Origin of the sequence: Pseudomonas sp. SBT1-2, assembly GCF_028640875.1 — a bacterium.
GTDB classification, from domain to species: Bacteria; Pseudomonadota; Gammaproteobacteria; order Pseudomonadales; family Pseudomonadaceae; genus Aquipseudomonas; species Aquipseudomonas chlororaphis_I.
Genome location: NZ_JAQZAA010000113.1, coordinates 1 through 52,954 on the forward strand (window position 1 = coordinate 1; position 52,954 = coordinate 52,954).

Annotated in this window: 66 protein-coding genes (1 of these 66 cut by a window edge); 50 read left to right on the top strand and 16 right to left on the bottom strand. The window is 61.8% G+C overall.

Going from position 1 to position 52,954, the window contains the following annotated elements:
* The 31 genes from tuf to bfr form a co-directional block, all read left to right on the top strand.
* The coding region (gene tuf, locus PVZ78_RS27290) for an elongation factor Tu (RefSeq protein WP_273828732.1) at positions 1-945 on the top strand (945 nt) is incomplete at its 5' end.
* A gap of 140 nt (positions 946-1,085) precedes the next feature.
* Positions 1,086-1,397, top strand: coding sequence for a 30S ribosomal protein S10 (gene rpsJ / locus PVZ78_RS27295; RefSeq protein WP_003186070.1), 312 nt, complete (start codon positions 1,086-1,088; stop codon positions 1,395-1,397).
* An 80-nt stretch (positions 1,398-1,477) separates the two neighbouring features.
* Positions 1,478-2,113, top strand: a complete 636-nt coding sequence (gene rplC / locus PVZ78_RS27300; RefSeq protein WP_007924205.1) for a 50S ribosomal protein L3 — start codon at positions 1,478-1,480, stop codon at positions 2,111-2,113.
* A 12-nt stretch (positions 2,114-2,125) separates the two neighbouring features.
* A complete protein-coding gene (rplD, locus tag PVZ78_RS27305) occupies positions 2,126-2,728 on the top strand; it encodes a 50S ribosomal protein L4 (RefSeq protein ID WP_007924200.1) in 603 nt (200 codons plus the stop codon).
* Complete coding sequence (gene rplW / locus PVZ78_RS27310; protein ID WP_002555488.1) at positions 2,725-3,024, top strand: 50S ribosomal protein L23; 300 nt, start codon at positions 2,725-2,727, stop codon at positions 3,022-3,024. The genes rplD and rplW overlap by 4 nt, the downstream gene beginning before the upstream one ends.
* Positions 3,025-3,038: 14 nt before the next feature.
* Positions 3,039-3,863, top strand: coding sequence for a 50S ribosomal protein L2 (rplB, locus tag PVZ78_RS27315; RefSeq protein ID WP_007924198.1), 825 nt, complete (start codon positions 3,039-3,041; stop codon positions 3,861-3,863).
* Between the two features lie 16 nt (positions 3,864-3,879).
* Positions 3,880-4,155: a 30S ribosomal protein S19 gene (rpsS, locus tag PVZ78_RS27320; protein ID WP_002555486.1), complete on the top strand. Its 276-nt coding sequence runs from the start codon at positions 3,880-3,882 to the stop codon at positions 4,153-4,155.
* 13 nt (positions 4,156-4,168) lie between these two features.
* Positions 4,169-4,501 carry a 50S ribosomal protein L22 gene (rplV, locus tag PVZ78_RS27325; protein ID WP_003103908.1) on the top strand — a complete coding sequence of 111 codons (333 nt, stop codon included), beginning with the start codon at positions 4,169-4,171 and terminating at the stop codon, positions 4,499-4,501.
* 13 nt (positions 4,502-4,514) lie between these two features.
* Positions 4,515-5,201 (top strand): 30S ribosomal protein S3, encoded by a 687-nt coding sequence (gene rpsC, locus PVZ78_RS27330; RefSeq protein WP_007924192.1) that lies wholly within the window; start codon positions 4,515-4,517, stop codon positions 5,199-5,201.
* A gap of 12 nt (positions 5,202-5,213) precedes the next feature.
* Complete coding sequence (rplP, locus tag PVZ78_RS27335; protein ID WP_003228729.1) at positions 5,214-5,627, top strand: 50S ribosomal protein L16; 414 nt, start codon at positions 5,214-5,216, stop codon at positions 5,625-5,627.
* Entirely contained in the window at positions 5,627-5,818 is a 192-nt protein-coding gene (rpmC, locus tag PVZ78_RS27340; protein ID WP_002555481.1) for a 50S ribosomal protein L29, read from the top strand. The genes rplP and rpmC overlap by 1 nt, the downstream gene beginning before the upstream one ends.
* A gap of 2 nt (positions 5,819-5,820) precedes the next feature.
* The gene (gene rpsQ, locus PVZ78_RS27345; RefSeq protein WP_003194644.1) at positions 5,821-6,087 is read left to right on the top strand and encodes a 30S ribosomal protein S17; all 267 of its coding nucleotides are present in this window, start codon (positions 5,821-5,823) and stop codon (positions 6,085-6,087) included.
* Positions 6,088-6,110: 23 nt separating this feature from the next.
* Positions 6,111-6,479 carry a 50S ribosomal protein L14 gene (gene rplN / locus PVZ78_RS27350; RefSeq protein WP_002555479.1) on the top strand — a complete coding sequence of 123 codons (369 nt, stop codon included), beginning with the start codon at positions 6,111-6,113 and terminating at the stop codon, positions 6,477-6,479.
* An 11-nt stretch (positions 6,480-6,490) separates the two neighbouring features.
* Positions 6,491-6,805: a 50S ribosomal protein L24 gene (rplX, locus tag PVZ78_RS27355; protein WP_003186046.1), complete on the top strand. Its 315-nt coding sequence runs from the start codon at positions 6,491-6,493 to the stop codon at positions 6,803-6,805.
* 20 nt (positions 6,806-6,825) lie between these two features.
* Positions 6,826-7,365, top strand: a complete 540-nt coding sequence (gene rplE / locus PVZ78_RS27360) for a 50S ribosomal protein L5 (RefSeq protein WP_007924186.1) — start codon at positions 6,826-6,828, stop codon at positions 7,363-7,365.
* A 13-nt stretch (positions 7,366-7,378) separates the two neighbouring features.
* On the top strand, positions 7,379-7,684 hold the full coding sequence (gene rpsN, locus PVZ78_RS27365; RefSeq protein ID WP_003228726.1) for a 30S ribosomal protein S14: 306 nt from the start codon (positions 7,379-7,381) through the stop codon (positions 7,682-7,684).
* Positions 7,685-7,892: 208 nt separating this feature from the next.
* Complete coding sequence (rpsH, locus tag PVZ78_RS27370) at positions 7,893-8,285, top strand: 30S ribosomal protein S8 (RefSeq protein ID WP_003228724.1); 393 nt, start codon at positions 7,893-7,895, stop codon at positions 8,283-8,285.
* Between the two features lie 12 nt (positions 8,286-8,297).
* Positions 8,298-8,831 carry a 50S ribosomal protein L6 gene (gene rplF / locus PVZ78_RS27375; RefSeq protein WP_007924185.1) on the top strand — a complete coding sequence of 178 codons (534 nt, stop codon included), beginning with the start codon at positions 8,298-8,300 and terminating at the stop codon, positions 8,829-8,831.
* A 10-nt stretch (positions 8,832-8,841) separates the two neighbouring features.
* A complete protein-coding gene (gene rplR, locus PVZ78_RS27380) occupies positions 8,842-9,192 on the top strand; it encodes a 50S ribosomal protein L18 (RefSeq protein WP_003186037.1) in 351 nt (116 codons plus the stop codon).
* Between the two features lie 3 nt (positions 9,193-9,195).
* Positions 9,196-9,696: a 30S ribosomal protein S5 gene (gene rpsE, locus PVZ78_RS27385; protein ID WP_007924184.1), complete on the top strand. Its 501-nt coding sequence runs from the start codon at positions 9,196-9,198 to the stop codon at positions 9,694-9,696.
* 2 nt (positions 9,697-9,698) lie between these two features.
* Positions 9,699-9,875, top strand: coding sequence for a 50S ribosomal protein L30 (gene rpmD, locus PVZ78_RS27390; protein ID WP_003176408.1), 177 nt, complete (start codon positions 9,699-9,701; stop codon positions 9,873-9,875).
* A 3-nt stretch (positions 9,876-9,878) separates the two neighbouring features.
* Positions 9,879-10,313, top strand: a complete 435-nt coding sequence (gene rplO, locus PVZ78_RS27395) for a 50S ribosomal protein L15 (protein ID WP_007924183.1) — start codon at positions 9,879-9,881, stop codon at positions 10,311-10,313.
* Positions 10,314-11,642 (top strand): preprotein translocase subunit SecY, encoded by a 1,329-nt coding sequence (secY, locus tag PVZ78_RS27400; protein ID WP_007924182.1) that lies wholly within the window; start codon positions 10,314-10,316, stop codon positions 11,640-11,642.
* A gap of 24 nt (positions 11,643-11,666) precedes the next feature.
* The gene (gene rpmJ, locus PVZ78_RS27405; RefSeq protein ID WP_002555468.1) at positions 11,667-11,783 is read left to right on the top strand and encodes a 50S ribosomal protein L36; all 117 of its coding nucleotides are present in this window, start codon (positions 11,667-11,669) and stop codon (positions 11,781-11,783) included.
* 130 nt (positions 11,784-11,913) lie between these two features.
* A complete protein-coding gene (gene rpsM / locus PVZ78_RS27410; protein ID WP_009045849.1) occupies positions 11,914-12,270 on the top strand; it encodes a 30S ribosomal protein S13 in 357 nt (118 codons plus the stop codon).
* Between the two features lie 30 nt (positions 12,271-12,300).
* Positions 12,301-12,690, top strand: coding sequence for a 30S ribosomal protein S11 (rpsK, locus tag PVZ78_RS27415; protein WP_007924177.1), 390 nt, complete (start codon positions 12,301-12,303; stop codon positions 12,688-12,690).
* 18 nt (positions 12,691-12,708) lie between these two features.
* Positions 12,709-13,329, top strand: coding sequence for a 30S ribosomal protein S4 (gene rpsD, locus PVZ78_RS27420; protein ID WP_003176404.1), 621 nt, complete (start codon positions 12,709-12,711; stop codon positions 13,327-13,329).
* A 22-nt stretch (positions 13,330-13,351) separates the two neighbouring features.
* Positions 13,352-14,353: a DNA-directed RNA polymerase subunit alpha gene (locus PVZ78_RS27425; protein WP_007924176.1), complete on the top strand. Its 1,002-nt coding sequence runs from the start codon at positions 13,352-13,354 to the stop codon at positions 14,351-14,353.
* Between the two features lie 42 nt (positions 14,354-14,395).
* On the top strand, positions 14,396-14,782 hold the full coding sequence (gene rplQ / locus PVZ78_RS27430; RefSeq protein WP_007924175.1) for a 50S ribosomal protein L17: 387 nt from the start codon (positions 14,396-14,398) through the stop codon (positions 14,780-14,782).
* Positions 14,783-14,953: 171 nt separating this feature from the next.
* Positions 14,954-16,402, top strand: a complete 1,449-nt coding sequence (locus tag PVZ78_RS27435; protein ID WP_016702645.1) for a catalase — start codon at positions 14,954-14,956, stop codon at positions 16,400-16,402.
* 155 nt (positions 16,403-16,557) lie between these two features.
* A complete protein-coding gene (gene bfr / locus PVZ78_RS27440; RefSeq protein WP_007924173.1) occupies positions 16,558-17,022 on the top strand; it encodes a bacterioferritin in 465 nt (154 codons plus the stop codon).
* A 93-nt stretch (positions 17,023-17,115) separates the two neighbouring features.
* Here the strand turns inward: bfr and uvrA are convergent, their stop codons facing one another.
* On the bottom strand, positions 17,116-19,950 hold the full coding sequence (gene uvrA / locus PVZ78_RS27445; RefSeq protein ID WP_016702646.1) for an excinuclease ABC subunit UvrA: 2,835 nt from the start codon (positions 19,948-19,950) through the stop codon (positions 17,116-17,118).
* A gap of 180 nt (positions 19,951-20,130) precedes the next feature.
* On the opposite strand from uvrA, the gene PVZ78_RS27450 reads away from it, so the two are divergent.
* Positions 20,131-21,525, top strand: a complete 1,395-nt coding sequence (locus PVZ78_RS27450) for an MFS transporter (protein ID WP_009051114.1) — start codon at positions 20,131-20,133, stop codon at positions 21,523-21,525.
* A 9-nt stretch (positions 21,526-21,534) separates the two neighbouring features.
* A complete protein-coding gene (locus tag PVZ78_RS27455; RefSeq protein ID WP_009045846.1) occupies positions 21,535-22,047 on the top strand; it encodes a single-stranded DNA-binding protein in 513 nt (170 codons plus the stop codon).
* Positions 22,048-22,184: 137 nt separating this feature from the next.
* On the opposite strand, the gene PVZ78_RS27460 is transcribed toward PVZ78_RS27455, so the two are convergent.
* Entirely contained in the window at positions 22,185-22,739 is a 555-nt protein-coding gene (locus tag PVZ78_RS27460) for a cysteine hydrolase family protein (RefSeq protein WP_257372199.1), read from the bottom strand.
* Between the two features lie 103 nt (positions 22,740-22,842).
* On the opposite strand from PVZ78_RS27460, the gene PVZ78_RS27465 reads away from it, so the two are divergent.
* From PVZ78_RS27465 to PVZ78_RS27475, 3 genes are all read left to right on the top strand, one after another.
* Positions 22,843-23,850 carry a GlxA family transcriptional regulator gene (locus tag PVZ78_RS27465; RefSeq protein ID WP_273829580.1) on the top strand — a complete coding sequence of 336 codons (1,008 nt, stop codon included), beginning with the start codon at positions 22,843-22,845 and terminating at the stop codon, positions 23,848-23,850.
* Positions 23,851-24,031: 181 nt separating this feature from the next.
* Positions 24,032-25,141 (top strand): DUF3182 family protein, encoded by a 1,110-nt coding sequence (locus tag PVZ78_RS27470; RefSeq protein WP_273829581.1) that lies wholly within the window; start codon positions 24,032-24,034, stop codon positions 25,139-25,141.
* Positions 25,131-25,886, top strand: coding sequence for an alpha/beta hydrolase family protein (locus PVZ78_RS27475; RefSeq protein WP_096375571.1), 756 nt, complete (start codon positions 25,131-25,133; stop codon positions 25,884-25,886). Before PVZ78_RS27470 ends, PVZ78_RS27475 begins: the two co-directional genes overlap by 11 nt.
* Positions 25,887-25,958: 72 nt before the next feature.
* Here the strand turns inward: PVZ78_RS27475 and PVZ78_RS27480 are convergent, their stop codons facing one another.
* The 6 genes from PVZ78_RS27480 to PVZ78_RS27505 all read right to left on the bottom strand — a co-directional run bounded on the left by PVZ78_RS27480 (position 25,959) and on the right by PVZ78_RS27505 (position 35,952).
* Entirely contained in the window at positions 25,959-26,954 is a 996-nt protein-coding gene (locus PVZ78_RS27480; RefSeq protein WP_273829582.1) for a lysylphosphatidylglycerol synthase domain-containing protein, read from the bottom strand.
* Positions 26,941-28,242, bottom strand: a complete 1,302-nt coding sequence (clsB, locus tag PVZ78_RS27485) for a cardiolipin synthase ClsB (RefSeq protein WP_016702651.1) — start codon at positions 28,240-28,242, stop codon at positions 26,941-26,943. Before clsB ends, PVZ78_RS27480 begins: the two co-directional genes overlap by 14 nt.
* A complete protein-coding gene (locus tag PVZ78_RS27490; RefSeq protein WP_016702652.1) occupies positions 28,239-29,036 on the bottom strand; it encodes an endonuclease/exonuclease/phosphatase family protein in 798 nt (265 codons plus the stop codon). The genes clsB and PVZ78_RS27490 overlap by 4 nt, the downstream gene beginning before the upstream one ends.
* A complete protein-coding gene (locus PVZ78_RS27495) occupies positions 29,033-29,959 on the bottom strand; it encodes a DUF72 domain-containing protein (protein WP_273829583.1) in 927 nt (308 codons plus the stop codon). The genes PVZ78_RS27490 and PVZ78_RS27495 overlap by 4 nt, the downstream gene beginning before the upstream one ends.
* A 280-nt stretch (positions 29,960-30,239) precedes the next feature.
* Positions 30,240-31,451 (bottom strand): MFS transporter, encoded by a 1,212-nt coding sequence (locus PVZ78_RS27500; protein WP_101283705.1) that lies wholly within the window; start codon positions 31,449-31,451, stop codon positions 30,240-30,242.
* Between the two features lie 184 nt (positions 31,452-31,635).
* Positions 31,636-35,952: a DEAD/DEAH box helicase gene (locus tag PVZ78_RS27505; RefSeq protein ID WP_273829584.1), complete on the bottom strand. Its 4,317-nt coding sequence runs from the start codon at positions 35,950-35,952 to the stop codon at positions 31,636-31,638.
* Between the two features lie 382 nt (positions 35,953-36,334).
* Between PVZ78_RS27505 and PVZ78_RS27510 the strand changes: the two genes are divergently transcribed.
* Together PVZ78_RS27510 and PVZ78_RS27515 are read left to right on the top strand one after the other, a co-directional pair.
* Positions 36,335-37,219, top strand: coding sequence for a sugar nucleotide-binding protein (locus PVZ78_RS27510; RefSeq protein WP_023969342.1), 885 nt, complete (start codon positions 36,335-36,337; stop codon positions 37,217-37,219).
* Positions 37,212-38,141, top strand: coding sequence for an NAD-dependent epimerase/dehydratase family protein (locus tag PVZ78_RS27515; RefSeq protein WP_103330769.1), 930 nt, complete (start codon positions 37,212-37,214; stop codon positions 38,139-38,141). The genes PVZ78_RS27510 and PVZ78_RS27515 overlap by 8 nt, the downstream gene beginning before the upstream one ends.
* A gap of 59 nt (positions 38,142-38,200) precedes the next feature.
* On the opposite strand, the gene PVZ78_RS27520 is transcribed toward PVZ78_RS27515, so the two are convergent.
* From PVZ78_RS27520 to PVZ78_RS27540, 5 genes are all read right to left on the bottom strand, one after another.
* Entirely contained in the window at positions 38,201-38,899 is a 699-nt protein-coding gene (locus PVZ78_RS27520) for an OmpW/AlkL family protein (protein ID WP_009051101.1), read from the bottom strand.
* A 237-nt stretch (positions 38,900-39,136) separates the two neighbouring features.
* Positions 39,137-39,655 carry a DUF3299 domain-containing protein gene (locus tag PVZ78_RS27525; protein ID WP_041987488.1) on the bottom strand — a complete coding sequence of 173 codons (519 nt, stop codon included), beginning with the start codon at positions 39,653-39,655 and terminating at the stop codon, positions 39,137-39,139.
* A gap of 41 nt (positions 39,656-39,696) precedes the next feature.
* Positions 39,697-40,962, bottom strand: a complete 1,266-nt coding sequence (locus PVZ78_RS27530) for an ABC transporter permease (RefSeq protein ID WP_124309668.1) — start codon at positions 40,960-40,962, stop codon at positions 39,697-39,699.
* 1 nt (position 40,963) lies between these two features.
* The gene (locus tag PVZ78_RS27535) at positions 40,964-41,674 is read right to left on the bottom strand and encodes an ABC transporter ATP-binding protein (protein ID WP_273829585.1); all 711 of its coding nucleotides are present in this window, start codon (positions 41,672-41,674) and stop codon (positions 40,964-40,966) included.
* Positions 41,675-41,812: 138 nt separating this feature from the next.
* The gene (locus PVZ78_RS27540; protein WP_025807805.1) at positions 41,813-42,409 is read right to left on the bottom strand and encodes a DUF2796 domain-containing protein; all 597 of its coding nucleotides are present in this window, start codon (positions 42,407-42,409) and stop codon (positions 41,813-41,815) included.
* A gap of 134 nt (positions 42,410-42,543) precedes the next feature.
* Between PVZ78_RS27540 and PVZ78_RS27545 the strand changes: the two genes are divergently transcribed.
* Positions 42,544-42,897 (top strand): hypothetical protein, encoded by a 354-nt coding sequence (locus tag PVZ78_RS27545; protein ID WP_273829586.1) that lies wholly within the window; start codon positions 42,544-42,546, stop codon positions 42,895-42,897.
* 50 nt (positions 42,898-42,947) lie between these two features.
* Here PVZ78_RS27545 and trxA read toward each other — a convergent pair whose 3' ends face one another.
* The 3 genes from trxA to PVZ78_RS27560 all read right to left on the bottom strand — a co-directional run bounded on the left by trxA (position 42,948) and on the right by PVZ78_RS27560 (position 45,109).
* A complete protein-coding gene (trxA, locus tag PVZ78_RS27550; protein ID WP_009051095.1) occupies positions 42,948-43,820 on the bottom strand; it encodes a thioredoxin in 873 nt (290 codons plus the stop codon).
* A gap of 177 nt (positions 43,821-43,997) precedes the next feature.
* On the bottom strand, positions 43,998-44,654 hold the full coding sequence (locus PVZ78_RS27555; protein WP_038635559.1) for a class I SAM-dependent methyltransferase: 657 nt from the start codon (positions 44,652-44,654) through the stop codon (positions 43,998-44,000).
* Positions 44,651-45,109: a lipoprotein gene (locus PVZ78_RS27560; protein WP_038635556.1), complete on the bottom strand. Its 459-nt coding sequence runs from the start codon at positions 45,107-45,109 to the stop codon at positions 44,651-44,653. Before PVZ78_RS27560 ends, PVZ78_RS27555 begins: the two co-directional genes overlap by 4 nt.
* 129 nt (positions 45,110-45,238) lie before the next feature.
* Between PVZ78_RS27560 and nrdR the strand changes: the two genes are divergently transcribed.
* From nrdR to PVZ78_RS27615, 11 genes are all read left to right on the top strand, one after another.
* A complete protein-coding gene (gene nrdR, locus PVZ78_RS27565; RefSeq protein ID WP_007924133.1) occupies positions 45,239-45,703 on the top strand; it encodes a transcriptional regulator NrdR in 465 nt (154 codons plus the stop codon).
* A complete protein-coding gene (gene ribD, locus PVZ78_RS27570; protein ID WP_038635553.1) occupies positions 45,700-46,833 on the top strand; it encodes a bifunctional diaminohydroxyphosphoribosylaminopyrimidine deaminase/5-amino-6-(5-phosphoribosylamino)uracil reductase RibD in 1,134 nt (377 codons plus the stop codon). The genes nrdR and ribD overlap by 4 nt, the downstream gene beginning before the upstream one ends.
* A gap of 46 nt (positions 46,834-46,879) precedes the next feature.
* Positions 46,880-47,542 (top strand): riboflavin synthase, encoded by a 663-nt coding sequence (locus PVZ78_RS27575; protein WP_009051091.1) that lies wholly within the window; start codon positions 46,880-46,882, stop codon positions 47,540-47,542.
* Positions 47,543-47,573: 31 nt separating this feature from the next.
* Entirely contained in the window at positions 47,574-48,665 is a 1,092-nt protein-coding gene (ribBA, locus tag PVZ78_RS27580) for a bifunctional 3,4-dihydroxy-2-butanone-4-phosphate synthase/GTP cyclohydrolase II (RefSeq protein WP_016702666.1), read from the top strand.
* Between the two features lie 91 nt (positions 48,666-48,756).
* Entirely contained in the window at positions 48,757-49,233 is a 477-nt protein-coding gene (ribH, locus tag PVZ78_RS27585) for a 6,7-dimethyl-8-ribityllumazine synthase (protein WP_007924117.1), read from the top strand.
* On the top strand, positions 49,230-49,730 hold the full coding sequence (gene nusB, locus PVZ78_RS27590) for a transcription antitermination factor NusB (protein ID WP_009051090.1): 501 nt from the start codon (positions 49,230-49,232) through the stop codon (positions 49,728-49,730). The genes ribH and nusB overlap by 4 nt, the downstream gene beginning before the upstream one ends.
* 18 nt (positions 49,731-49,748) lie before the next feature.
* Positions 49,749-50,714: a thiamine-phosphate kinase gene (gene thiL / locus PVZ78_RS27595; RefSeq protein WP_273829587.1), complete on the top strand. Its 966-nt coding sequence runs from the start codon at positions 49,749-49,751 to the stop codon at positions 50,712-50,714.
* Positions 50,711-51,214 carry a phosphatidylglycerophosphatase A family protein gene (locus PVZ78_RS27600; protein ID WP_009045821.1) on the top strand — a complete coding sequence of 168 codons (504 nt, stop codon included), beginning with the start codon at positions 50,711-50,713 and terminating at the stop codon, positions 51,212-51,214. Before thiL ends, PVZ78_RS27600 begins: the two co-directional genes overlap by 4 nt.
* A 10-nt stretch (positions 51,215-51,224) precedes the next feature.
* On the top strand, positions 51,225-51,983 hold the full coding sequence (locus PVZ78_RS27605) for a substrate-binding periplasmic protein (RefSeq protein WP_273829588.1): 759 nt from the start codon (positions 51,225-51,227) through the stop codon (positions 51,981-51,983).
* A gap of 112 nt (positions 51,984-52,095) precedes the next feature.
* A complete protein-coding gene (ribA, locus tag PVZ78_RS27610; RefSeq protein ID WP_007924108.1) occupies positions 52,096-52,713 on the top strand; it encodes a GTP cyclohydrolase II in 618 nt (205 codons plus the stop codon).
* Positions 52,710-52,954, top strand: the 5' portion of a protein-coding gene (locus PVZ78_RS27615) for a hypothetical protein (protein ID WP_016702669.1). 175 nt of this gene lie beyond the right edge of the window; only the first 245 of its 420 coding nucleotides appear in the window; its start codon is at positions 52,710-52,712; the stop codon falls past the right edge of the window. The genes ribA and PVZ78_RS27615 overlap by 4 nt, the downstream gene beginning before the upstream one ends.

A 52,954-nucleotide genomic window follows, 5' to 3' on the forward strand; every position in this document is an offset into this window, starting at 1 on the left:
GGTCACGCCGACTACGTCAAAAACATGATCACTGGTGCTGCCCAGATGGACGGCGCGATCCTGGTTTGCTCGGCTGCCGATGGTCCGATGCCGCAAACTCGTGAGCACATCCTGCTGTCCCGTCAGGTAGGCGTTCCGTACATCGTTGTCTTCCTGAACAAGGCTGACATGGTTGACGACGCTGAGCTGCTGGAACTGGTTGAGATGGAAGTGCGCGATCTGCTGAGCACTTACGACTTCCCAGGTGATGACACTCCAATCATCATCGGTTCGGCTCTGATGGCTCTGAACGGCCAAGACGACAACGAAATGGGCACTACCGCTGTTAAGAAGCTGGTAGAAACTCTGGATACCTACATCCCAGAGCCAGAGCGTGCTATCGACAAGCCGTTCCTGATGCCTATCGAAGACGTGTTCTCGATCTCCGGTCGTGGCACCGTGGTAACTGGCCGTGTTGAGCGTGGTATCGTTCGCATCCAGGAAGAAGTTGAGATCGTTGGTCTGCGCGAAACTCAGAAAACCACCTGCACCGGCGTTGAAATGTTCCGCAAGCTGCTCGACGAAGGTCGTGCTGGCGAGAACTGCGGCGTTCTGCTGCGTGGCACCAAGCGTGACGACGTTGAGCGTGGCCAGGTTCTGGTTAAGCCAGGTACCGTTAAGCCGCACACCAAGTTCACTGCTGAAGTGTACGTTCTGAGCAAAGAAGAAGGCGGCCGTCATACTCCGTTCTTCAAAGGCTACCGTCCACAGTTCTACTTCCGTACTACTGACGTGACTGGTAACTGCGAGCTGCCAGAAGGCGTTGAAATGGTAATGCCAGGTGACAACATCCAGATGACTGTCACTCTGATCAAAACCATCGCGATGGAAGATGGTCTGCGTTTCGCTATCCGTGAAGGCGGTCGTACCGTCGGCGCTGGCGTCGTAGCCAAAGTCATCGAGTAATCGACGGCTCATGAAAAAGCCCCCGCTTGCGGGGGCTTTTTTATTGGGTTGACACTCTGTGGGACCGTCTATAGAATTGCGCCTCCTTTTAACGGGCGTATTGCGCCCGGTGGGAATAGCAGCCTGGAGTCTGAAATCCAATGCAAAATCAGCAAATCCGTATCAGGTTGAAGGCTTTCGACCATCGCCTGATCGACCAATCCACCCAGGAAATCGTGGAAACCGCGAAACGTACTGGTGCTCAAGTGCGTGGTCCTATTCCACTGCCTACCCGTAAAGAGCGGTTCACCGTTCTGGTCTCCCCGCACGTCAACAAAGACGCGCGTGACCAGTACGAGATCCGTACTCATAAGCGCGTACTGGACATCGTCCAGCCAACGGATAAAACCGTTGATGCACTTATGAAGCTTGATCTTGCGGCAGGTGTGGAAGTGCAGATCAGCCTCGGCTAAGACTCGGTCTTAGTCGTGTAACGCTCTGAAATGGGCGGCCATAGCGGGTGAAAGCCCCGTACACTCATGAGGTTTACAACATGACTATTGGTGTAGTCGGTCGTAAATGCGGTATGACCCGTATTTTCACCGAAGAAGGTGTCTCCATTCCGGTCACGGTCATTGAGATCGAGCCGAATCGCGTCACCCAGTTCAAAACTGAAGAAACCGATGGCTATCGTGCAGTGCAAGTCACTGTAGGTGAGCGTCGTGCTTCGCGCGTGACTGCTGCTCAAGCAGGTCACTTCGCTAAAGCGAACGTTGCTGCCGGTCGTGGCGTTTGGGAGTTCCGTCTTGAAGAAGGCGAGTACCAAGCTGGCGATCTGATCAATGCAGAAATCTTCGCAGCTGGCCAACTGGTAGATGTTACCGGTCAGTCGAAAGGTAAAGGCTTCGCCGGTACCATCAAGCGTTGGAATTTCCGCGGTCAAGATAACACCCACGGTAACTCCGTTTCCCACCGCGTCCCGGGCTCTATTGGCCAGTGCCAGACTCCTGGTCGTGTATTCAAGGGCAAAAAAATGTCCGGTCATATGGGCGCTGAGCGCGTGACCGTGCAGTCCCTGGAAGTAGTGCGCGTCGACGCTGAACGCAATCTGTTGTTGGTCAAGGGTGCTGTTCCTGGCGCTACTGGCGGCAACCTGGTTGTACGTCCGGCGGCCAAGGCTCGCGGTTAAGGGGAAGCTGACATGCAATTAAATGTAAATGACGCTCAAGCGATCGAAGTTTCCGAACTGACATTTGGCGGCGAATTCAACGAGACGCTGGTTCACCAAGCAGTCGTGGCCTACATGGCCGGCGGCCGTCAAGGTAGCAAGCAGCAAAAGACCCGTTCCGACGTTTCCGGTGGCGGCAAGCGCCCATGGCGTCAGAAAGGTACTGGCCGCGCTCGTGCCGGTACTATCCGTAGCCCAATCTGGCGTGGCGGCGGTACCACTTTCGCGGCTCGTCCACAGGATCATTCCCAGAAGCTGAACAAGAAGATGTATCGCGCAGCAATGCGTTCCATCCTTGCTGAGCTGGTGCGTACTGATCGTCTGGTCGTGGTTCAGGATTTCGCTGTTGAAACTCCGAAAACCAAAGATCTGCTGGGCAAGCTGAACAACATGAGTCTGACCGACGTTCTGATCGTGTCTGACGCTGTTGATCAGAACCTGTACCTGGCTGCTCGTAACCTGCCACACGTTGATGTACGTGACGTACAAGGTTCCGATCCAGTTAGTCTGATCGCATACGACAAAGTGTTGATCACTGTGTCGGCCGTGAAGAAATTCGAGGAGCTGCTGGGATGAACCAGGAACGCGTATTTAAAGTTCTGCTTGGCCCGCACGTTTCCGAGAAGGCTACGGTTCTGGCAGACAAGAAAGGCCAGTTCGTTTTCAAGGTTGCTACTGACGCAACCAAGCTGGAAATCAAGAAGGCCGTCGAAAGCCTGTTCAGCGTGAAAGTGGAGCGCGTTACTACCCTGAACGTTCTGGGTAAGAGCAAGCGTACCGCTCGCGGTCTGGGCAAGCGTAATGACTGGAAGAAGGCAGTTATCTCCCTTCAGCCAGGCCAAGATCTCGATTTCAGCAGCAGTGCTGAGTAAGGAAGGGGTGCATCATGGCAATCGTTAAATGCAAACCGACTTCCCCTGGCCGCCGTTTTGTGGTCAAGGTGGTCAACCAGGAGCTGCATAAAGGCGCTCCTCACGCACCGCTGCTCGAGAAGAAATCGAAGTCTGGTGGTCGTAACAACAATGGCCGTATTACCACTCGTCACGTTGGTGGTGGTCATAAGCAGCACTACCGTCTGGTCGACTTCCGTCGCAACGACAAAGATGGCATCGCTGCCACTGTCGAGCGTATCGAATACGATCCAAACCGTACTGCTCACATCGCTTTGCTGCTGTACGCAGACGGCGAGCGTCGCTACATCATCGCCCCTAAAGGCGTGAGCGCTGGCGACCAGCTGATCGCAGGTGCTCTGGCACCGATCAAGCCGGGCAACGCTCTGCAACTGCGTAACATTCCAGTTGGTAGCACCGTACACGGCATCGAACTGAAGCCAGGTAAAGGCGCGCAAATCGCTCGTTCCGCTGGTGCTTCGGCTCAGCTGATCGCTCGTGAAGGTGTCTATGTGACCCTGCGTCTGCGTTCTGGTGAGATGCGTAAAGTCCTGGCTGAATGCCGTGCGACCCTGGGCGAAGTCTCGAACTCCGAGCACAGCCTGCGTTCGCTGGGTAAAGCTGGTGCCAAACGCTGGCGTGGCGTTCGCCCAACCGTTCGTGGTGTTGCCATGAACCCGGTTGACCACCCACATGGTGGTGGTGAAGGTCGTACCTCTGGTGGTCGTCATCCGGTATCGCCATGGGGCTTCCCGACTAAGGGCGCGAAGACTCGTGGTAATAAGCGTACCGACAAAATGATCGTCCGTCGTCGCAAGTAAATAGAGGGATACGACAGTGCCACGTTCTCTGAAAAAAGGTCCTTTTATTGATCTTCACCTACTGAAGAAGATCGAAGTGGCGGCGGAAAAGAACGATCGCAAACCAGTTAAGACCTGGTCGCGCCGTTCCATGATCCTGCCACAAATGGTCGGTCTGACCATTGCTGTGCATAACGGTCGTCAACATGTTCCAGTTCTCGTGAACGAAGACATGGTCGGCCACAAACTGGGCGAGTTCGCCGGTACCCGTACATATCGCGGGCACGTGGCTGACAAGAAAGCCAAGCGTTAAGGGGTAAGGAACGATGGAAGTAGCCGCTAAGTTGTCGGGCGCTCGAATCTCCGCCCAGAAAGCCCGCTTGGTCGCCGACCAGATCCGCGGGAAGAAGGTGGGCGAAGCGCTCAACCTGTTGGCTTTCAGCAGTAAGAAAGCCGCCGAGATCATGAAGAAAGTGCTGGAGTCGGCCGTAGCCAACGCCGAGCATAACGAAGGCGCAGACGTTGATGACCTGAAGGTCTCCACCGTTTTCGTCAACGAAGGGCGTTCGCTGAAGCGCATCATGCCACGTGCCAAAGGCCGTGCTGATCGCATCGTCAAGCGGTCTTGCCATATCACTGTCAAGGTTGCTGACAAGTAACGGAGTCGAAGAGATGGGTCAGAAAGTACATCCCATTGGCATTCGCCTGGGAATCGTCAAGGAGCACACCTCCGTCTGGTACGCAGACGGTCGGACTTATGCGGACTATTTGCTCGCAGATCTGAATGTGCGTGAGTACCTCCAAGACAAACTAAAAAGCGCGTCCGTAAGCCGTATCGATATCCATCGTCCGGCTCAAACTGCACGCATCACCATCCACACCGCTCGTCCCGGCATCGTGATCGGCAAGAAAGGTGAAGATGTTGAGAAACTGCGTCAGGACCTGACCAAGCAAATGGGTGTGCCTGTGCACATCAATATCGAAGAGATCCGCAAGCCGGAGCTCGACGGTATGCTGGTTGCCCAGAGCGTAGCTCAGCAGCTGGAGCGTCGTGTAATGTTCCGTCGCGCTATGAAGCGCGCAGTACAGAACGCCATGCGCATTGGTGCCAAAGGCATCAAAATCCAAGTGAGCGGTCGTCTCGGCGGTGCTGAAATCGCACGTACTGAATGGTATCGCGAAGGTCGTGTGCCACTGCACACCCTGCGTGCCGATATCGACTATGCCACCTACGAAGCTCACACCACTTACGGTGTGATCGGTGTGAAGGTTTGGATCTTCAAAGGCGAAGTAATTGGTGGTCGCCAAGAAGAGCTGAAGCCACAAGCACCAGCGCCTCGTAAAAAAGCTGCTAAGTAAGGGGTACGCCAAATGTTGCAACCAAAGCGTACGAAGTTCCGCAAGCAAATGACCGGCCACAACCGTGGTCTGGCATTGCGCGGTAGCAAAGTCAGCTTCGGCGAGTTCGCGCTGAAGTCTGTTGCTCGTGGTCGTCTCACCGCTCGTCAGATCGAGTCAGCGCGTCGCGCTCTGACCCGTCACGTAAAACGTGGCGGCAAGATCTGGATCCGTGTATTCCCGGACAAGCCTATTTCCAAGAAGCCACTCGAAGTTCGGATGGGTAAAGGTAAGGGTAACGTCGAATACTGGGTTGCCCAGATTCAGCCAGGCAAAGTCCTGTATGAAATCGAGGGTGTTTCTGAAGAGCTGGCGCGTGAGGCTTTCGCCCTGGCTGCTGCAAAGCTGCCGCTCGCCACCTCCTTTGTTAAACGGACGGTGATGTGATGAAAGCGAATGAACTTCGTGAAAAATCCGCACAGCAGCTGAACGAGCAACTGCTCGGCCTGCTGCGCGACCAGTTCAATCTGCGTATGCAGAAGGCAACTGGCCAGTTGGGGCAGTCTCATCTGCTCTCGCAAGTTAAACGTGACATCGCTCGCGTGAAGACTGTGCTCAACCAGCAGGCAGGTAAGTAATCATGGCTGAAGCCGAAAAAACTGTCCGTACGCTGACTGGCCGTGTTGTCAGCGACAAGATGGACAAGACCATCACCGTTCTGATCGAGCGTCGCGTTAAGCACCCTATCTACGGTAAATACGTTAAGCGTTCGACTAAGCTGCACGCGCACGACGAAACCAACCAGTGCCACATCGGCGACAAAGTCACTATTCGTGAAACTCGTCCGATGGCCAAGACCAAGTCTTGGGCTCTGGTTGATGTTCTCGAACGCGCTGTGGAAGTCTAAGGGCTAAGGGTCGGAGAAATTATATGATTCAGACTCAATCCATGCTCGATGTGGCCGATAACAGCGGCGCTCGCCGCGTTATGTGCATCAAGGTGCTGGGTGGCTCCCATCGTCGTTACGCTGGTATCGGTGACATCATCAAAGTTACCGTCAAGGAAGCAATTCCTCGCGGTAAGGTGAAGAAAGGTCAAGTGATGACTGCTGTTGTAGTCCGCACTCGCCATGGTGTCCGTCGTGCTGACGGCTCCATCATCCGCTTTGATGGCAACGCTGCTGTTCTGTTGAACAACAAGCAAGAGCCGATCGGCACCCGTATCTTTGGGCCAGTGACCCGTGAACTTCGTACTGAGAAGTTCATGAAGATCGTCTCGCTCGCCCCAGAAGTGCTGTAAGGAGATCCGACATGCAAAAGATTCGTCGTGACGACGAGATCATCGTGATCGCCGGCAAAGACAAGGGTAAGCGCGGTAAGGTGCTTAAGGTTCTCGCTGACAACCGTCTGGTTGTTGGTGGTCTGAACCTGGTCAAGCGTCATACCAAGCCTAACCCGATGTCGGGCGTACAGGGCGGTATCGTCGAGAAAGAAGCGCCACTGCACGCTTCCAACGTCGCCATTTTCAACGGCGAAACCAACAAGGCTGACCGCGTTGGTTTCAAAGTAGAAGACGGCAAAAAAATTCGTGTCTTCAAGTCGACCCAAAAAGCGGTTGATGCTTGAACACTGCTAGGTAGAAGACCATGGCACGACTACAAGAGATTTACCGGAAGGAAATCGCTCCGAAACTTAAGGATGAACTTAAGCTTTCGAACGTGATGGAAGTTCCGCGCGTTACCAAAATCACCCTGAACATGGGTCTGGGCGAAGCGATCGGCGACAAAAAAGTCATCGAGCACGCTGTTGCTGACCTGGAAAAGATCACCGGCCAGAAAGTCGTTGTGACCTACGCTCGGAAATCCATCGCTGGCTTCAAAGTCCGTGAAGGTTGGCCGATCGGCGTCAAAGTGACCCTGCGCCGTGAGCGTATGTACGAGTTCCTGGATCGTCTGCTGTCGATCTCCCTGCCTCGGGTTCGCGACTTCCGCGGCCTGAATGCCAAGTCCTTCGATGGTCGTGGCAACTACAGCATGGGCGTGAAAGAGCAGATCATCTTCCCGGAAATCGACTACGACAAGATCGATGCTCTCCGCGGTCTGGACATTACCCTGACCACCACTGCCAAGAACGATGATGAAGGCCGCGCTCTGCTGCGTGCTTTCAAATTCCCGTTCCGCAACTGATTGGAGTAGGAAAATGGCCAAGAAGAGCATGAAAAACCGTGAGCTGAAGCGTCAGCTCACCGTTGCCAAGTACGCCACCAAGCGTGCAGCGCTGAAAGCTATCATCGTCGATCTGAACGCAAGTCCAGAAGCGCGTTGGGAAGCTACCGTAGCTCTGCAGAAGCAGCCACGTGACGCGAGCGCTTCGCGCATGCGTAACCGCTGCCGCCTGACTGGTCGTCCGCACGGCGTTTACCGCAAGTTCGGCCTCGGCCGTAACAAGCTGCGTGAAGCTGCAATGCGTGGTGACGTACCAGGTCTGGTTAAAGCCAGCTGGTAATAGCTATCAAAGTCGCGGTGTTCGGGGTTGCAAGATCCTGACCACCGGTGGCCTTGAACATGAATCAAGCCCCTTTTGGGGCTTGATTCATTTCTGGGGTGTGTCTAGAATGACCGGCTCGCCTGAGCCCGTGTTTTTTGCCCGGAATTTCTCGGCGACAAGCTGTAGCCGCAAGGCTCATTTTTTTTGTATCAGGAGCGTCTAGCCCATGAGTATGCAGGACCCGTTAGCGGACATGCTAACTCGAATCCGTAATGCCCAGATGGCTGAAAAGTCCGTCGTAAGCATGCCGTCTTCCACGCTGAAGGTGGCTGTAGCAAAAGTCCTGAAGGACGAAGGTTACATCGCGGGTTATCAGATCAGCAGCGAAACCAAGCCACTGCTGTCCATCGAGCTGAAATACTTCGAAGGCCGTCCGGTCATCGAAGAAGTGAAGCGCGTTAGCCGTCCAGGCCTGCGTCAGTACAAGTCCGTTGAAGATCTGCCGAAAGTTCGTGGCGGTCTCGGCGTGTCTATCGTCTCCACCAACAAAGGTGTGATGACTGATCGTGCTGCGCGCGCTGCCGGTGTCGGCGGCGAAGTTCTTTGCACTGTGTTCTAAGGGGGGATAAGCATGTCTCGCGTCGCTAAGAACCCCGTTAAGCTGCCAGCTGGTGTTGAAGTTAAATTCGCCGGCCAACAGCTTTCGGTGAAGGGTGCCAAGGGCACTCTCGAACTGAACGTACACTCGTCCGTTGAAATTGTTCAGGAAGCTGGTGAGCTGCGTTTCGCTGCTCGCAATGGCGACCAACAAACTCGCGCAATGGCCGGTACCACTCGTGCGTTGGTAAACAACATGGTCCAAGGCGTAAGCCAAGGCTTCGAGCGCAAGCTCCAGCTGGTCGGTGTTGGTTACAAAGCGCAAGCAAAAGGCACAGTGCTGAACCTGGCCCTTGGCTTCTCGCATCCAGTGGACTACGAGCTGCCGGAAGGCATCACCGCTGAGACTCCTAGCCAGACCGATATCCTGATCAAGGGCATCGACAAGCAGCTGGTAGGTCAAGTGGCCGCTGAGATCCGCGACTTCCGTCCACCAGAGCCTTACAAAGGTAAAGGTGTGCGCTACGCGGACGAAGTCGTCCGTCGTAAAGAAGCCAAGAAGAAGTAGGGCATAGCAAATGACCGACAAAAAAGTTACTCGACTGCGTCGCGCTCGCAAAGCACGCCTGAAAATGCACGAACTCGAAGTCGTGCGTCTCTGCGTGTTCCGCTCTTCGCAGCACATCTACGCCCAGGTCATTTCGGCCGACGGCAACAAAGTCCTGGCAAGCGCCTCGACTTTGGATAAAGAACTGCGTGATGGCGCCACTGGCAACATCGACGCGGCCACTAAGGTTGGCCAGCTGGTCGCTACGCGTGCAAAAGCCGCTGGCGTCTCGCAGGTGGCTTTCGACCGCTCTGGCTTCAAGTACCACGGCCGCGTCAAGGCGCTGGCTGATGCTGCTCGTGAAGCTGGGCTGGAGTTCTAAGTTATGTCAAATAACGACCAAAAGCGCGACGAAGGCTACATCGAGAAGCTGGTTCAAGTTAACCGCGTAGCCAAAACCGTAAAAGGCGGCCGTATCTTCACTTTCACCGCGTTGACCGTGGTTGGTGATGGTAAAGGTCGCGTTGGCTTCGGCCGTGGCAAGTCGCGTGAAGTGCCTGCTGCGATCCAGAAGGCAATGGAAGCTGCTCGCCGCAACATGATCCAGGTTGATCTGAACGGCACCACTCTGCAGTACGCAATGAAGTCCGCTCACGGCGCTTCGAAGGTGTACATGCAGCCTGCTTCTGAAGGTACCGGTATCATCGCTGGCGGCGCTATGCGTGCTGTCCTCGAAGTTGCTGGCGTTCAGAACGTTCTGGCCAAGTGCTACGGCTCGACTAACCCAGTAAACGTGGTTCACGCCACTTTCAAGGGTTTGAAAGCAATGCAGTCCCCTGAATCCATTGCCGCCAAGCGTGGCAAAAGCGTCCAGGAGATCATCTGATCATGGCTACCGTTAAAGTAACGCTGATCAAAAGCATGACCGGCCGTATCCCTAACCACAAACTGTGCGTTAAGGGTCTGGGTCTGCGTCGCATCGGTCACACTGTAGAAGTCCAGGATACTCCCGAGAACCGCGGGATGATCAACAAGGCTTACTACATGCTGCGTGTCGAGGGTTAATCGATGAAACTCAATGATCTGAGTCCAGCGCCGGGTTCCCGTCGCGAAAAGCATCGTCCGGGCCGTGGTATCGGTAGTGGTTTGGGTAAGACTGGTGGCCGTGGTCACAAAGGTCAGACTTCCCGCTCCGGTGGCACCATTGCTCCAGGCTTTGAAGGCGGTCAACAGCCGCTGCATCGTCGCCTGCCGAAGTTCGGTTTCGTATCCCTGAAAGCCATGGATCGCGCAGAAGTGCGTCTGTCCGAGTTGGCTAAAGTGGAAGGCGACATCGTCACCGTGCAGTCCCTGAAAGATGCCAACGTGATTAACCAAAACGTACAGCGTGTGAAAATCATGCTGTCCGGCGAAGTTACTCGCGCTGTGACTATCAAGGGCATCGCAGCCACCAAAGGTGCGCGTGCGGCTATCGAAGCAGCTGGCGGCAAGTTCGAGGAATAAATGGCTAAGCAAGGTGCTCTCTCTGCGCTCGGCAAAGGCGGTATGTCTGAACTCTGGGCTCGTCTGCGTTTTCTGTTCTTGGCGATTATCGTCTACCGAATAGGCGCACACATCCCGGTTCCAGGTATCAACCCTGACCGACTCGCAGACCTGTTTCGACAGAATGAGGGGACCATTCTTAGCTTGTTCAACATGTTTTCCGGCGGCGCGCTGGAACGGATGAGCATCTTTGCACTGGGGATCATGCCGTACATCTCGGCATCGATCATCATGCAGCTGATGACCGCCGTCAGCCCGCAGCTGGAGCAGTTGAAGAAGGAAGGTGAGGCTGGCCGTCGCAAGATCAGCCAGTACACCCGCTACGGCACTGTCGTCCTAGCTCTTGTTCAGGCCATCGGCATGTCCGTTGGCCTGGCAGGGCAGGGCGTTGCGTTCACTGGTGACTTTGGCTTCCATTTCGTCGCGGTATCCACTTTTGTGGCTGGTGCGATGTTCATGATGTGGCTGGGTGAGCAGATTACTGAGCGTGGTGTTGGCAACGGTATCTCGATGTTGATTTTCGCAGGTATCGTCGCCGGTCTTCCGAGAGCGATCGGGCAGTCTTTCGAGTCTGCGCGTCAGGGTGATATCAACATTTTTGCCCTGGTTGCCATCGGTTTGCTGGCAGTAGCGATTATCGGTTTTGTGGTGTTCATTGAGCGTGGTCAGCGTCGTATTGCTGTTCACTATGCCAAGCGTCAGCAGGGCCGCAAGGTGTTTGCTGCGCAGACTAGCCACTTGCCGCTGAAAGTGAATATGGCAGGCGTTATTCCTGCTATTTTCGCGAGCAGCATTTTGCTGTTCCCGGCTTCGTTGGGTGCCTGGTTCGGTCAGTCTGAAGGTATGGGCTGGTTGCAGGACATCTCGCAGTCGATCGCTCCTGGTCAGCCGTTGAATATTCTGCTGTTTAGTGCAGGGATTATTTTCTTCTGCTTCTTCTATACGGCGTTGATGTTCAATCCGAAAGACGTAGCGGAAAACCTGAAGAAGTCCGGTGCCTTTATTCCGGGCATCCGTCCAGGTGAGCAGTCGGCGCGCTACATTGATGGCGTTCTGACCCGCTTGACCATGTTCGGTGCTCTATATATGACGGCCGTCTGTCTGTTGCCCCAGTTCCTGGTGGTTGCAGCAAACGTTCCGTTCTACCTTGGCGGGACCTCGTTGCTGATCGTGGTCGTGGTTGTTATGGACTTTATGTCGCAAGTACAATCGCACCTCGTTTCGCACCAGTACGAATCCCTGATGAAGAAAGCCAACCTGAAGGGTTACGGCAGCGGCATGCTGCGCTGACCCATAAGGTTCGAGGAGTTGGTGATGAAAGTTCGTGCATCGGTGAAAAAGCTGTGCCGTAACTGCAAGATTATTCGCCGCGAAGGTGTTGTTCGAGTAATTTGCAGCGCGGAACCGCGTCACAAACAGCGCCAAGGCTGAGTGTGATTGTGCTTCAAGCCCAGCAGCTAGTGCGCTGCTGGGTTGATTATTTGTTATTACAGCGATATTATCTCGCGCCCTATTTCTTGGCTTCCGGGGCGTAGGTAGCTGTCAATTGGAGTCCCACTGAATGGCCCGTATTGCAGGCGTTAACATTCCAGATAACAAGCATACTGTTATCTCGCTGACCTACATCTATGGTGTTGGTCGCACGACTGCGCAGAAAATCTGTGCAGAGACTGGGGTCAACCCAGCCGCAAAGATCAAGGATCTGAGCGACGAGCAAATTGAACAGCTGCGTGGCGAAGTGGCGAAGTTCACCACTGAAGGTGACCTGCGTCGCGAAATCAACATGAAAATCAAACGCTTGATGGATCTGGGCTGCTACCGCGGTCTGCGCCATCGTCGTGGTCTGCCAGTACGCGGTCAGCGTACCAAGACCAACGCGCGTACTCGCAAAGGTCCGCGTAAGCCGATCCGCAAGTAATCGCACCAGCGAATCGACAGGAATTTAGTCATGGCAAAACCTGCTGCTCGTCCTCGTAAAAAGATTAAAAAGACAGTGGTTGATGGCATCGCCCACATCCACGCGTCTTTCAACAACACCATCGTGACCATCACCGACCGTCAAGGTAACGCTCTTTCCTGGGCAACCTCCGGTGGTTCGGGTTTCCGCGGTTCCCGCAAGTCCACCCCGTTCGCTGCTCAAGTAGCTGCTGAGCGTGCTGGTCAAGCTGCGCTGGAATATGGCCTGAAAAACCTCGACGTTAACGTCAAGGGCCCAGGTCCAGGTCGTGAATCCGCAGTCCGCGCTTTGAACGGCTGTGGCTACAAGATCGCCAGCATCACCGACGTGACGCCAATCCCGCACAACGGGTGCCGTCCGCCGAAGAAGCGCCGCGTGTAATCCAGGAGATTGTAAAGAATGGCTCGTTACATTGGTCCAAAATGCAAACTGGCTCGTCGCGAAGGCACCGATCTCTTCCTGAAGAGCGGCGTGCGCGCTATCGAATCCAAGTGCAACATCGAAGCAGCACCTGGTATCCACGGCCAGCGCCGCGGTCGCCAGTCCGACTACGGCACCCAACTGCGTGAAAAGCAGAAGGTCCGTCGTATCTACGGCGTTCTCGAGCGTCAATTCAGCGGCTACTACAAAGAAGCTGCTGGCAAGAAAGGTGCAACCGGTGAGAACCTGCTGCAACTGCTCGAATGCCGTCTGGACAACGTTGTATACCGTATGGGCTTCGGTTCGACTCGTGCCGAATCCCGTCAGCTGGTATCGCACAAGTCGATCAGCGTAAACGGTCAGACCGTTAACGTTCCGTCCTACCAGGTTCGTGCTGGTGACGTGGTTGCTGTTCGCGAGAAAGCAAAAAACCAACTTCGCATTGTCCAAGCTCTCGATCTGTGTGCCCAACGTGGCCGCGTAGAATGGGTAGAAGTAGACACTGAGAAGAAGTCGGGCGTTTTCAAGAACGTTCCAGCTCGCAGTGATCTGTCCGCCGACATCAACGAAAGCCTGATTGTCGAGCTCTACTCCAAGTAAGGGCTAGAAAATAGGTGCATCCATGCAGATTTCGGTAAATGAGTTCCTGACACCCCGCCATATTGATGTGCAGGTTGTCAGTCCAACCCGCGCCAAGATCACCCTCGAGCCTCTCGAGCGTGGTTTTGGCCACACCCTGGGCAACGCGCTGCGCCGCATCCTGTTGTCCTCAATGCCCGGCTGTGCAGTAGTCGAGGCCGAGATTGACGGTGTGCTCCACGAGTACAGCGCCATCGAAGGTGTACAGGAAGACGTAATTGAAATCCTGTTGAACCTTAAAGGTCTGGCTATCAAGCTGCACGGCCGTGACGAAGTTACGCTGACCTTGTCGAAGAAGGGTTCGGGGGTGGTTACCGCTGCCGATATTCAGCTGGATCATGATGTCGAGATCGTTAACCCCGATCACGTAATCGCTAACCTGGCGTCTAACGGCGCCCTGAACATGAAGCTCGTAGTAGCTCGTGGTCGTGGTTATGAACCGGCAGACTCGCGTCAGAGCGATGAAGACGAAAGCCGCAGCATCGGTCGCTTGCAGCTTGACTCTTCGTTCAGCCCGGTTCGCCGTATCGCATACGTGGTGGAAAACGCCCGTGTCGAGCAGCGTACCAACCTGGACAAGCTGGTTATTGATCTGGAAACCAACGGTACCCTGGATCCTGAAGAGGCTATCCGTCGTGCTGCAACCATCCTGCAACAGCAGTTGGCTGCGTTCGTCGACCTCAAGGGTGACAGTGAGCCAGTGGTAATCGAGCAGGAAGACGAGATCGATCCGATCCTGCTTCGCCCGGTTGACGATCTGGAACTGACTGTACGTTCGGCTAACTGCCTTAAGGCGGAAAACATTTACTACATCGGCGACCTGATTCAGCGTACCGAAGTAGAACTGTTGAAGACTCCGAACCTTGGCAAGAAATCCTTGACTGAAATCAAGGACGTTCTGGCCTCCCGCGGTCTGTCCCTCGGCATGCGCCTCGACAACTGGCCGCCTGCAAGTCTTAAGAAGGACGACAAGGCGACTGCCTGATCGTCGTAATCACCGAACGTTGTGTTTGGTAAGGAATGAACCATGCGTCATCGTAAAAGTGGTCGTCACCTGAGCCGCACCAGCTCGCACCGCAAGGCCATGTTCCAAAACATGGCGGTGTCGCTGTTCGAGCACGAGCTGATCAAAACTACACTGCCGAAAGCCAAAGAACTGCGCCGCGTTGCTGAGCCGCTGATCACTTTGGCCAAGACAGACAGCCTGGCTAACCGCCGTCTGGCTTTCGACCGTACTCGTTCGAAAGCTATCGTTGGTAAGCTCTTCAACGACCTGGGCAAGCGTTACGCTACCCGTGAGGGTGGCTACCTGCGCATCCTCAAGTGCGGTTTCCGCGCTGGCGACAACGCGCCTATGGCGTACGTCGAGTTGGTTGATCGTGCTGTCGGCGGTGAAGCTGTATCCGCTGAGTAAGACGTCAAATACAAAGAACCGGGCCTAGTGCCCGGTTTTTTGTGTCTGTTGTATTAGAAAAATACTATCGATAGTAATCATTTAATGCATTTGATGCTGTCATCTTGATGGTCGATACTCCTCGTCAGCCGATTAGCCGGCAGTTCCAAGACTGACAGAGGAAGATTGAGCATGAGCCAAAACAAAACGCTTACCACCGCAAGTGGCGCTCCAGTCGCCGATAACCAGAATTCCCGTTCTGCTGGCCCTCGTGGCCCGCTGCTGCTCGATGATTTTCATCTGATCGAGAAGCTTGCCCACTTCAACCGTGAAAACATTCCTGAGCGTCGCGTGCACGCCAAGGGTTCGGGTGCCTACGGTACTTTCACTGTGACCCGCGACATCACCGAATACACCAGCGCCAAGCTTTTCGAGTCCGTAGGTAAGCAAACCCCTACGTTCCTGCGTTTCTCGACCGTAGGTGGCGAACGTGGCTCGGCTGATACCGAGCGTGACCCACGCGGCTTTGCCCTGAAGTTCTATACCGAAGAAGGTAACTGGGACATCGTTGGCAACAACACACCTGTGTTCTTCATTCGCGACCCGCTGAAGTTTCCCGACTTTATCCACACCCAGAAACGTCTGCCGCAGAGCAACCTGAAGAGCGGCCAGGCAATGTGGGACTTCTGGTCGCACTCGCCTGAAGCGCTGCACCAGGTCACCATCCTGTTCTCGGATCGCGGGATTCCGGACGGCTATCGTCATATGCACGGCTTTGGCAGCCACACCTACAGCCTGATCAACGCCAAAGGCGAGCGTCACTGGGTGAAATGGCACTACAAGACCAAGCAAGGCATCAAGAACCTGGCACCGGCCGAGGCTGCCCGCCTGGCGGGTACCGACCCGGATTACGCCCAGCGTGACCTGTTCAACGCGATCGAGCGCGGCGACTTCCCGAAATGGAGCGTGTGCATTCAGATCATGACCGAGGCTGAGGCTGCCGCTCATTACGAGAACCCGTTCGACGTGACCAAGACCTGGTCGCAGAAGGAGTTCCCGCTGATCGAAGTCGGTGAGCTGGAGTTGAACCGCAATCCACTGAACTATTTCGCGGAAGTCGAGCAGGCTGCCTTTGGTCCTAGCAACATGGTTCCGGGTGTCGGCCTGTCACCGGATCGCATGCTGCAAGGCCGCGTATTCGCTTACGCCGACGCTCATCGCTACCGTGTTGGCACCAACCACCAGCAACTGCCGGTCAACGCCCCACGCAGCCCAGTGAACAGCTACCAGCGTGACGGCGCCATGGCCTTTGGCAGCAATGGTGGTGCGGCACCGAACTACGAGCCGAACAGCTACGCCGACGCGCCGAAACAGGCTCCTCGCTACGCAGAGCCGGCCTTGGCACTCAGCGGTGCGGCGGATCGTTACGATCACCGCGAAGACACCGACTACTACAGCCATGCAGGCGCTCTGTTCCGCCTGATGAACGATCAGCAGCAAGCCCTGTTGATCAACAACATCGCCGGTGCGATGGCGGGTGTCAGCTCGGATGTGGTTCAGCGTCAGCTGCAACATTTCTTCAAGGCTGACCCGGCTTATGGAGAAGGTGTCGCAAAGGCGTTGGGTGTACAGCTTAACTAAGTCTAAACGATAAGCAGAACCGCCCTCATTTGGGCGGTTTTTGCGTTTTTTCGGCTACTTTTCTCTGGAATTCTTCACTTTGTTAGCGTTTTTACAGTGACCTGCAAGTCAGCTTGGTTCAAAATACAGACTTTCAAGCAGGGAGATGTAGGGCGATGCAAGGTCACCCGGACGTAATCGATTACCTCAACACGTTGCTGACGGGCGAGCTGGCAGCACGTGACCAATATTTCATCCACTCGCGTATGTATGAAGACTGGGGCTTCAGCAAGCTCTACGAGCGCATCAATCACGAGATGGAAGAAGAGACTCAACACGCCGATGCATTGATGCGCCGCATCCTGATGCTCGAAGGCACGCCACGCATGCGCCCTGACGATCTGGATATCGGTACCACCGTGCCGGATATGTTCGCCGCTGACCTGCGCCTGGAGTACAAGGTCCGCGCAGCGCTGTGCAAGGGCATCGAGCTGTGCGAGAAGCACAAGGACTATGTCAGCCGCGACATCCTGCGTGTGCAGTTGGCCGATACCGAAGAAGACCATACCTACTGGCTGGAAAAGCAGTTGGGTCTGATCAAGTCGATCGGTCTGGAAAACTACCTGCAGTCGCAGTTCTGATGCGCTAGCCCTTTCCTGCAGGCAACTGCAGGGCTCTGACGGGCACAAAAAAGCCCCTGCCATTTCCCAATGGCAGGGGCTTTTTCATGGGGCTCAGGCCCGGTCGCGGGTCAGCAGTGGCTTGAGGTAGTAACCGGTATGGGATTGCGGCATCTCTGCCAATTGCTCCGGTGTACCTACGGCAATGATCTGACCGCCCTTGGAACCGCCTTCCGGCCCCAGGTCCACCAGCCAGTCGGCAGTCTTGATCACATCCAGGTTGTGCTCGATCACCACCACAGTGTTGCCGTGGTCGCGCAGGCGATGCAGAACGTCCAGCAACTGCTGGATATCGGCGAAGTGCAGGCCGGTGGTTGGCTCGTCGAGGATGTAGAGGGTCTTCCCTGTATCGCGCTTGGACAGCTCGCGAGACAGCTTGACCCGCTGCGCTTCACCGCCGGACAAGGTCGTCGCCGACTGCCCCAGCTTGATATAGGACAGCCCCACGTCCATCAGCGTCTGCAGCTTGCGCGCCAGTGCCGGCACCGGGTCGAAGAACTCCCGCGCTTCCTCGATGGTCATTTCCAGGACCTCGTGGATGCTCTTGCCCTTGTATTTGATCTCAAGGGTTTCGCGGTTGTAGCGCTTGCTCTTGCACACATCGCACGGCACGTAGATATCCGGCAGGAAGTGCATTTCCACCTTGATCAGGCCGTCGCCCTGGCAGGCTTCGCAGCGGCCGCCCTTGACGTTGAAGGAGAAGCGGCCCGGACCGTAGCCGCGTGAGCGCGATTCGGGAACCCCGGCAAACAGTTCGCGAATCGGCGTGAACAGCCCGGTGTAGGTCGCCGGGTTGGAGCGGGGGGTGCGACCGATCGGGCTCTGGTCGATATCCACCACCTTGTCCAGGTGCTGCAGGCCGTTGATGCTGTCGTGCGCAGCGGCTTCCAGCGTGGTCGCGCCGTTCAGCGCCGTGGCACTGAGGGGGAACAGGGTGTTGTTGATCAGGGTCGATTTACCCGAGCCGGAGACACCGGTCACGCAGGTCAGCAGGCCGATCGGAATCTCCAGGTCGACGTTGCGCAAGTTGTTGCCGCGGGCCCCCTTGAGGGACAGCGAAAGCTTCTTGTTGCGTGGCGTACGCTTGGCCGGCACGGCGATTTTCACCCGACCGGAGAGGTACTTGCCAGTCAGTGAGTCGGGATGGGACATCACCTCGTCGGGTGTACCTTCGGCGACGATCTGCCCGCCATGTACGCCGGCTCCCGGGCCGATGTCCACCACATAGTCGGCCAGGCGAATGGCGTCCTCGTCGTGTTCGACCACGATCACCGTGTTGCCGATATCCCGCAGGTGTTTCAGGGTGCCCAGCAGACGGTCGTTGTCGCGCTGGTGCAGACCGATGGAGGGTTCATCGAGGATGTACATCACTCCTACCAGGCCGGCGCCGATCTGGCTGGCCAGGCGGATCCGCTGCGCCTCGCCGCCGGACAGGGTGTCGGCGCTGCGATCCAGGGTCAGGTAGTCCAGGCCGACGTTGACCAGGAACTGCAGGCGCTCGCGGATCTCCTTGAGGATCTTGTCGGCGATCTCGCCACGGCGTCCGGTCAGCGACAAGGTGCCGAAGTAATCGGTGGCATCGCCGATCGGCAGGCTGGTGACGGCCGGCAAAGTCTTCTCGCCGACCCACACGTGGCGTGCTTCACGACGCAGGCGGGTACCACGGCAGTCCGGGCACGGCTGGGTGCTGAGGAACTTGGCCAGCTCCTCGCGCACGGTGGCCGATTCGGTCTCGCGGTAGCGACGTTCCAGGTTCGGCACGATGCCTTCGAACGGGTGGGAGCGCTTGACGATATCGCCACGATCGTTGAGGTACTTGAAGTCGACGTTCTGCGTGCCGCTGCCGTTGAGGATGACCTTCTGCTGGTCGGCCGGCAGCTGGTTGAACGGTACTTCCAGGCTGAAGCCGTAATGCGACGCCAGCGAGCCGAGCATCTGGAAGTAATAGACGTTGCGCCTGTCCCAGCCGCGAATCGCCCCTTCGGCCAGGGTCAGCTCGCCATTGACCAGGCGCTTGATGTCGAAGAACTGCTTGACCCCCAGGCCGTCGCAGGTCGGGCAGGCACCGGCCGGGTTGTTGAAGGAGAACAGCTTGGGTTCCAGTTCGCTGATGGCGTGGCCGCAGATCGGGCAGGCGAAGCGCGCGGAGAAGATGATTTCTTCGCCGGGTTCGTCGTCCATTGGCGCCACCAGGGCGATACCGTCGGCCAGCTTCAGCGCGGTCTCGAACGACTCGGCCAGACGCTGCTGCAGGTCGGTGCGGACCTTGAAGCGGTCGACCACCACATCGATCGAGTGCTTTTTCTGTTTATCCAGCTTCGGCAACTCATCCAGCTCGTAGAGCTTGCCGTTGACCCGGGCGCGAACGAAGCCCTGGGCGCGCAGTTCCTCGAAGACCGACAGGTGCTCGCCCTTGCGCTCGCGAATCACCGGCGCCAGCAGCATCAGCTTGCTGCCTTCCGGCTGGGCCAGCACCAGGTCGACCATCTGGCTGACGGTCTGGGCTTCCAGCGGGATGTCGTGATCCGGGCAGCGTGGCGTACCCACGCGTGCATACAGCAGGCGCAGGTAGTCGTAGATCTCGGTGATGGTGCCGACGGTGGAGCGCGGGTTGTGCGAGGTGGATTTCTGTTCGATGGAAATCGCTGGCGACAAACCTTCGATGGTGTCGACGTCGGGTTTTTCCATCATCGACAGGAATTGCCGGGCATAGGCCGACAGCGACTCGACATAACGGCGCTGGCCTTCGGCATACAAGGTGTCGAACGCCAGAGACGATTTGCCGGATCCGGACAGGCCGGTGATGACGATCAGTTTGTCCCGTGGCAGGGTCAGGTCGATGTTCTTCAGGTTGTGGGTTCGGGCCCCACGAATCAGGATCTTGTCCAAAGTGGCCTCGCTCGGCGGGCGTCGAAAACGTAGGAGTATAAGGGCAAATACTGGATGGATGCACACTATCAAATGAGGTCTGTGCAGCCGTAGATGAAACCTGCGCGGCAAAGCGTCGCCATATACCCCGTCAATCGATCGGACTGGTAGAATCGCCGCCGGTTCACACGAGGTTTTTCCATGCATGATCCCCACAGCGAGCGCATGAGTGGCGCCGAGACCCGCGCGGCAAGCGGTCTGGCCCTGGTGTTCGCCTTCCGTATGCTTGGCATGTTCATGGTGTTGCCGGTCCTGGCGACCTATGGGATGGATCTGGCAGGAGCGACCCCGGCCCTGATCGGGTTGGCGATCGGCGCTTACGGCCTGACCCAGGCGATTTTCCAGATCCCGTTCGGGATCATTTCCGACCGTATCGGTCGTCGTCCGGTGATTTACCTGGGGCTGATCGTCTTTGCCCTGGGCAGTGTGCTGGCGGCCAACGCCGACTCGATCTGGGGCGTGATCGCCGGGCGCATCCTGCAGGGTGCCGGGGCGATTTCCGCGGCGGTCATGGCGCTGTTGTCGGACCTGACCCGCGAGCAGCACCGCACCAAGGCCATGGCCATGATCGGCATGACCATCGGCCTGTCCTTTGCCGTGGCCATGGTGGCCGGCCCGCTGCTGACCCGCGCTTTCGGTTTGTCCGGGCTGTTCTTCGCCACCGGCGGCATGGCGCTGCTGGGCATTTTCATCGTTGCCTTCATGGTGCCGCACTCGACCGGCCCATTGCAGCACCGTGAGTCCGGGGTCGCGCGCCAGGCGCTGTTGCCGACGCTCAAGCATCCGGACCTGTTGCGCCTGGATCTTGGTATCTTCGTGTTGCATGCGATGCTGATGTCGAGCTTCGTCGCCTTGCCGCTGGCCTTGGTGGAAAAAGCCGGCCTGCCCAAGGAACAGCACTGGTGGGTCTACCTCACCGCGCTGTTGATCTCCTTCTTCGCCATGATCCCGTTCATCATCTACGGCGAGAAAAAACGCAAAATGAAACGAGTTCTGCTGGGCGCGGTCAGTACGCTGCTGCTCACCGAGCTATTCTTCTGGGAGTTCGGCGACAGCCTGCGGGCGCTGGTGATCGGCACGGTGGTGTTCTTCACCGCGTTCAACCTGCTGGAAGCTTCGCTGCCGTCGCTGATCAGCAAGGTTTCACCGGCCGGCGGCAAGGGCACGGCCATGGGGGTCTATTCCACCAGCCAGTTCCTCGGCTCGGCACTGGGCGGCATTCTCGGCGGCTGGTTGTTCCAGCATGGCGGTTTGTCGGTTGTGTTCCTGGGGTGTGCAGGACTTGCTGCCCTGTGGTTGGCCTTTGCTGTTACCATGCGCGAACCTCCTTACGTGACGAGCCTGCGCTTGCCGTTATCGCCCGAAGCGATCCGCGAAGCCGGTCTGGTCGAGCGCCTGAAGGCCGTTGTTGGGGTAACAGATGCAGTGATGGTGGCCGAAGAAGCCGCCATTTACATCAAATTGGACACCGAATTATTGGATCGCGCGACCCTCGAGCAGCTGGTCAACCCAGCCCGATCGGCGTGTGAAGCCTAGGAGAACGTTATGGCCCGTGGGGTTAACAAAGTCATATTGGTCGGCACTTGCGGCCAGGATCCTGAAGTTCGCTACCTGCCTAACGGTAACGCCGTGACCAACCTGAGTCTGGCCACCAGCGAACAGTGGACCGACAAGCAAACCGGTCAGAAGGTCGAGAAGACCGAGTGGCACCGTGTGTCGATGTTCGGCAAGGTCGCGGAAATCGCCGGCGAATACCTGCGCAAAGGTTCGCAGGTCTACATCGAAGGCAAGCTGCAGACCCGCGAGTGGGAAAAAGACGGCATCAAGCGCTACACCACTGAAATCATCGTCGACATGCAGGGCACCATGCAGCTGCTGGGCGGCCGTCCACAGGGCGACCAGGGCCAGGGCATGGGCAACTCCGCGCCACGTCCGCAGCAGTCGCGTCCACAGCCTTCGCAGGCGCCACAACGCGAATCGCGTCCAGCGCCTCAGCAGTCCTCGCCACAGCCGGCGCAGAACTTCGACGACAGCTTCGATGACGATATTCCGTTCTAAGAGAGCCCTCTCGGCAACGGCATGAAAAAGGCCCGTAGCGCGCAAACGCTACGGGCTTTTTGCTTTCTATCTATCGCAAGTTCGGTGCTGGGGACTCCGTTGTCCCAGAGCCTCCAGCAAGGAACGGCCCGACAGAATCAGCGGCTGCCTGCCAGAAACTCATCGGTGGACACCACGCTGGCGTAGGCGAACCCCAGGGACGACATGAATGCAGCGTGGACCTGGGCCGCTGGCACCACCACACCATTGAATTCGAGGTCGCGGGTGGCGCAGGCGTCATGGATCACTGTGACGCCATAGCCCAGGTCGGCGGCAGCGCGGGTGACGCCGTCGATGCACATGTGACTCATGCTGCCGACCACCACCAGGTGTTCAATGTCGTGTTGGTCGAGAATGGCTTCGAGCTCGGTTTCGCGGAACGAATTGACGAAGTGCTTGAGCACCACCGGTTCGTCGGCGCGGTTGCTGACCTTGGGATGCAGTTGTGCGCCGCTGGAGCCGGGGGTGAAGAACGGCGCGCTGTCGGAAGTGAATTCGTGGCGGATGTGCACCACCTGCTGGCCGCTGTCACGGAAGGCTTGGATCAGCCGCGCGGCGTTGTCGGCGGCGGCTTCGACGCCCACCAGGGGCCACTTGCCGTTGGGGAAGTAGTCGTTCTGGATATCGACTACGATGAGCGCTTGCTTGGCCATGGGTGTGTCCTCTGAAGTAGTGGCTGGCTGTGGAGTCCAGTATTGGCTCCGGCGGGCCGGTCGAGGATTGGCCGCACCGACAATAGCAGGGGGAAAACTGACAATGGGTATGGAAAGCGCAGTCGCCGAGCTGGGCGTGCTGATCTATCCCGGGGCACAGATGGCCGCGGTGCATGGCTTGACCGACCTGTTCGGGGTCGCCAACCGTATCGCCGCCGAACAACGCAGTACGCAGTTGCCGCTGTTGCGCATCAGCCACTGGCAGGCGCAGGCCGACCAGGCGCCTATACGGGTATACGACAGTCACCCTGATGTTGAGGGGCCATTGCTGGCGGTGCTGATCCCACCCTCGGTGGCCGGCTTCTCCCGGGCGCAGGCACCGCAGGCGCTGACCCAATGGCTGCGCCAGCAGCATGCCAATGGCGCGACCCTGGGCGGGGTCTGTGTCGGCTCGATCCTGCTGGCCGAAAGTGGCCTGCTCGACGGTCGCAGTGCCACCACTCACTGGACCTCGGCGAAGCAGTTCGCCGAGCGCTACCCGAACATCCGCCTGAACGCCGACAAGCCGATCGTCGACGATGGCGACCTGATCACCACCGCCGGCCTGATGGCCTGGTCCGAACTCGGGTTGCGCATGGTCGACCGCCTGCTAGGCCCGAGCATCACCAGCGGCACCGCGCGTTTTCTGGTGATCGAACACAGCGACAGCGCCAGCCAGTGCGGCAGTAACTTCGCGCCGATCCTCGGCCACGGCGACGCGGCGATCCTCAAGGTGCAGCACTGGCTGCAGGCCAATGGCGCGGTGGACGTTTCCCTCGCCGTCATGGCGCAGCAGGCCGGGCTGGAGGAGCGCACCTTCCTGCGGCGCTTTCGGGCCGCCACCGGGCTCAAGCCCACCGAATATTGCCAGCACCTGCGGGTGGGCAAGGCCCGGGAAATGCTCGAGTTCACCAACGGCACCATCGACCATATCGCCTGGACGGTCGGTTACCAGGACCCTGGGGCGTTCCGCGCCACCTTCAAGAAGATCACCGGGCTGGCGCCCAGCGAATATCGCGCGCGTTTCGGCGTGACGCCGCCGACACCGCTGGCACGGGCCGGGCAGGGCTGACCTCCGCGAGTCGTGCAAAATACCGGGCGGCGCCGGCCGATCGTGCAAAATAAGACAGGCCCAATGCCAGCAACGATGGCGTAGAGCGCTTATCCAGGGGCTATTCGACTCCCCCCGGGCCTTGGCGTGATCCCTGCACCCTTTCTTGTACATTCACCACGCCGATGACGAAGGGGGACGCATGACCCCGACGCAACGCAAGAAACGGGTGGTCGCCCACTCGGTCCACCCTGGGGCCTCGCAGCATGTCGTGGAGACCAATCGCGCGCTGGCCCGGTGGCTGGCACAAATCCTCGGGCTGGAATTCGCCGGTGACTACGACCCGCTCGTGCATGGCCAGGACGAGCTGTACCTGTTGCCGACGCAGACCATCGTCGGCCCTGCCGCGGCCCGGCAATTGCGGGTCACGGGGCCGGACGACCTGTGGGGCGGGTATGTCGAGCATGATTTTATCTGCACCAAGGCCATCACCCATGGCCTGCTGAACAAGAACGCCGTGGCCCCGCCGGGCTGGGCGCCGCTGTTCTCCCAGCGGGTGCGCAATGTGGTGCTGGACGGCCTGAGCGTGTTTTCCCTGAACGATGCCCGGCCAGCGGCCAGCCATTTGCTTTACAGCGGACCGATCCGCATGAAGCCGATCCATGCCTGCGCCGGTCGTGGCCAGCAGGTGATCGAGAGCCTGGAGCACTTCGACGAGCTGCTGACGCAACCGGAGGTCGCCCGGCAGTTCAATGAAGGCGTGGTCCTGGAGCAGGATCTGCAACAGGTGGTCACCTACAGCGCCGGCCAGTCCTTTATCGCCGGCCATGTCCTCAGCTACTGCGGCCAGCAGTACCTGACCGAGGACGCCGACGGCGAGCAGGTCTACGGTGGCTCCGAGCTGTTGGTGGTGCAGGGGGGCTACCCTGAGTTGCTGGCGCTGCCACTGCCGCCGGACGTGCGCCAGGCGGTGCAGCAGGCCCGGGTTTTCGACGCCGCCGCCGATGAGGCCTATCCGCGCTTTTTCGCCTCCCGGCGCAACTACGACATCGCCCAGGGCCTGGATACCGAAGGCCGGCAGCGCAGCGGCGTACTCGAGCAATCGTGGCGCATGGGCGGTGCCAGCAGCGCCGAAGTGGCGGCTTTGCAGGCCTTTATCGACCAGCCGGGCATGCGCGCGATTCGTGTGTCCGCGGTGGAAACCTATGTCGACCGGCCTTTGCCGGCCGATGCCATCGAGGTCTATCGCGGGCCTGCGGAGCACAGTGACTTTCTTCTCAAATATGCAACGGTCCAATCCTATGACGGCTAGAAGCGAAAGCATTCAAATCGACATCGATGACGAGCAGATGAGCGGGACCTTCCTCACTCCCAGGTCGAAAGTCCCCGGCGTACTGTTTGTCCACGGTTGGGGCGGTAGCCAGGAGCGCGACCTGGAGCGCGCCCGGGGCATCGCCGGGCTGGGTTGCGTGTGCCTGACCTTCGACCTGCGGGGCCACGCCGGCAGCGGTATCCCGCTGAACCGCGTGAGCCGCGAAGACAACCTGCGCGACTTGTTGGCGGCCTATGACCGCCTGCTGGCCCACCCGGCCCTCGACACCTCGGCGATCGCCGTGGTGGGCACCAGTTACGGTGGCTACCTGGCGAGCATCCTGACCTCGCTGCGACCGGTGCGCTGGCTGGCGCTGCGGGTCCCGGCGCTGTACCGCGACGAAGCCTGGAACAGCCCCAAGCGCGACCTGGACAAGGCCGACCTGCTGGATTACCGCAGCAGCCTGGTGCGCATGGACAGCAACCGGGCGCTGCATGCCTGCGCGGCGTTCACCGGGGATGTGCTGCTGGTGGAGTCGGAGACCGATGAGCATGTGCCGCACGCCACCATCATGAGTTACCGCGCGGCCTGCCAGCAGACCCATTCCATGACCCACCGGATCATCGACGGCGCCGACCATGCCCTGAGCGATCCCGTGTCGCAGCAGGCCTATACCTCGATCCTGGTGGACTGGATCACGGAAATGGTGGTGGGAGAACGGTTGAGCATCATTCAGCCGCAATAGTCGGGAGCGCTGGTCGAATGGGGAGCGCAAGCTCGCTCCCGGAGAGGAACGCGCGCGTTTGTCGCGACAGCGTCAGCCGCCTTTGCGCGGCTTTTTCTCCACGCGCAACGCCTTGGCCCTGGCCTCTACCAGCAGGTACATCAGCAGCGCGATCAGCAGCGGCAGGATGAAGTAGATCGCCCGGTAGGCGATCAACCCGGCCAGCAGGCTGCCGCGGGACACCTCATGTTGCAGCAGGGCGATGAACACCGCCTCCAACACCCCGAGCCCCGCCGGAATATGGGTGATGACCCCGGCGATACTGCTGATCAGCAGCACCCCGAGCACCACCGGGTAATCGAGCTTGCTGGGCAGCAGGGTAAAGATCACCGCTGCCATCAGCGACCAGTTGAGCGCGCCCAGGGCCAGTTGCAACAGGGCCATGTGCAACGAGGGCAGGTTGATCTCGACCCCGCGTATCGACCACTCGCGCCGCCGGGAAAACCGACTGGCCGCCAGGTAGCCCACGCCCAGCACCAGCAGCAGGACGCCCACCCCCTGTAACGCGCCGTTGCTGAGCTGCCAGCCGGGCGGCAACTTCATCAGGCCACTGGCGAACACCGTGCCGGCCAGGGCCATGTAGCCGAACCAGTTGGTGGCCAGGCTCAGGCCGAGGATCTTGGCGATGTTGCCGGTGCTCACCCCGAGCCTGGAGTACAGCCGGTAGCGCATGGCGATCCCGCCGACCCAGGCGCTGAGGTTGAGGTTGAAGGCATAGCTGATGAACCCCACCGGCAGGATCTGCCGCCAGCCGAGGTTCTGCCGGATGTAGGTGCGCCCGATCAGGTCGAAGCAGGCGTAGACCAGGAAGCTGGCCAGGGTCAGGCTCGCGGCGATGACCAGGGTGCGTACCTTGAAGTCGGCCAGGGTGCTGAGCACTTCGCTCCAGTCGATGCGCCGGGCCAGCAGGGTGAACAGCACGATCAGCAGCAGGAAGAAGGCGATGGTCAGCGGTTTCTTCAGGCGTTGCCAGTGCGACCGGGCATGCGACGCGGCGGGCGTCGAGCCATGGGCGTCAGTGCGGCTCATGGGGCGACTCCCGCTGGGGGGCGGCCTGGCCGAAGGGCTTCAATAGCGGCTTGTGGGCGGGCAGCCAGCCGGCCCAGGCCGGAAAGTGACGCAGGATGTGAAACACCAGGAAGCCCACGGTCAGGCGCCACAGGCGGCCGCGGCCGGAACCCTTGGCTGGCATGGCCTGGCAGTGGTCGCGGCTGAGCCGGTCGAGGCGCTCGAACAGGTCGTGATTGAAGGCCCGGTCGCGGATCAGCACATTGGCTTCCAGGTTCAGCGACAGGCTCAGCGGGTCGAGATTGCTCGAGCCCACGGTGCTCCAGTCGTCGTCCACCAGCGCCACCTTGCCGTGCAGCGGCCGCTCGCAATATTCGTAGATGGTCACGCCATCCTTGAGCAGGTAGTCATAGAGCATGCGTGCCGCCAGCCTGGCCACCAGCATGTCCGGCTCGCCCTGCAGGATCAGCCGTACCTCGACGCCACGGCGCGCGGCGTTGCGGATCTCGCGCAGCAGCCGATAGCCGGGGAAGAAGTAGGCATTGGCGATTACCACCCGCTGCCGGGCCCCGCGCAGCACCAGGCGGTAGACCTCTTCGATATCGCTGCGGTGCAGGCGGTTGTCGCGATAGACCAGGCGTACCTGGCCGTCATGGTCGGTCAGGGCCAGCTGCGCGCGGCGCTGCCGGCGGCGTTGCCACCAGTAGCGGGCGCGGGCCGGGCGGTCGCCTTGCAGCAGGGCGAAATGGTGGATGTCCACCACCGCCGGCCCCTGGATCTCTACCGAGTAATCCTGTTTGGCCTGGGGGCCGAAATCGGCCAGGTGATCGGCGGAGAAGTTGATCCCGCCGACAAAGGCGATGGCGCCGTCGACCACCACTATCTTGCGATGCAGGCGGCGGAACCAGTTGGTGCGCACCCCGAAAATCGGCTGCGCCGGGTCGAATATCTGCAAGCGCACCCCGGCGTTGCTCATGGCGGCAAGGAACTCGGTGCTCAGTTCGCCGCAACCGAAGCCGTCCAGGCTGACAGTGACCCGTACGCCACGCTGTGCGGCCTCGATCAGGATGCGGTGCAGCTCATGGCCGACCTTGTCCTCGAAGAGAATGAAGGTCTCCAGCAGGATCTCGCTCTGCGCCTGGCGCAGCACTTCGAACACCCGGGGGAAATAGGCTTCGCCATTTTCCAGCAGCACCACCCGGTTGTTGCTGTGCCAGCCATATTCGAGGTCCATCCGTGGCGGCTCGTGGGCCAGCCCGGCATCGGGCAGGCTGTCCACCGTGGTTTTTTCCAGGGGCATGTCGTTCATAGCTCGACCTCGACCGACAGCGGCGCGTGATCGGAGAGATGGGACCAGGGATGGGTGTCCAGTACCTGGGGCCGGTGGACCTTCAGATGACGCACGTAGATCCGGTCCAGCCGCAGCAGCGGCAGGCGCGCGGGGAAGCTGCGCGCCGGTTTGCCGTGCAGGCTGACAAAGGCCTCCCGCAAGCCACTGGGGGCGAGCCGTGCATCGGCGCGCAGCCGCCAGTCGTTGAAGTCGCCGGCGACGATCAAGGGCGCATCGACGGGTAGCTCGGCGATCAACTGCAGCAGCAGATCCAGCTGTTGCTGGCGATGGCTTTCGCGCAACCCCAGGTGCACGCAAATGGCATGCACTTCCAGGGCATCGCCGGGCAGGCGCAGCACGCAATGCAGCAGGCCGCGGCTCTCGTGCCCGGACAGGGAGATGTCGAGGTTGTCGTAGCGAATGATCTGGAATTTCGACAGCAGTGCATTGCCGTGGTCGCCAGCCGGGTACACCGCATTGCGCCCATAGGCGAACTGCGGCCAGATGCTGTCGGCGAGGAACTCGTATTGCGGCATGCTCGGCCAGTTGTTGTAGCGCTGCGGGTGCTGGTCGTGGGCGCCGTGCACCTCTTGCAGGAACACCACATCCGCCTCCACGCTGCGCACCGCCTCGCGCAGCTCGGGCAGGATGAAGCGCCGGTTCAGGGCGGTGAAGCCCTTGTGGGTGTTCACCGTCAGCACCGTGAAGCGGCGCGCGGCGGCAAGCCCGATCGCGGGTGGTATCGGGCTGTTGGCCGACTCGTCATGGCTCATGGCAGCACCCCGGGCGGGGCCGGCTCGCCGGGCGTCGTCGCCAGCGCCTTGTCGAGCCCGAAGCGCTGCAGCAACCGGCGGGCATCGAAGGGCGCGCGGACCTTGAGGTCATTGTCGAAATAGCAGAACACCTCCCGGCTCTTGCGCGCCCTGGGGGGATGCCGGGCGTCGATCAGCCGGGCATCGGCGGGTTGTTTGCCGTTGTGCCAGGCCTCGATCCGGTCGCCCCAGCGCTTCAGGGCCTGGGGCGTATAGCCGCTGGCATACAACTCCTTGTCGCCATGCAGCCGCAGATAGACGAAATCGCCGGTCAGGTCCTCGCAACAGGGCCATTTGCCGGCGGTGTCGGCTACCACCAGCGCCACACCGTGCTGGCGCAGCAGGTGGGGGAATTCGGGTACGGCAAAGCTTGCATGGCGGATTTCCACGGCATGGCGCATGGCTTTTTTGCCGTAGGCCTTGGTGCTGGCGTGGCCGTTCAGGCGTGGTTCGTGCTGGCGGGCGAGGGCGGCGGCCTGTTCGGTATCGGCGGGCAATTGCTGAAGAAAGGCGCCGAACAGCTCGGCGTCGAACTGAAAACTCGGTGGAAACTGCCTGAGGATCGGCCCGAGCTTGTCCTTGAGCTCCAGCACGCCCGAGGCGAAGAAGTTGGCGATCGGCTTGTGCACGTCCCGCAGCCGCAGGATATGGGTGATGTAGCGCGGTGCCTTGACGCTGAACACGAAGCCCCTGGGGGTATCGGCATACCAGTCGGCATAACGCTCGGGGGTCTGCAGCGCGTAGAACGAACCGTTGATTTCGATGCTGTTGACTGCGCGCGAAGCGAATTGCAGCTCGCGCTTGTGCGTCAGCCCCTCGGGGTAGAAGTCTCCACGCCAGGGCTTGTAGCGCCAGCCGGAAATACCGATATGAATCGCCGCCATGTCCGCTCCCGTCTCAGGGTCTTCGAACCGCCTCTGTCTTTTGATGACTGCCCGGCTGGCGGGAAAGTTTCGACCTTCCTACGGACGGCACTTTCCACCTTTGTAGGAGCGAGCTTGCTCGCGATGGGCGTTAACGATAACGCGTGTTGAGTGGATGAACGCGGCGCTCTCAGGTCCATCGCGAGCAAGCTCGCTCCTACAGTGGCGCCACTATCGTCCTTAACTGATCGGCACTAGCCGGCCAGGGCTGCGTTTTTCTGCTTGGGGCCTGCTGGCGGGCTCAGTGCCCGACCACCACCCGGCTCGAACCCTCGGCCGGCTCGGCGTACACCGGGCCGAGGCGATCCAGGCGCCCGCTCCAGGCGGTCAGGGCCAGGGCGCCCAGCACCACCAGGCCACCGATCCAGGCGGTGTGGATCAGCCCCAGGTGGGCGACGATCAGGCCGCCACCCCAGGCGCCGCCGGCGATGCCGAGGTTGAAGGCGGCGATGTTCAGGCCCGAGGCCACGTCCACCGCCTGCGGGGTGTGGTGTTCGGCCTGGCGCACCACGTAGACCTGCAGGCCCGGTACGTTGCCGAAGGCCACGGCGCCCCACACCAGCACGGTGGCCAGTGCCAGCCACGGGTTGCCGGCGGTGAAGGTGAGCAGCAACAGCACGCCGGCCAGCAGGGCGAAGATGATCTTCAGGGCGCTGATCGGGCCGCGCTTGTCCGCCAGCTTGCCGCCCCAGATGTTGCCGACGGCGACCGAGATCCCGTAGACCAGCAGCACCAGGCTGACGGTGCTGGCGCTGAAGCCGGAAATGTCCTGGAGAATCGGCGCGAGGAAGGTGAAGGCGATGAACGAGCCGCCGTAGCCCACCGCGGTCATGGCGTACACCAGCAGCAGGCGCGGTTGTTTCAGCACTTGCAGTTGTTGCAGCAAGGACGCCGGTTTGCTGTGGGCGATGTTTTTCGGCACGTAGATCAGGCTGCCGATAAAGGCGATCACACCCAGCGCCGACACGGCGAGGAAGGTTTCGCGCCAGCCGAAATGCTGGCCGATAAAGGTCCCCAGCGGCACACCGGTGACCAGGGCCACGGTCAGGCCGGTGAACATGATGGCAATCGCGCTGGCGGCTTTCTCCTTGGGCACCAGGCTGGTGGCGATGGTCGAGCCGATGGAGAAGAACACGCCATGGGCCAAGCCGGTGACGATGCGCGCCAGGACCAGGGATTCATAGCTGGGCGCTTGCCAGGCCAGCAGGTTGCCGAGGGTGAACAGCACCATCAGCGACAGCAGCAACAACTTGCGCGGGACCTTGCCGGTCAGCGCGGTGAGCACCGGCGCGCCGACAGCGACGCCCAGGGCGTACAGGCTGACCAGCAGCCCGGCGGACGGCAGGCTGACGCCGAGGTCGGCGCCGATGGTGGGTAACAGGCCAACGATGACGAACTCGGTCGTCCCGATGGCGAAGGCGCTGAGGGTCAGCGCGAGCAAGGCAATGGGCATGGCTGCAACTCCGGTGGATTCGATAATGGAGCGCAGTGTCCGGATTCGACTCGTGCGGAAAAATAGCGGTTTCGGTATTTGATATTTGACCTGCGAGCAAATATCGAATGGTCAGGCTTCTGTAGGAGCGAAGCTTGCTCGCGATAAAACCGACGCGATGCCCCAGGCCGTCCGTGGCCCAACGTCAGTGGCGAATCAACCGGGTCCGCAGTTCAAGGCTGGCCTGCGGCTCGAGGTCCAGCCAGAAATGCTGTTTGCCGGCGATCTCGGCGGCCGCGGGCAGGCCGTCGCGGTACACCAGCCGGTTGCCGGCCAGGGCCGGAACCTTCGGCCCGGGCAGCAGGGTGCCGGCGAGGTTCAGCGGGTCGACGCCACACACCGCGGTCAGGCCGCCATCCAGCGGGCGCCGGCGAACTTCGCGCAACAGGGCGATGGCCTCGGGCAGGGCGAACTGCTCGCCGGCCAGGCCGCTGACAAAACGCCCGCCACGGATTTCGCCGCGGGCCTCCAGCCGATGGAAAGTGCGCAGCAGTTCGCGCCAGCTCGGCAGCCAGTCGGCCTCGCGCTCCAGCAGGCGCCAGAACACCACGCCATAACGTCGCAACAGGGTCATGGCGATGTGTTCCAGGGTGTCCGGTGGGAGTGCCTGCGCATGGCTGCCGACGCCCTCCAGCACCTGCGACGGGCGCCGTAGCAGGGCCCAACGCCCCGCATCGTCCATGCCGCCGACCAGCGCTCCGCGCCCGCGTCGGCTGCTGCGGGCCTGGCGCTTGCTGGCCGGGGTGATCAAGGCGCGCAGGCCGGCAAAACTGTCGGCATTTACCAGCCCGGCGGCCACCAGTTCCTGCAGGGCGATCTCCAGTTCGGTGCGCAGGACATGGGCTTCGTGCTGTAACTCATCGAAGAACAAGGCGCCGTGCTGGCTCAAGGCTTCATGGACCTTCTGTGCCTTGGGCGACAGCTCGCTGCTGTCGGGTTGCGCGCCCAAACCGCTCCACAGCGCGACCTGGCTGCGGGGCAGCAACACGATCGGCGTGTTGCGCAAGGTTGCACCAGCGGCTTTGTGCGGGGCGCTGAGGCGGCTCCAGACCACCTTGCCGTCGCGGCACAGCTCATCCAGCCAGGTGGCGGAGTAATCCTTGATCCGCGCCGGCAGCAGGTCGCTGTCCCAGGCACCGGCCGCGGCGGCATAGCCCTCGAACTGGGCGACCGTCTGCGCCAGCATGGCGCTGCCCTGGCCCTGGGTGGAGCTGGACAGGTGCTGCCAGTCGAACAGAAAGCGCATCAAGTCCTGCAGCGATACCGGTTCGATCTCCCGGCGCAGGCGTTTGACGGTGTAGCGATGAATCCGCGCCAGCAGATGCCGTTCGCACCACTCCTCCCGAGTCTCGCCGGGGCTGAAGCGGCCGCGCAGCACATAACCTTCACCTTCCAGTTGCGCCAGGACCTGGGCGACCTCGCCGGCGCTCAGGCCCAGGGGCGCGGCGATGGCTTCCAGCGGCAAGGGGCCGAAGCCGCTGAGCCGGGCTCGAATCACCTCCAGCAGCGCTTCATCGCGCTGCCATTGCTCATCGAAGCCGGGCAGAGCCTCGAGGACCGGTTGCAGCGGCGCCTGTGGATAAATCGCCCGCAGGCAACCCAGGCGCTCGACGGCCAGCCACAGGGCCTGCTTGTCGTCGATCTGCAACCGGCTGGCGCGGCCGCTGTCCGCCAGGGCTTGCAGCCAAGCGGTCCACTGCGGGTTGGCTTGGGTCTCGTGCTCGCCGATGCAGGCCAGGCTTATCAGCGCTTCATGCATTTCATCCGGGTTGCCGGGGGTGGGCCAGGCTTCCTCGCGCACCGACTGGATGGCCTCGGTATCCAGGGCGCCAAGGTCGTCGCTGGATTCGGGGTCGCTCCAGCGGCGGCTGAGCACGGCCTGGGTCCGCCGCTCTTCCAAAGGCGCATCGTCGAGGAAGGTGTAAGGCCGGGCGCTGAGAATTTCCGCGGCCAGGGGCGAGGGCGCCGGCAGGTCACGGCTGATCAGGCGCAACTCGCCGCGTTCCATGCGCCGCAACAGCTTCAGCCAGCCCTCGCTGTCCATGGCTTCGTGCAGGCAGTCGTCCAGGGTCTGCTCCACCAGCGGGTGATCGGGAATCTGCCGTTCGCCGGCGAGGTTTTCCAGGCAAGCGATTTGGTCGGGAAACACGCTGGCGATCAGGTCTTCGCTTTTCATCCGCTGGATCTGCGGCGCCACCTTGCGCCCGCCGACAAAGCGCGGCAGCGCCAGGGCCACCCCGGCATTCCAGCGCCAGCGCACGCCGAACAGCGGCGCGTCCAGCACCGCCTGGACCAGGATGTGTTCGGCGCCGTTGCTGTGCAGGTAACGCCAGACTTCGTCGAGCTCGAAACTGTGGCTGGTGGACAGCGACAGCACGATGGCGTCTTCGCTGGCGGCGGCCTGCAGTTCGAAGTTGAAGGTGCGGCAGAAGCGCTTGCGCAGCGCCAGGCCCCAGGCGCGATTGATCCGGCTGCCGAACGGCGTGTGGATGATCAGTTGGGTGCCGCCGGACTCATCGAAAAAGCGCTCCATGATCAGCGTGTCCTGGGACGGCAGCGCGCCCAGGCTCTGGCGTGCGCGGGCCAGGTAGTCGACCAGTTGTTCGGCGCTGGCGGCGTCCAGGCCAAGGCTGTCGCCCAGCCAGTCGAGGGCCGGCTGCAACTGGCCGGGCGTGGCGCCGAGCAGTGCGTCGAGCCGGGCCAGCAGGCGCGCCACGGCAAACGACAGTTCGGCGCTGCGCCCGGGGGCTTCGCCAAGCCAGAACGGAATGGTCGGCGGCTGGCCATGGGCGTCCTCGACCCGCACCCGGCCGGTTTCCACCCGCAGGATACGGTACGAGGTGTTGCCCAGCTGAAACACATCGCCGGCGATGCTTTCCACCGCGAAGTCTTCGTTGACGCTGCCGATATTCAGCGCCTCGGGCTCCAGCAACACGGCGTAGTCGGCGTTGTCGGGGATGGTGCCGCCACTGGTCACCGCCGTCAGTTGGCTGCCCCGGCGGCCGCGCAGGCTACGGTTGACGGCGTCGCGATGCAGGTAGGCGCTGCGAATGCCCTGGCGCCCGTTGTAGCCCTCGGCGAGCATGCGCAGCAGCGCCTGGAAATGCCCTTCGTCGAGGTCGCTATAGGGCGAGGCGCGGCGGATCATTGCCAGCAGCGGCTGTTCCTGCCATTCCTGGTTGCTGACTTCGGCGACGATCTGCTGCGCCAGCACATCCAGCGGCGCCCTGGGGATCTGCAGGGTGTCGAGCTCGCCGCGGTGCACGCAGTCGAGCAGGGCGGCGCATTCGATCAGGTCGTCGCGGGTCAGGGCGAACAGGCGGCCCTTGGGCGTGCCGCCGACCTGGTGCCCGGAGCGCCCGACCCTTTGCAGGAACGCCGAGATCGAGCGCGGCGAGCCGACCTGGCACACCAGATCGACATCGCCGATATCGATGCCCAGCTCCAGCGAGGCGGTGGCGATCAGCACCTGCAAATCGCCGCGCTTGAGGCGTTGTTCGGCGTCCAGGCGAAACTCCTTGGCCAGGCTGCCGTGGTGGGCGGCCACCGCGTCCTTGCCCAGGCGCTCGCTCAGGTGACGGCTCAGGCGTTCGGCCAGGCGCCGGGTGTTGACGAACACCAGGGTGGTGCGGTGTTCCCGCGCCAGCTCGGCGATGCGTTCGTAGACCAGCTCCCAGACGTCGTTGGCCATGACCGCCGACAGCGGCACGGGCGGCACTTCGATGGCCAGGTCCCGGGGCCGGGCGTGGCCGATGTCGACGATCTCGCAGGGGCGTTCATGACCGACCAGGAAACGCGACACCGCTTCGATGGGCTTCTGCGTGGCCGACAAGCCGATGCGCGTCAGTGGTTCGCCGCACAGCGCTTGCAGGCGCTCCAGGCTCAACGCCAGGTGGCTGCCGCGCTTACTGGCGGCGATGGCGTGGATCTCGTCGACTATTACCGTGCGCGTGCTGGCCAGCATCTGCCGGCCAGAGGCCGAGCCCAGCAGCACATACAGCGATTCGGGGGTGGTCACCAGGATATGCGGCGCGCTCTTGCGCATGGCGCTGCGGTCTTTTTGCGGGGTGTCGCCGGTGCGCACCGCGGTGCTGATGCGCAACTGCGGCAGGCCCATGCGTTCGAGCTGTTGGGTAATCCCGGCCAGCGGGTCTTGCAGGTTGATCTGGATATCGTTGCTCAGGGCCTTGAGCGGCGAGACGTACACCACCAGGGTCTGCTCCGGCAGCGTGCCACCATTTTCCAGGCCACGATGCACCAGCTCGTCGATCACCGCGAGGAAGGCGGTCAGGGTCTTGCCCGAGCCGGTGGGCGCGGCAATCAGGGTCGAGCGGCGCTGGCGGATCAGCGGCCAGGCCCGGGCCTGGGCGGCGGTCGCCGCCGGGAAGCAGCTGTTGAACCAGGCGCTGACCGCGGGGTGGAAACCCGGCAGGGCGTCGGTGGGGATCTGGGGAAGGTTCATGCACAACGTTATGCGACCGCCGGGGCGAAGTTGCAAGCCTGCCTCGTCAGTGGCTACACGGACACCACGTGCTCTGTAGCCGCTGCCGCAGGCTGCGATCGAGCTGGGTGGCATTCCGACGTAGCGGTCGTAAAACCAGCCAATGCGATTTTCCAGACAGATCGCGGACTCAGGGTTTGCGGCAACTGCGTTGCCGATCGCAGCCTCGCGGGGCTCGGCAGCGGCTACAGAGGGGCGGTATGACCGACGGCGCTACACTTTCTCAGTGACGGTTGCGCCGGAAACCCGCAAAATGCAACGATTCTGAGCAATATTCATGGCCAAACCCGCGGGTCTGGCCGACTCAAACCATCGTTCCGAACAGATTGGGCCTGCTGACTCTATGCGAATGCGCCTTATGTTACTGGGCGGCGGAAATGCCCTTGGGCAGGCGCTGATTCGCCTCGGTGCAGAGGAAGACATCGGTTTCCTTGCCCCCCGTCCGCCGCAAGACGGCTGGGATGCCGCGAGCCTGACGCAACTGCTCGACGACACCCGTCCGGATGCCTTGATCAACCTTGCGTACTACTTCGACTGGTTCCAGGCGGAGAGTGTCCCCGAGGCACGCCTGGCCAGCCAGGAACGGGCGGTCGAGCGGCTTTCCGAGCTGTGCCAGCATCACAACATCATTCTTCTGCAGCCTTCCAGCTACCGCGTGTTCGACGGTTCGCGGGCCACCGCCTACAGCGAAAAGGACGAACCGGTACCGCTGGGTCTGCGTGGCCAGGCCTTGTGGCGGATCGAGCAGAATGTGCGCGCCACCTGCCCGCAGCATGTGCTGCTGCGTTTCGGCTGGCTGCTGGACGACAGCGCCGAAGGCACCCTGGGGCGTTTCCTGGCGCGCGCCGAGCAGCCCGAAGAGCTGCTGCTGGCCGACGACCGCCGCGGCAACCCGACGCCAGTGGACGATGCTGCCCGGGTGATCATTTCCGTGCTCAAGCAACTCGATTGCGCCGCGCCGCTGTGGGGCACCTACCACTACGCCGGCCATGAAGCGACCACGCCGCTGGCGCTGGGCCAGGCGATCCTCACCGAGGCCCGCAGCCTGCATCCGCTGGCTATCGAGGCGCCGACCGCCCAGGCCCACGCTGCCCGGCCGGACGCCGCCGAAGAGCCGCAGCACGCGGTGCTGGCCTGCAAGAAAATCCTGCACACCTTCGGGATCAAGCCACGCGCCTGGCGCGCGGCGCTCCCGGCTCTACTGGATAGGTTTTATCGTCATGGCTGATGGCCCAATTCTGATCACCGGCGGTGCCGGTTTCATCGGTTCGCACCTGACCGACGCTTTGCTCGCCAAGGGTTACTCGGTGCGGATCCTCGACGATCTGTCCACTGGTAAACCCAGCAACCTGCCGCTGGACAACCCGCGGGTCGAACTGATCGAAGGCGACGTCGCCGATTCGGCCCTGGTGGCACGGGCGATGAGCGGCTGCCGTGCGGTCGCGCACCTGGCGGCGGTCGCTTCGGTACAGGCCTCGGTGGACGACCCGGTGCGTACCCACCAGAGCAACTTCATCGGCACCCTCAACGTCTGCGAAGCCATGCGCCAGGCCGGCGTCAAGCGCGTGCTGTTTGCTTCCAGCGCGGCGGTCTATGGCAACAATGGCGAGGGCGAATCGATCGACGAAGACACGCCCAAGGCGCCACTGACGCCCTATGCGTCGGACAAGCTGGCCAGCGAGTACTACCTTGATTTCTATCGCCGCCAGCATGGCCTGGAACCGGCGATCTTCCGCTTCTTCAACATCTTCGGGCCACGCCAGGATCCGTCCTCGCCGTACTCCGGGGTCATCAGCATCTTTTGCGAGCGCGCGCAGAAAGGCCTGCCGATCACCGTATTCGGCGATGGCGAGCAGACCCGTGATTTCATGTATGTCGAAGACCTGGTGGACGTGCTGGTGCAGTCCCTGGAAATGCCGCAGCTGGAAGTCGGCGCGGTGAATATCGGCCTGAACCAGGCCACCACCCTCAAGCAATTGCTCGAGGCCCTGGGCGAGGTGGTGGGGCAGTTGCCACCGATCAGCTACGGCCCGGCGCGTTCGGGGGATATTCGCCATTCGCGGGCGAACAACCAGCGTCTGTTGCAGCGCTTCAAGTTCCCCGAGCCGACCCCGATGAGCGTCGGGCTGGCACGTTTGCTGGGCCTCTGAGCTTTCCCCCAGCGATGAAAAAAGGCGCCTTTGCAGGCGCCTTTTTTTATCTGGCCGATTTAGAACTTGTAGCCCAGGCCGACCATGTAGACCCATGGATCGACGTCCACGTCGACCTTGGCCCGGGTGCCGCCGGCGACCGCGTTGTTGTTCACGTAGGCGGTGGTGTCGATGTCCACGTAACGCACCTGGGCGTTGATCATCACGTTGTCGGTCAGCATGTAGTCGGCACCGACCTGCCAGGCCAGGCCCCAGGAGTTCTTCGCCCGGAAGTTGTCGAAACCGGCGGCGCTGGCGCGGCTGCCGACGTGTTCGTCATAGATCCAGGTGTAGTTGATACCGGCACCCACGTAAGGCTGGAAAGCGGCCTTGTGGTCCAGCGGGTAGTACACGACGCTCAGGGTCGGTGGCAGGTGCTTGAGGGTACCGAGCTTGCCGTTGGCGGCGTCCAGCGCGGTACCCTTGAGCTTCACGTCATGCTCGAACGGCGTGGCCGCGAGCAGTTCGATGCCGATGTTGTTGGTCAGCATGTAGGCGAAGTTCAGGCCCAGCTGGGTGTCGCTGCTCATGGTCGCCTTGCCGCCGAGGTTGGCACCGGCCAACGGACCGCGGTCGACCTTGACGTCGCCGCTGTCGGCTTTCGGATTGACGGTGATGGCACCGGCGCGAACGATGATGTCGCCCGCTTCGTGGGCGTGGGCGAGCGGGGCGGCGAGTGCGAGCGCGAACAGGGAGGCGCTGAGCAGGGACTTGTGCATGGGAGCTCCAAAGGACGATTCGAGTTGGCTAGGTCCAATGGTAAGGATCGTCAAGGAACAGGCTTTGACTCAGCTCAATGAAAACCGGATCAGCGTGGGAGCGAGGCGCTCGGGGGGCGCTCCGGGCGCTTTGGAATCGATCGCGAGCAAGCTCGCTCCTACATGAACAATGCAGTTCCCTGTAGGAGCGAGCTTGCTCGCGATGAGGTCATGTACGGCACTGCAGAACCGGTGGTTTCACTCCTGCAATTCGTACACGTAGATCTTCTGCGCTTCCATCTGGTAACCCGCGTCGGCGATGTCGCTGGTGGACGCCTTGACCTGCATCGGCCCCTCGATCCAGTACGGCTGATACAGCTCGTCGAGCTTCACGCCGACCTCGCTTTTCACGTGCACGATCTGGTTCGAGGGTGGTGGCGGTACGTGGATACAGGCGCCGAAATACGGCACCAGCAGAAACTCCGTGGTGCGGCCTTCCTCACTGACTTCCAGCGGTACTATGTAGCCGGGCAGGCGCACCGACAGGCCGTCCAGGCTCTGCACCACCGGGGCGTTGGGCATCTCCTGCTTGGCCGCCGGGGCGGACTCGGCGGCCAGGGCGTCGCTCATCTGCGACAGGTCGTGCAACGGCTTCATGTTCGGTACTTCCGCCGGGGCGTCCGGCGGGATCATTTCCGACCAGGCCAGGTCCCGCGGTTCGGCGGCCCACAGTGGCAGGGCGACCAGCATCAACAGCGCAAGCAGGGCACGGGGCATGCCGGAGCTCCTCATGACTAGAGACCTCATGACTAGAGACCTCATAAACGGATGGACAGGCCATCGGCCAGCGATTGTCGGTAGGCGCGCCAGGCCGGCACGCTGCCCATCAGCAGGGCGGCGATCAGGATACCGCCGAGCAGCGTCCACTCATACTCGCTCGGCCAGGCCAGCGGCAGGTACAGGCCGTAGGTCGACTGCACATAACCCTGGGCCAGGGCGATGCCGAGGTACAGCAGGCCGAGCCCGGCGAGCACGCCGAACAGCGCCAGGGCGAAGGCTTCCAGCACCAGCAAGGTCGCGATATGCCAGGGGCGGGCGCCGACCGAACGCAGGATCGCCATCTCCCGGCGGCGTTCGTTGAGGCTGGTGAGGATCGCCGTGAGCATGCCGATCAGGCCGGTCAGTACCACGAACAACGACACCACGAACAAGGCTTTTTCCGCGGTGCCCATCAGGCTCCACAGCTCTTGCAGGGCGACCCCGGGCAGGATCGCCAGCATCGGTTCGCCGCGGTATTCGTTGATCTCGCGCTGCACGGCGAAGGTGGCGATCTTGCTGTTCAGGCCGAGCATGAAGGCGGTGATCGCTTGCGGCGTCAGGTCCATGTTGCGTGCCTGGTCGGCGCTGATGCGGCCGTTGCCCTGGGCCGGCACGCCGTTGTGCCAGTCGATGTGGATCGCTTCCATGCCGCCGAGGCTGATGTGCAGCGTGCGGTCCACAGGGGTGCCGGTGCGCTTGAGGATGCCGACCACGGTGAAGGGTTTGTCGTCGTGCTTGACCAGGCTGATGGCCGCCACGCCGTGGGCCAGCACCAGCTTGTCGCCGAGCTTGTAATGCAGGGCCTCGGCGACTTCGGCGCCGAGCACCACTTCGAACGGATCGCTGGCGAACTCGCGGCCGCTGGCCAGTTGCAGGTTCTGCTGGTGGCCGTACTGGTAATGCTCGAAGTAGGCCTCGGTGGTGCCCATCACCCGGTAGCCGCGATGGGAATCGCCGAGGGAAATCGGGATTGCCCATTTCACTTTTGGGCTATTGGCGAAATGCTTGAAGCTGTCCCAGCGAATGTTGTTGGTGGCGTTGCCGATGCGGAACACCGAATACAGCAGCAGGTTCACCGAACCGGAGCGGGCGCCGACGATCAGGTCGGTGCCGCTGATGGTGCTGGCGAAACTGGCGCGGGCTTCGGTGCGCACCCGCTCGACCGCCAGCAGCAGGCAGACCGACAGGGCGATGGCGAAGGCGGTGAGGATCGCGGTGAAGCGGCGGTTAGCCAGGCTGGCCATGGCTAGACGGAACAGATACATCTCAGACCTCTGCGGGCGTGGCGGCGCGATTGAGTTCGGCCAGCGACAGGTTGCGATCGAACAGCGGCGCCAGGCTCTGGTCGTGGCTGACGAACAACAGGCTGGCCCCGGCCTCGCGGCATTCGGCGAACAACAGGCGGATAAAGGCTTCGCGGGCGTCGTAGTCAAGCGCCGAGGTCGGCTCGTCGGCGATCACCAGTTCCGGTTGGCCGATCAGTGCGCGGGCGGCGGCGACCCGTTGTTGCTGGCCGATGGACAGCGAGTCGGCGCGGCGTTCGAGCAGGTCGGGGTCTTTCAACCCCAGGTGGGCGAGCAGGTTGGCCGCTGCCTGGTCGACACTGCCGTGGCGCTGCACGGCGCGGCCGGCGCGCAATTTGGAGAAGTGGCAGGGCAGCTCGACGTTCTCGCGCACCGACAGAAACGGCAGCAGGTTGAACTGCTGGAAGATGTAGCCGGTGTGATCGACCCGGAAGCGGTCGCGGGCGCCGGCCGAGAGTTCGGTCAGCTCCTGGCCCAGCAGGCGGATGCTGCCGCAATCGGGTTTCTGCACGCCGCCGAGCAGGCCGAGCAGGGTGGTCTTGCCGCTGCCGCTGGGGCCCTTGAGGAACAGCGTTTCACCCGCTTCCAGGCGAAACGCCGGGATATCCAGCAACTGCGGATGGCCGGGCCAGCTGAAGCCCAGGTCGGACAATTGGATAAGTGCTTGGGTCATGTTGGGCCGATCATGGTGTGAGTTTTGTAGCCGCTGCCGCAGGCTGCGATAAGGTCCGCAGAACCTTCCGGGGGCCTCAAGAGCAACGACCCCTTCGGGCTCGATCGCAGCCTGTGGCAGCGGTTACAGGAGTCGCGGTCAGAACTTCAGGCTGGCGGCCTTGGAGGTCGCTTCCACGCCTTGCTGGCCACTTGGCGAGATGAGTTGTACCTGAATTTTCTGGGTAGCGGGGAAGGTCTTGAACACGCCGGCCAGGTCCAGGCTCTTCAGCGCGCCCGGCGTGGCACAGGTGAACTGGTAGTGCGCATGGATCTCGCTGTGTTCGTGGTGATGCTCGTGGCCGTTGGCGTCCTTCGCTTCGTCATGGTCTTCGTCGTGATCCTCGGGCTTGTCGCCGAACAGCGGGCTTTCCAGTTCCTGTTGCGCCACCACGCAACCGGCGGCGGGCGGCAGGCTGAACAGTGCCAGCGGTTTTTCCAGCTGGGCCCGTACGGCGGCGACCTTGGCCTTGTCCGCGTCGGTGCTGGCGGCGTGTTCGAAACCCACCAGGTTCATCGCCGGGCTTTCCAGTTCCAGCTCCAGGGTCTGGCCGTCCAGCGCGGCGTTCAGGCGGGCCACGCCATGCTCGTGAGCGCCGAGGCTGCCGTGCTCATGGTCGTGATCGTGTTTTTCGGCCGCGTGAGCGATGGCCAGGGGCAATAGGGCGAACGGCAGGGCGAGCAGCAGACGACGCATGGCAAGTCTCCGGAGCGAACATGAAAAAAATGTTATGTAATCTTATAACAAGAGTGGCGAGAGTTTGACCGCCTGCTTGGCGTTGCGCAAGACGCATGGGAGCATGCTCGTCAGAAAAGATCGGGAGCAGGGCGATGGTGCGGATTCGTGGAAGCATCGGCGAATGGCCGGTGGATTTGACCCTGGAACTGGACGAGGCCGACTGGGATCAGTTGAGTGCCCGGCTGGGGGCGCCGTTGCAGGCGGCCAAAGCCGAAAGCGGTGCGCCCGTGGCCAAGCCGGCGAGCCAGGACGACGCGCTGTGGCAGATCGGCAGGGACTTGCTGCGCAAGGCCGGGCAATTGAGTGGCCCGGACCTGCTGGAGCAATTGGAAGGCCTGACCGGCAGCGCCGCGGCGGGCAAGCGCCTGCTGGTGCGCCTGCGTCATAGCGCACAGGTCAAGGTAGTGAGCGGCGGCGATACGCCGCTCTACAGCTGGATCGAGTAGGCGAGGGCTGAGCCGGCTTGCGATAAACCGGCGCGGCTACCAGTTATGAATCAGTACAGCGCGGCAAACAGCTTGCGGCGGTAGGTGGTCACCAGCGGGTGATCGTTGCCCAGCAGCTCGAACACCTGCAGCAAGGTCTTGTGCGGCAGGCCCTCGTTGTAGCCGCGGTTGCGGATAAACAGCTTGAGCAGCGCATCCAGCGCCGCGTCGTACTGCTGGCGCGCCAGTTGCTGGATGGCCAGCTGATACACCGCTTCATCATCCTGCGGGTTCTGCGCCAGGCGGCTTTTCAGGTCGGCGCTGTCCGGCAGGTCGGCGGCCTGCTTGAGGAAGGTGATCTGCGCCTTGGCCCCGGCCAGCGCGGCCTTGTGCTCATCACCGGTAACCGCGTCGAGCACGGTCTGGGCTTCGCCCAGTTCACCGCGTTCGGCCAGGCAGCGGGCATAGAGGATCAGTGCCTTGGCGTTGCTGTTGTCTTCGCCCAGCAGCACTTTCAGCGTGGCTTCGGCCTCGGCGATGCGGCCTTCGGCGAACAGCGCTTCAGCCAGTTCCAGTGGGTCGGCGGCCTTGGGCGGCGGCATCTGCACATGGGGTTCGAGCATGGTACGCACCGCGGACTCCGGTTGCGCCCCGGCAAAGCCGTCCACCGGCTGGCCGTCCTTGAACAGCACCACGGTCGGCAGGCTGCGAATGCCGAAGCGGGCGACGATGTCCTGCTCGATATCGCAGTTGACCTTGGCCAGCAGCAGCGCGCCCTGATAGCTCTCGGCGATCTGTTGCAGCATCGGCATCAGCGCCTTGCAGGGCGCGCACCATTCGGCCCAGAAATCCACCAATACCGGCTTGTGGAACGAGTTCTCGATCACCGACTGGTCGAAGTCGGCGGTGCTGGCGTCGAAAATGTACGGCGTGTCCTGACTCATGGGGGATCTCGAAAAAACGTGAATGGAACCACTATAAGGCTTGGCGGGGGGCGGCTGAAAGCGGGGCATGGGGTGACCGCTAGATTGTTTCGCGGGCAAGCCTCGTTCCTACAGGCGGCGTTTCTTTTGTAGGAGCGAGGCTTGCCCGCGATAGGCCACAACGTGGCCCGTCCTCTATCAATCACGCTGCGCGTGATACAGGCTCACCTCGCGAAACTCCCAGGGCTCGGCCAGATCCGGCAGGGTCAGGGCGTGGAGCATTTCCAGGCGTCGGTACAGCGGATGCTGGAAGTCCTTGACCCGGGAGTCCGCCACCAGCGCCTGGCGTCCGCGGCTGAGGAATTCATCCAGCAGCGGCAGGTTGGCACGGTCATAGAGCACGTCGGCCACCAGGATCAGGTCGAAGCGGTCGGCTTCCGCGAAGAAGTCCGTGGAGTAACCCAGTTCAACCCCATTGAGCGCGGCATTCGCCCGGCAGGCGGCAATGGCCAGCGGGTCGAGATCGCAGGCCACCACTTCCAGCGCGCCGGCCTTCAGCGCCGCGATGCCGGCCACGCCGGAGCCGGCGCCGAAATCCAGTACCCGCTTGCCTTGCACCCACTGCGGCCGCTCGGCCAGGTAGCGCGCCAGGGCCAGGCCGCTGGCCCAGCAGAAACTCCAGTACGGCGGTTCATGGAGAATTCGCCGGGTTTCTTCCGGGGTGAAGGCGCGGTCCATGTTGTCGGCATCGATCAACCACAGCTTCAGCTCGGTTTCCGGCAGTTCGCAGGCCACCAGTTGGGCATCGCCCAGCAGTTCGCTCAGGGCGCGTTGCAGGTCGAGCGGTGGGGTCATGGTGCTTTGACGAATTGCAGCTGGCCCACGGCCTGGGTGGTCGGCTGGGTGATGAGTTGCGCCGGCAGGTGCAGGATCAACTGGCCGGACTGGCTGGCGCGGCCGCGCAGTTCGACGCGGGCGCCCACCGGGAAGACATCGGGGTTGAAGCGCAGGCGAAACGGCAGGATCTTGTTGTTGCCGATCAGGTTGCTGCTGGCCAGCAAACGTTGCGGCCGGCCGCGCTCGTCGATCACCAGCAGCGCCAGTTCCACTTCGGCACCGCTCGGTACGCCCTGTAGGGTCCCGCTCAGTTCACGCTGGTAGGCCGGCAGCGGGCCGAGGTCGGTGGATTCACGGGCTTTTTTCACACTCTGCTGGGGCGGCACGGTGGAGGCGGCCGGTTTCGGGGCGTCGCTGCTGCAAGCCACCAGCAGGCTGAAAAGGCTGAGCAGAACGAGCGGTCGTAGTGGCATGCGAAGCTCCAACAAGGCGAAATTCCATGTGCAAAACATAATAGTCGGTCTGTATACCGTAAAGGCTATGGCTTGTCTTGCCAGTGGGATGCGCTACCATGGCCCTCCCTTTTTTTGTTGCCTGCCACCATGCACTGTCCCTTCTGCGGTGCCAACGACACCAAGGTCATCGACTCGCGTCTGGTCGCCGAAGGCGAACAGGTGCGCCGCCGGCGTGAATGCCTGGCCTGCGGTGAACGTTTCACCACTTTCGAAACCGCCGAACTGGTGTTGCCGCGCCTGATCAAGACTGACGGCAGCCGTCAGCCCTTCGACGAAGAAAAACTCCGCGCTGGCATGCAGCGTGCCCTGGAAAAACGTCCGGTCAGCGTCGAGCGCCTGGAAGCCGCGCTGGTGCATATCAAGCACAAGCTGCGCGCCACCGGTGAACGCGAGGTCAAATCCCTGGTCGTCGGCGAACTGGTGATGGCCGAGCTGCAAAAGCTCGATGAAGTGGCCTATATCCGCTTCGCCTCGGTCTACCGGCGCTTCCAGGATCTCAACGAATTCCGCGAAGAGATCGACCGTCTCGCCCGCGAGCCAGGCAAAGAATGAACATCTCCGGCGAACAGGCGGTGCTTGACGCCCACTACATGGCGCGAGCCCTGGAGCTGGCCGCAAAGGGCCGCTTCAGCACTCACCCCAATCCGCGGGTCGGTTGTGTGATCGTGCGCGACGGCCAGGTCGTCGGCGAAGGCTGGCATGTGCGGGCCGGCGAGCCCCATGCCGAAGTCCATGCCTTGCGCGCCGCCGGTGCCAACGCCCGCGGCGCCACTGCTTACGTGACCCTCGAACCCTGCAGCCATCACGGCCGTACGCCGCCGTGCGCCGATGCCCTGGTGGATGCCGGCGTGGCGCGGGTCGTGGCGGCGATGCAGGACCCCAATCCGGAAGTCGCCGGCCGTGGCCTGCAGCGCCTGGCCCAGGCTGGCATCGCCACCCACAGTGGGGTGATGGAGCAGGAAGCGCGGGCGCTCAACCGGGGTTTCCTCAAGCGTATGGAACACGGCTTGCCGTTCGTGCGGGTCAAGCTGGCCATGAGCCTGGACGGGCGCACCGCCATGGCCAGCGGCGAAAGCCAGTGGATCACCGGCCCCGCCGCGCGTTCCGCGGTGCAGCGCCTGCGGGCCGAGGCCAGCGTGGTGTTGACCGGTGCCGACACGGTGCTGGCGGACAACGCCCGACTGACCGTGCGTGCCGAGGAACTGGGGCTGGATGCGGAGCAGACCGCCCTGGCCATGAGCCGTCCACCCTTGCGCGTATTGATCGACGGCCGCCTGCGAGTACCGCTCGATGCGCCCTTCTTCAAGGCGGGGCCGGCGCTGGTCGCTACCTGCGCCGCGGTGGAGGAACAGTACGCCAATGGTCCGGAATGCCTGATCGTGCCGGGTGTCGATGGCCAGGTGGACCTGCGTCGGCTGCTGAGCGAGCTGGCCGCCCGTGGCGTCAACGAGGTGCTGGTGGAAGCCGGCCCGCGCCTGGCGGGCGCATTTGCCCAGCAAGGCTTGGTGGACGAGTACCAGATCTTTGTCGCCGGCAAGTTCCTAGGTTCCTCGGCGCGACCGCTGCTCGACTGGCCGCTGACGCAGATGCGCGAGGCGCCGCAGCTGAAAATCATTGAAATGCGCGCCGTAGGCGATGACTGGCGAGTCATTGCCATTCCTCTGCCAGCAGCGAGCGTATAATTTCGGGCCTTCGCCACGCGGCGACCCTGTTCTCGAGGAGGACTCCATGTTTACAGGCATCATCGAATCCATCGGCAGCATCCGCGCATTGAGCCCCAAAGGCGGCGATGTGCGGGTGTATGTGGAAACCGGCAAGCTCGACCTGGGCGACGTGAAGCTGGGCGACAGCATCGCGGTGAACGGCGTCTGCCTGACGGCGGTGGAACTGCCGGGCGACGGCTTCTGGGCCGACGTCAGCCGCGAGACCCTGGATTGCACCGCTTTCCATCAATTGAAGGCCGGCAGCCGGGTCAACCTGGAAAAGGCCCTGACTCCGACCACCCGCCTCGGTGGTCACCTGGTCAGCGGCCACGTCGACGGTGTCGGCGAGGTGGTGGCCCGGGAAGAAAATGCCCGCGCCATCCAGTTCCGCATCCGCGCGCCCAAGGACCTGGCCAAGTACATCGCCCACAAAGGCTCGATCACCGTCGACGGCACCAGCCTGACGGTCAACGCGGTCAATGGCGCCGAGTTCGAGCTGACCATCGTCCCGCACACGCTGGCCGAAACCATCATGGCCGACTACCGGCCGGGCCGTCAGGTCAACCTCGAGGTCGACCTGCTGGCGCGTTACCTGGAGCGCCTGCTGCTGGGCGACAAGGCCGCGGAGCCTTCGAGCGGCGGCATTACCGAAAGTTTTCTGGCCGCTAACGGCTACCTCAAATCCTGAACCTCAAATTTTGAAAGAAGGGGGGTGCCGCGTGGCGCTCAACAGCATCGAAGAACTGGTTGAAGACATCCGCCAAGGCAAGATGGTCATCCTCATGGATGACGAAGACCGCGAGAACGAAGGCGACCTGATCATGGCCGCCGAGTGCTGCAAGGCCGAGCACATCAACTTCATGGCCAAGCACGCCCGCGGCCTGATCTGCATGCCGATGAGCCGCGAGCGTTGCGAGCTGCTCAAGCTGCCTTTGATGGCGCCGCGCAACGGTTCCGGGTTCGGCACCAAGTTCACCGTGTCCATCGAGGCCACCACCGGCGTGACCACCGGCATCTCCGCCGCCGACCGTGCGCGCACGGTGCAGGCGGCTGCCGCCAAGGACGCCAAGGCCGAAGATATCGTCAGCCCGGGCCATATCTTCCCGCTGATGGCCCAGCCGGGTGGCACCCTGGCCCGTGCCGGCCACACCGAAGCCGCCTGCGACCTGGCGCGCATGGCCGGTTTCGAGCCGAGCGGGGTGATCTGCGAAGTGATGAACGACGACGGCACCATGTCCCGTCGCGCCGAGCTGGAAGCCTTCGCCGCCGAACACAACATCAAGATCGGCACCATCGCCGACCTGATTCACTACCGGATGATCCACGAACGTACCGTTCAGCGGATTGCCGAGCAGCCGCTGGACAGCGAATTGGGCCAGTTCAACCTGGTGACCTACCGTGATTCGGTGGAAGGCGACGTGCACATGGCGCTGACCCTGGGCAACATCTGCGCGGAAGAGCCGACCCTGGTTCGCGTGCACAACATGGACCCGCTGCGCGACCTGCTGATGGTCAAGCAGCCTGGCCGCTGGAGCCTGCGGGCCGCGATGGCCACGGTGGCCGAGGCCGGCAGCGGCGTGGTGCTGTTGCTGGGCCACCCGCTGGACGGCGACGTGCTGCTGGCGCATATCCGCGAAACGGCCGAGCACGCGCCTGCGAAAAAACCGACCACCTACAGCATCGTCGGTGCCGGTTCGCAGATCCTGCGCGACCTGGGCGTACGTAAAATGCGCCTGATGAGTGCGCCGATGAAATTTAATGCGATATCCGGTTTCGACCTGGAAGTTGTAGAATACGTGCCCTCCGAATAAAAGCCGGTTGTTGCGGGCTTGAAATTCGCGGTTCAAATATCACTAGTGAGCGCGTAGTGAACGCGCTCCGGCTCTTTAAGAGATTTGTCGAATGACCCTGAAGACCATCGAAGGTACCTTCATCGCCCCCAAAGGCCGCTATGCCCTGGTGGTCGGCCGTTTCAACAGCTTCGTCGTCGAAAGCCTGGTCAGCGGCGCCGTTGACGCCCTGGTCCGTCACGGCGTGAGCGAAAGCGACATCACCGTGATCCGTGCCCCTGGCGCCTTCGAGATTCCGCTGGTTGCGCAGAAAGTCGCGCAGAAGGGCGAGTTCGCGGCGATCATCGCCCTGGGCGCGGTCATTCGTGGCGGCACTCCGCACTTCGAATACGTGGCGGGCGAATGCACCAAGGGCCTGGCCCAGGTGTCCATGGAGTTCGGCGTACCGGTCGCCTTCGGCGTGCTGACCGTCGACTCGATCGAGCAAGCCATCGAACGTTCCGGCACCAAGGCCGGCAACAAAGGTGCTGAAGCTGCCTTGTCCGCTCTGGAAATGGTCAGCCTGCTGGCGCAGTTGGAGGCCAAGTGATTAGCGACGAAAGCGATCGTTTCAACCCGCGCGATCCGAAACCTGCGGACGCTGGCAAGCCATCCAAGAGCGCCAAGCGTCGCGAAGCCCGTCAGCTCGCGACCCAGGCGCTGTACCAATGGCACATGGCCAAGCACTCGCTGAACGAGATCGAAGCGCAGTTCCGGGTCGACAACGATTTCACCGACATCGACGGTGCCTACTTCCGTGAGATCCTGCACGGCGTTCCGGCCAACAAGAACGAGATCGACAACGCTCTCGCCCCTTGCCTGGACCTCACCATCGAAGAGCTGGACCCGGTCGAACTGGCAGTCCTGCGCCTGTCCACCTGGGAACTGCTCAAGCGCGTCGACGTGCCGTACCGCGTTGTGATCAACGAAGGTATCGAACTGGCCAAGGTCTTCGGTTCCACCGACGGCCACAAGTTCGTCAACGGCGTACTCGACAAGCTGGCCCCGCGTCTGCGTGAAGCTGAAGTGAAGGCATTCAAGCGCTGATCCGCGCTTGCAGCTGCCATGGGCGAGTTTGAGCTGATCCGTAACTTCTTCGCTGCCGCGCCTTGTGCGCAGGGCGGCGAGGGCGTTGCACTGGGGATTGGCGACGACTGCGCCTTGCTGGCTGTTCCCCCCGGCGAACAGTTGGCGATTTCCACCGACACCCTGGTGGCCGGTGTGCATTTCGCAGACCCCTGCGACCCTTTCCTGCTCGGCCAGCGCTCGCTGGCAGTGGCGGTCAGCGACCTGGCGGCCATGGGCGCCGCGCCCGTCGCCTTCACCCTTGCCCTGACCTTGCCGACGGTTGAAACCGATTGGCTGCAAGCCTATGCCAATGGCCTGAGCGCCATGGCGCAGAGCTGTGGTGTGCGCCTGGTAGGCGGCGACACCACGCGCGGCCCGTTGACCCTGACCATGACTGTGTTCGGTCGCGTGCCCGCCGGCCAGGCCCTGACCCGCAGCGGTGCCCGTCCGGGCGATCTGCTGTGTGTGGGGGGCGAACTGGGCAATGGCGCTGGTGCCTTGCCCCTGGTGCTCGGGCAGCGCAGCGCCGATCCGGATATCGCCGAGCCCTTGCTGGCCCACTACTGGTCGCCGCAACCGCAACTGGCCCTGGGCCAGGCGCTGCGTGGCAAGGCCAGCGCGGCCCTGGATATCTCCGATGGCCTGCTGGCCGACTGCGGGCACATTGCTGCGGCTTCGGCTGTCGGCTTGCTGATCGAAAGTGAAAAACTGCCGATGTCCCGGGCGTTGTTGAGCTTTCTCGGTGAGAATGACGCCCGCTCGGCGGCACTCAGCGGCGGCGACGACTACGTGCTGGTCTTCACCTTGCCCGAAGCCGAGCTGGCGCCGCTGCTCGCCGCCGGCTGGCCGGTGCATGTGCTGGGCCGGGTCGTGGCCGGGCAGGGCGTGGTGCTGCTGGATGCCGAGGGGCGGGACATCACCCCGAGCACTCGGGGCTATCAACATTTTCGGGAGACACCGTGACAGATCATCCCAAACAGGTTCCGGCAGAGTTCGTGCCGCCCTCCGTCTGGCGTAACCCCTGGCATTTCCTGGCCTTCGGCTTCGGTTCGGGCACCTTGCCCAAGGCCCCGGGGACCTGGGGCTCGCTGGTGGCGCTACCGTTCATTCCGCTGTGGCAGATGCTGCCGGACTGGGGCTACTGGCTGATGCTCGGCATCACCATGCTGTTCGGCTTCTGGCTGTGCGGCAAGGTGGCCGACGACCTGAGGGTGCATGACCATGAAGGCATCGTCTGGGACGAAATGGTCGGCATGTGGATCACCCTGTGGCTGGTGCCGGAAGGCTGGCAGTGGTTGCTGGCGGGCTTCCTGATGTTCCGCTTCTTCGACATTCTCAAGCCCTGGCCGATTCGCTGGATCGACCGGCATGTGCACGGCGGTATCGGGATCATGCTCGACGACGTGCTGGCCGGTGTCTTCGCCTGGTTGGCGATGCAGGGGCTGGTGTGGTGCTTTGCCTGAGGAATCAGCCATGCCGGTCGCTCGCGCTCTGCTGGTAACGCTCTGTGTCTTGACCGCCGGCCTGGTCCGGGCCGCAGAGCCGGCGGCGCTGCCCGGGGAAATCCGGGTGGCCAGCGAGGAGTGGGACAACTACACCCAGGCCGATGGCCAGGGCATGGCCTGGGATATCCTGCGCGAAGTCTTCGAGACCCAGGGCGTGAAGCTCGACATGCGCAGTGTGCCCTACACCCGCTCGGTCGGGCTGGTGCAGCGGCGTGAAGTCGATGCCCTGGTCGGCTCCTATCGGGACGAAACCGATGGCGCCCTGTATCCGCGCTGGAACTACGACACCGACCATATCTACAGCCTGGGCCTGGCGACGAGTTCGCCGCCGACCCTGGCCACGCTCGGCAACTACCGTCTGGTCTGGGTGCGCGGCTACCGCTACCAGGACTACTTGCCCAATATTCAGCGTTTCAATGAAATCCGCCGGCGGGTCGGTATCTTGCCGATGCTCCAGCAAGGTCGCGCCGACTTCTATATCGATGCCCTGACCGAGGTCGATTTTGTCCTGTCCCAGGCCGAGGACCGCTCACAGTTCCGACGCACCCATCTGGCCGAACTGCCGCTGTTCCTGGGCTTTGCCGACAATGAACGGGGCCGGGTGCTGCGCGCGCTGTTCGAACGGCGGATGGACGAGTTGGTGAAAAACGGCCGTTTGCGCCCGATTTTCCAGCGCTGGCAGCAGCCCTATCCGTTCGATACCGGGCGTCCGCCTGAAGACCGTTGATCTAACTTCTCGATCTTTATGTCCGATAATTCAGCCTAAGCGTCTGTCGGAAGCTGCTGTTACAATGCCGCCTCTGCGAATCTCCAGTCCCATACAGATCAGGAGCACAACGGTGCCCGTCGTTTTTGTTGCCGCTTCCAAGCTGCCCACCCCTTTTGCGCAATTCACCATGCACGGTTTTCTCGATGAAGCCACCGGCCGCGAGCACGTCGTGCTCAGCCTGGGTGATATTGCCGATGGCGCTCCGGTGCTCGGCCGGTTGCACTCCGAATGCCTGACCGGCGATGCCCTGTTCAGCCAGCGCTGCGACTGCGGTTCGCAACTGGAAGCCGCCCTGCAGGCAATCGCCCGCGAAGGCCGTGGCGTGCTCCTGTACCTGCGTCAGGAAGGCCGCGGCATCGGTTTGCTGAACAAGATCCGCGCCTATGAGTTGCAGGACGGCGGCGCCGACACCGTGGAAGCCAACGAGCGCCTCGGTTTTGCCGCCGACCAGCGTGACTACGCTATGTGCCTGCCGATGCTCGAGCACCTGGGGGTGAAATCCCTGCGCCTGATGACCAACAACCCACGCAAGGTCAAAGCCCTGACCGAGATGGGCATAGTCGTCGCCGAGCGCGTGCCGCTGCATACCGGCCACAACCCGCACAACAAACTCTACCTGGCCACCAAGGCCAGCAAGCTCGACCACATGATGGGCAACGAGCACCAGGGCGAGGTAGACCGGGCGTGACCCGCGGTCAGGTCCGGCGGCGCCTGGCCGTCAGTTGGTGGCAATACCTGGCGCTGGCGCTGCTGCCGCTGTTCGTGATCAACCTGGTGTTTGGTCAGGGCGAGCCGCTGCTGCCGATCCTGGCGATGCCGTTTTTCATCGCTGGCGTGGCCTCGATGTTTGTCAGCCTGCGTTTTTTTGGCGGCTACAAGCGCGCGTTGATCGCCACCCATAAAGCCCTCGATACCCTTGAAGAACCGGC

Excerpts from the sequence above, each read along its gene's own strand:
- rpsJ (WP_003186070.1), top strand. The coding sequence starts at position 1,086 with ATGCAAAATCAGCAAATCCGTATCAGGTTGAAGGCTTTCGACCATCGC.
- rplC (WP_007924205.1), top strand. The coding sequence starts at position 1,478 with ATGACTATTGGTGTAGTCGGTCGTAAATGCGGTATGACCCGTATTTTC.
- rplD (WP_007924200.1), top strand. The coding sequence starts at position 2,126 with ATGCAATTAAATGTAAATGACGCTCAAGCGATCGAAGTTTCCGAACTG.
- rplW (WP_002555488.1), top strand. The coding sequence starts at position 2,725 with ATGAACCAGGAACGCGTATTTAAAGTTCTGCTTGGCCCGCACGTTTCC.
- rplB (WP_007924198.1), top strand. The coding sequence starts at position 3,039 with ATGGCAATCGTTAAATGCAAACCGACTTCCCCTGGCCGCCGTTTTGTG.
- rplV (WP_003103908.1), top strand. The coding sequence starts at position 4,169 with ATGGAAGTAGCCGCTAAGTTGTCGGGCGCTCGAATCTCCGCCCAGAAA.
- rpsC (WP_007924192.1), top strand. The coding sequence starts at position 4,515 with ATGGGTCAGAAAGTACATCCCATTGGCATTCGCCTGGGAATCGTCAAG.
- rplP (WP_003228729.1), top strand. The coding sequence starts at position 5,214 with ATGTTGCAACCAAAGCGTACGAAGTTCCGCAAGCAAATGACCGGCCAC.
- rpmC (WP_002555481.1), top strand. The coding sequence starts at position 5,627 with ATGAAAGCGAATGAACTTCGTGAAAAATCCGCACAGCAGCTGAACGAG.
- rpsQ (WP_003194644.1), top strand. The coding sequence starts at position 5,821 with ATGGCTGAAGCCGAAAAAACTGTCCGTACGCTGACTGGCCGTGTTGTC.
- rplN (WP_002555479.1), top strand. The coding sequence starts at position 6,111 with ATGATTCAGACTCAATCCATGCTCGATGTGGCCGATAACAGCGGCGCT.
- rplX (WP_003186046.1), top strand. The coding sequence starts at position 6,491 with ATGCAAAAGATTCGTCGTGACGACGAGATCATCGTGATCGCCGGCAAA.
- rplE (WP_007924186.1), top strand. The coding sequence starts at position 6,826 with ATGGCACGACTACAAGAGATTTACCGGAAGGAAATCGCTCCGAAACTT.
- rpsN (WP_003228726.1), top strand. The coding sequence starts at position 7,379 with ATGGCCAAGAAGAGCATGAAAAACCGTGAGCTGAAGCGTCAGCTCACC.
- rpsH (WP_003228724.1), top strand. The coding sequence starts at position 7,893 with ATGAGTATGCAGGACCCGTTAGCGGACATGCTAACTCGAATCCGTAAT.
- rplF (WP_007924185.1), top strand. The coding sequence starts at position 8,298 with ATGTCTCGCGTCGCTAAGAACCCCGTTAAGCTGCCAGCTGGTGTTGAA.
- rplR (WP_003186037.1), top strand. The coding sequence starts at position 8,842 with ATGACCGACAAAAAAGTTACTCGACTGCGTCGCGCTCGCAAAGCACGC.
- rpsE (WP_007924184.1), top strand. The coding sequence starts at position 9,196 with ATGTCAAATAACGACCAAAAGCGCGACGAAGGCTACATCGAGAAGCTG.
- rpmD (WP_003176408.1), top strand. The coding sequence starts at position 9,699 with ATGGCTACCGTTAAAGTAACGCTGATCAAAAGCATGACCGGCCGTATC.
- rplO (WP_007924183.1), top strand. The coding sequence starts at position 9,879 with ATGAAACTCAATGATCTGAGTCCAGCGCCGGGTTCCCGTCGCGAAAAG.
- secY (WP_007924182.1), top strand. The coding sequence starts at position 10,314 with ATGGCTAAGCAAGGTGCTCTCTCTGCGCTCGGCAAAGGCGGTATGTCT.
- rpmJ (WP_002555468.1), top strand. The coding sequence starts at position 11,667 with ATGAAAGTTCGTGCATCGGTGAAAAAGCTGTGCCGTAACTGCAAGATT.
- rpsM (WP_009045849.1), top strand. The coding sequence starts at position 11,914 with ATGGCCCGTATTGCAGGCGTTAACATTCCAGATAACAAGCATACTGTT.
- rpsK (WP_007924177.1), top strand. The coding sequence starts at position 12,301 with ATGGCAAAACCTGCTGCTCGTCCTCGTAAAAAGATTAAAAAGACAGTG.
- rpsD (WP_003176404.1), top strand. The coding sequence starts at position 12,709 with ATGGCTCGTTACATTGGTCCAAAATGCAAACTGGCTCGTCGCGAAGGC.
- PVZ78_RS27425 (WP_007924176.1), top strand. The coding sequence starts at position 13,352 with ATGCAGATTTCGGTAAATGAGTTCCTGACACCCCGCCATATTGATGTG.
- rplQ (WP_007924175.1), top strand. The coding sequence starts at position 14,396 with ATGCGTCATCGTAAAAGTGGTCGTCACCTGAGCCGCACCAGCTCGCAC.
- PVZ78_RS27435 (WP_016702645.1), top strand. The coding sequence starts at position 14,954 with ATGAGCCAAAACAAAACGCTTACCACCGCAAGTGGCGCTCCAGTCGCC.
- bfr (WP_007924173.1), top strand. The coding sequence starts at position 16,558 with ATGCAAGGTCACCCGGACGTAATCGATTACCTCAACACGTTGCTGACG.
- PVZ78_RS27450 (WP_009051114.1), top strand. The coding sequence starts at position 20,131 with ATGCATGATCCCCACAGCGAGCGCATGAGTGGCGCCGAGACCCGCGCG.
- PVZ78_RS27455 (WP_009045846.1), top strand. The coding sequence starts at position 21,535 with ATGGCCCGTGGGGTTAACAAAGTCATATTGGTCGGCACTTGCGGCCAG.
- PVZ78_RS27460 (WP_257372199.1), bottom strand. The coding sequence starts at position 22,739 with ATGGCCAAGCAAGCGCTCATCGTAGTCGATATCCAGAACGACTACTTC.
- PVZ78_RS27465 (WP_273829580.1), top strand. The coding sequence starts at position 22,843 with ATGGGTATGGAAAGCGCAGTCGCCGAGCTGGGCGTGCTGATCTATCCC.
- PVZ78_RS27470 (WP_273829581.1), top strand. The coding sequence starts at position 24,032 with ATGACCCCGACGCAACGCAAGAAACGGGTGGTCGCCCACTCGGTCCAC.
- PVZ78_RS27475 (WP_096375571.1), top strand. The coding sequence starts at position 25,131 with ATGACGGCTAGAAGCGAAAGCATTCAAATCGACATCGATGACGAGCAG.
- PVZ78_RS27480 (WP_273829582.1), bottom strand. The coding sequence starts at position 26,954 with ATGAGCCGCACTGACGCCCATGGCTCGACGCCCGCCGCGTCGCATGCC.
- clsB (WP_016702651.1), bottom strand. The coding sequence starts at position 28,242 with ATGAACGACATGCCCCTGGAAAAAACCACGGTGGACAGCCTGCCCGAT.
- PVZ78_RS27490 (WP_016702652.1), bottom strand. The coding sequence starts at position 29,036 with ATGAGCCATGACGAGTCGGCCAACAGCCCGATACCACCCGCGATCGGG.
- PVZ78_RS27495 (WP_273829583.1), bottom strand. The coding sequence starts at position 29,959 with ATGGCGGCGATTCATATCGGTATTTCCGGCTGGCGCTACAAGCCCTGG.
- PVZ78_RS27500 (WP_101283705.1), bottom strand. The coding sequence starts at position 31,451 with ATGCCCATTGCCTTGCTCGCGCTGACCCTCAGCGCCTTCGCCATCGGG.
- PVZ78_RS27505 (WP_273829584.1), bottom strand. The coding sequence starts at position 35,952 with ATGAACCTTCCCCAGATCCCCACCGACGCCCTGCCGGGTTTCCACCCC.
- PVZ78_RS27510 (WP_023969342.1), top strand. The coding sequence starts at position 36,335 with ATGCGAATGCGCCTTATGTTACTGGGCGGCGGAAATGCCCTTGGGCAG.
- PVZ78_RS27515 (WP_103330769.1), top strand. The coding sequence starts at position 37,212 with ATGGCTGATGGCCCAATTCTGATCACCGGCGGTGCCGGTTTCATCGGT.
- PVZ78_RS27520 (WP_009051101.1), bottom strand. The coding sequence starts at position 38,899 with ATGCACAAGTCCCTGCTCAGCGCCTCCCTGTTCGCGCTCGCACTCGCC.
- PVZ78_RS27525 (WP_041987488.1), bottom strand. The coding sequence starts at position 39,655 with ATGCCCCGTGCCCTGCTTGCGCTGTTGATGCTGGTCGCCCTGCCACTG.
- PVZ78_RS27530 (WP_124309668.1), bottom strand. The coding sequence starts at position 40,962 with ATGTATCTGTTCCGTCTAGCCATGGCCAGCCTGGCTAACCGCCGCTTC.
- PVZ78_RS27535 (WP_273829585.1), bottom strand. The coding sequence starts at position 41,674 with ATGACCCAAGCACTTATCCAATTGTCCGACCTGGGCTTCAGCTGGCCC.
- PVZ78_RS27540 (WP_025807805.1), bottom strand. The coding sequence starts at position 42,409 with ATGCGTCGTCTGCTGCTCGCCCTGCCGTTCGCCCTATTGCCCCTGGCC.
- PVZ78_RS27545 (WP_273829586.1), top strand. The coding sequence starts at position 42,544 with ATGGTGCGGATTCGTGGAAGCATCGGCGAATGGCCGGTGGATTTGACC.
- trxA (WP_009051095.1), bottom strand. The coding sequence starts at position 43,820 with ATGAGTCAGGACACGCCGTACATTTTCGACGCCAGCACCGCCGACTTC.
- PVZ78_RS27555 (WP_038635559.1), bottom strand. The coding sequence starts at position 44,654 with ATGACCCCACCGCTCGACCTGCAACGCGCCCTGAGCGAACTGCTGGGC.
- PVZ78_RS27560 (WP_038635556.1), bottom strand. The coding sequence starts at position 45,109 with ATGCCACTACGACCGCTCGTTCTGCTCAGCCTTTTCAGCCTGCTGGTG.
- nrdR (WP_007924133.1), top strand. The coding sequence starts at position 45,239 with ATGCACTGTCCCTTCTGCGGTGCCAACGACACCAAGGTCATCGACTCG.
- ribD (WP_038635553.1), top strand. The coding sequence starts at position 45,700 with ATGAACATCTCCGGCGAACAGGCGGTGCTTGACGCCCACTACATGGCG.
- PVZ78_RS27575 (WP_009051091.1), top strand. The coding sequence starts at position 46,880 with ATGTTTACAGGCATCATCGAATCCATCGGCAGCATCCGCGCATTGAGC.
- ribH (WP_007924117.1), top strand. The coding sequence starts at position 48,757 with ATGACCCTGAAGACCATCGAAGGTACCTTCATCGCCCCCAAAGGCCGC.
- thiL (WP_273829587.1), top strand. The coding sequence starts at position 49,749 with ATGGGCGAGTTTGAGCTGATCCGTAACTTCTTCGCTGCCGCGCCTTGT.
- PVZ78_RS27605 (WP_273829588.1), top strand. The coding sequence starts at position 51,225 with ATGCCGGTCGCTCGCGCTCTGCTGGTAACGCTCTGTGTCTTGACCGCC.